Origin of the sequence: Streptomyces sp. NPDC097107, assembly GCF_044762405.1 — a bacterium.
Taxonomy (GTDB): Bacteria; Actinomycetota; Actinomycetes; order Streptomycetales; family Streptomycetaceae; genus Streptomyces; species Streptomyces thinghirensis.
In genome coordinates this window covers 1-56751 of the sequence record NZ_JBIWEF010000009.1, presented here as the reverse complement: position 1 = coordinate 56751, position 56751 = coordinate 1, and the positions used below count along the sequence as shown (strand labels likewise).

At 69.1% G+C, this 56751-nt stretch carries 43 protein-coding genes and 13 pseudogenes; 26 read left to right on the top strand and 30 right to left on the bottom strand.

Going from position 1 to position 56751, the window contains the following annotated elements:
- Positions 1-60: 60 nt before the first annotated feature.
- Positions 61-258: pseudogene (locus tag ACIQ1J_RS21995) on the top strand (aminoglycoside phosphotransferase family protein); the annotation flags it as partial.
- Positions 259-540: 282 nt separating this feature from the next.
- Here the strand turns inward: ACIQ1J_RS21995 and ACIQ1J_RS21990 are convergent.
- Positions 541-1077 carry a dihydrofolate reductase family protein gene (locus tag ACIQ1J_RS21990; protein ID WP_403558939.1) on the bottom strand — a complete coding sequence of 179 codons (537 nt, stop codon included), beginning with the start codon at positions 1075-1077 and terminating at the stop codon, positions 541-543.
- Positions 1078-1122: 45 nt separating this feature from the next.
- Between ACIQ1J_RS21990 and ACIQ1J_RS21985 the strand changes: the two genes are divergently transcribed.
- Positions 1123-1620 carry a hypothetical protein gene (locus tag ACIQ1J_RS21985; RefSeq protein ID WP_403558937.1) on the top strand — a complete coding sequence of 166 codons (498 nt, stop codon included), beginning with the start codon at positions 1123-1125 and terminating at the stop codon, positions 1618-1620.
- Positions 1621-1944: 324 nt separating this feature from the next.
- Here ACIQ1J_RS21985 and ACIQ1J_RS21980 read toward each other — a convergent pair whose 3' ends face one another.
- Positions 1945-2514, bottom strand: a complete 570-nt coding sequence (locus ACIQ1J_RS21980; RefSeq protein ID WP_403558934.1) for a GNAT family N-acetyltransferase — start codon at positions 2512-2514, stop codon at positions 1945-1947.
- A 173-nt stretch (positions 2515-2687) separates the two neighbouring features.
- On the opposite strand from ACIQ1J_RS21980, the gene ACIQ1J_RS21975 reads away from it, so the two are divergent.
- Together ACIQ1J_RS21975 and ACIQ1J_RS21970 are read left to right on the top strand one after the other, a co-directional pair.
- Positions 2688-2948, top strand: a complete 261-nt coding sequence (locus ACIQ1J_RS21975) for a hypothetical protein (RefSeq protein WP_403558932.1) — start codon at positions 2688-2690, stop codon at positions 2946-2948.
- 127 nt (positions 2949-3075) lie between these two features.
- Positions 3076-3435: a hypothetical protein gene (locus ACIQ1J_RS21970; protein ID WP_210961884.1), complete on the top strand. Its 360-nt coding sequence runs from the start codon at positions 3076-3078 to the stop codon at positions 3433-3435.
- A 228-nt stretch (positions 3436-3663) separates the two neighbouring features.
- Here the strand turns inward: ACIQ1J_RS21970 and ACIQ1J_RS21965 are convergent, their stop codons facing one another.
- Complete coding sequence (locus tag ACIQ1J_RS21965) at positions 3664-3885, bottom strand: hypothetical protein (RefSeq protein ID WP_403558929.1); 222 nt, start codon at positions 3883-3885, stop codon at positions 3664-3666.
- A 379-nt stretch (positions 3886-4264) separates the two neighbouring features.
- Between ACIQ1J_RS21965 and ACIQ1J_RS21960 the strand changes: the two are divergent.
- Positions 4265-4420: pseudogene (locus ACIQ1J_RS21960) on the top strand (IS5/IS1182 family transposase); the annotation flags it as partial.
- Between the two features lie 136 nt (positions 4421-4556).
- Here the strand turns inward: ACIQ1J_RS21960 and ACIQ1J_RS21955 are convergent.
- The 10 genes and pseudogenes from ACIQ1J_RS21955 to cutA all read right to left on the bottom strand — a co-directional run bounded on the left by ACIQ1J_RS21955 (position 4557) and on the right by cutA (position 11147).
- The gene (locus ACIQ1J_RS21955; protein ID WP_403558926.1) at positions 4557-5168 is read right to left on the bottom strand and encodes a flavin reductase family protein; all 612 of its coding nucleotides are present in this window, start codon (positions 5166-5168) and stop codon (positions 4557-4559) included.
- Positions 5169-6206 (bottom strand): AMP-binding protein, encoded by a 1038-nt coding sequence (locus ACIQ1J_RS21950; protein WP_403558923.1) that lies wholly within the window; start codon positions 6204-6206, stop codon positions 5169-5171.
- A 22-nt stretch (positions 6207-6228) separates the two neighbouring features.
- Positions 6229-6633 (bottom strand): annotated as a pseudogene (locus tag ACIQ1J_RS21945) (AMP-binding protein); the annotation flags it as partial.
- 13 nt (positions 6634-6646) lie between these two features.
- Entirely contained in the window at positions 6647-7846 is a 1200-nt protein-coding gene (locus ACIQ1J_RS21940; protein ID WP_403558920.1) for a cysteine desulfurase family protein, read from the bottom strand.
- Entirely contained in the window at positions 7839-8237 is a 399-nt protein-coding gene (locus tag ACIQ1J_RS21935) for an iron-sulfur cluster assembly scaffold protein (RefSeq protein WP_403558917.1), read from the bottom strand. The genes ACIQ1J_RS21940 and ACIQ1J_RS21935 overlap by 8 nt, the downstream gene beginning before the upstream one ends.
- Positions 8238-8241: 4 nt before the next feature.
- Entirely contained in the window at positions 8242-8412 is a 171-nt protein-coding gene (locus ACIQ1J_RS21930) for a hypothetical protein (protein ID WP_403558914.1), read from the bottom strand.
- 431 nt (positions 8413-8843) lie between these two features.
- Positions 8844-9569 carry a cation transporter gene (locus ACIQ1J_RS21925; RefSeq protein ID WP_403559674.1) on the bottom strand — a complete coding sequence of 242 codons (726 nt, stop codon included), beginning with the start codon at positions 9567-9569 and terminating at the stop codon, positions 8844-8846.
- Positions 9569-9904 carry an ArsR/SmtB family transcription factor gene (locus ACIQ1J_RS21920; RefSeq protein ID WP_403558911.1) on the bottom strand — a complete coding sequence of 112 codons (336 nt, stop codon included), beginning with the start codon at positions 9902-9904 and terminating at the stop codon, positions 9569-9571. Before ACIQ1J_RS21920 ends, ACIQ1J_RS21925 begins: the two co-directional genes overlap by 1 nt.
- A gap of 229 nt (positions 9905-10133) precedes the next feature.
- Complete coding sequence (locus tag ACIQ1J_RS21915) at positions 10134-10307, bottom strand: hypothetical protein (protein WP_403558908.1); 174 nt, start codon at positions 10305-10307, stop codon at positions 10134-10136.
- Between the two features lie 504 nt (positions 10308-10811).
- A complete protein-coding gene (gene cutA / locus ACIQ1J_RS21910; RefSeq protein WP_403558906.1) occupies positions 10812-11147 on the bottom strand; it encodes a divalent-cation tolerance protein CutA in 336 nt (111 codons plus the stop codon).
- A gap of 920 nt (positions 11148-12067) precedes the next feature.
- Between cutA and ACIQ1J_RS21905 the strand changes: the two are divergent.
- Both ACIQ1J_RS21905 and ACIQ1J_RS21900 read left to right on the top strand, forming a co-directional pair.
- Positions 12068-12384: pseudogene (locus ACIQ1J_RS21905) on the top strand (VOC family protein); the annotation flags it as partial.
- Between the two features lie 96 nt (positions 12385-12480).
- The gene (locus ACIQ1J_RS21900; RefSeq protein ID WP_403559671.1) at positions 12481-13170 is read left to right on the top strand and encodes a GAF and ANTAR domain-containing protein; all 690 of its coding nucleotides are present in this window, start codon (positions 12481-12483) and stop codon (positions 13168-13170) included.
- A 99-nt stretch (positions 13171-13269) separates the two neighbouring features.
- Here the strand turns inward: ACIQ1J_RS21900 and ACIQ1J_RS21895 are convergent, their stop codons facing one another.
- Positions 13270-13782: an ATP-binding protein gene (locus ACIQ1J_RS21895; RefSeq protein WP_403558903.1), complete on the bottom strand. Its 513-nt coding sequence runs from the start codon at positions 13780-13782 to the stop codon at positions 13270-13272.
- Between the two features lie 367 nt (positions 13783-14149).
- Here ACIQ1J_RS21895 and ACIQ1J_RS21890 point away from each other — a divergent pair.
- Positions 14150-14335, top strand: a pseudogene (locus ACIQ1J_RS21890) (triose-phosphate isomerase); the annotation flags it as partial.
- Between the two features lie 88 nt (positions 14336-14423).
- Here ACIQ1J_RS21890 and ACIQ1J_RS21885 read toward each other — a convergent pair.
- On the bottom strand, positions 14424-15077 hold the full coding sequence (locus tag ACIQ1J_RS21885) for a hypothetical protein (RefSeq protein ID WP_403558901.1): 654 nt from the start codon (positions 15075-15077) through the stop codon (positions 14424-14426).
- A gap of 13 nt (positions 15078-15090) precedes the next feature.
- Positions 15091-16575 carry an alpha/beta hydrolase gene (locus ACIQ1J_RS21880; protein WP_403558899.1) on the bottom strand — a complete coding sequence of 495 codons (1485 nt, stop codon included), beginning with the start codon at positions 16573-16575 and terminating at the stop codon, positions 15091-15093.
- A 398-nt stretch (positions 16576-16973) separates the two neighbouring features.
- Here ACIQ1J_RS21880 and ACIQ1J_RS21875 point away from each other — a divergent pair, with 398 nt between their 5' ends.
- Both ACIQ1J_RS21875 and ACIQ1J_RS21870 read left to right on the top strand, forming a co-directional pair.
- Positions 16974-17192, top strand: coding sequence for a DUF6417 family protein (locus ACIQ1J_RS21875; RefSeq protein WP_403558897.1), 219 nt, complete (start codon positions 16974-16976; stop codon positions 17190-17192).
- Positions 17193-18905: 1713 nt separating this feature from the next.
- A pseudogene (locus tag ACIQ1J_RS21870) lies at positions 18906-19136 on the top strand (hypothetical protein); the annotation flags it as partial.
- 49 nt (positions 19137-19185) lie between these two features.
- Here the strand turns inward: ACIQ1J_RS21870 and ACIQ1J_RS21865 are convergent.
- The gene (locus tag ACIQ1J_RS21865; RefSeq protein WP_403558895.1) at positions 19186-20178 is read right to left on the bottom strand and encodes a GlxA family transcriptional regulator; all 993 of its coding nucleotides are present in this window, start codon (positions 20176-20178) and stop codon (positions 19186-19188) included.
- Positions 20179-20231: 53 nt separating this feature from the next.
- On the opposite strand from ACIQ1J_RS21865, the gene ACIQ1J_RS21860 reads away from it, so the two are divergent.
- The 3 genes and pseudogenes from ACIQ1J_RS21860 to ACIQ1J_RS21850 all read left to right on the top strand — a co-directional run bounded on the left by ACIQ1J_RS21860 (position 20232) and on the right by ACIQ1J_RS21850 (position 22460).
- Positions 20232-20885, top strand: coding sequence for an HD domain-containing protein (locus ACIQ1J_RS21860; protein WP_403558893.1), 654 nt, complete (start codon positions 20232-20234; stop codon positions 20883-20885).
- Positions 20886-20887: 2 nt separating this feature from the next.
- Positions 20888-21325 (top strand): annotated as a pseudogene (locus ACIQ1J_RS21855) (DJ-1/PfpI family protein); the annotation flags it as partial.
- A gap of 199 nt (positions 21326-21524) precedes the next feature.
- Positions 21525-22460: a ketopantoate reductase family protein gene (locus ACIQ1J_RS21850; RefSeq protein WP_403558891.1), complete on the top strand. Its 936-nt coding sequence runs from the start codon at positions 21525-21527 to the stop codon at positions 22458-22460.
- 115 nt (positions 22461-22575) lie between these two features.
- Here ACIQ1J_RS21850 and ACIQ1J_RS21845 read toward each other — a convergent pair whose 3' ends face one another.
- The gene (locus ACIQ1J_RS21845; protein ID WP_403558889.1) at positions 22576-23043 is read right to left on the bottom strand and encodes a MarR family transcriptional regulator; all 468 of its coding nucleotides are present in this window, start codon (positions 23041-23043) and stop codon (positions 22576-22578) included.
- A gap of 755 nt (positions 23044-23798) precedes the next feature.
- Here ACIQ1J_RS21845 and ACIQ1J_RS21840 point away from each other — a divergent pair.
- The gene (locus ACIQ1J_RS21840) at positions 23799-25046 is read left to right on the top strand and encodes a sodium:proton antiporter (RefSeq protein WP_210961862.1); all 1248 of its coding nucleotides are present in this window, start codon (positions 23799-23801) and stop codon (positions 25044-25046) included.
- Positions 25047-25446: 400 nt separating this feature from the next.
- On the opposite strand, the gene ACIQ1J_RS21835 is transcribed toward ACIQ1J_RS21840, so the two are convergent.
- The 6 genes and pseudogenes from ACIQ1J_RS21835 to ACIQ1J_RS21810 all read right to left on the bottom strand — a co-directional run bounded on the left by ACIQ1J_RS21835 (position 25447) and on the right by ACIQ1J_RS21810 (position 34815).
- On the bottom strand, positions 25447-26109 hold the full coding sequence (locus ACIQ1J_RS21835; RefSeq protein ID WP_403558887.1) for a DUF5825 family protein: 663 nt from the start codon (positions 26107-26109) through the stop codon (positions 25447-25449).
- A gap of 29 nt (positions 26110-26138) precedes the next feature.
- On the bottom strand, positions 26139-28097 hold the full coding sequence (locus ACIQ1J_RS21830) for a RiPP maturation radical SAM C-methyltransferase (RefSeq protein WP_403558885.1): 1959 nt from the start codon (positions 28095-28097) through the stop codon (positions 26139-26141).
- Positions 28098-28321: 224 nt separating this feature from the next.
- Entirely contained in the window at positions 28322-30157 is a 1836-nt protein-coding gene (locus tag ACIQ1J_RS21825) for a prolyl oligopeptidase family serine peptidase (protein WP_403558883.1), read from the bottom strand.
- The gene (locus ACIQ1J_RS21820) at positions 30150-31412 is read right to left on the bottom strand and encodes an MFS transporter (RefSeq protein ID WP_403558881.1); all 1263 of its coding nucleotides are present in this window, start codon (positions 31410-31412) and stop codon (positions 30150-30152) included. The genes ACIQ1J_RS21825 and ACIQ1J_RS21820 overlap by 8 nt, the downstream gene beginning before the upstream one ends.
- A 574-nt stretch (positions 31413-31986) precedes the next feature.
- Positions 31987-34427, bottom strand: a pseudogene (locus ACIQ1J_RS21815) (SpoIIE family protein phosphatase).
- 259 nt (positions 34428-34686) lie between these two features.
- Positions 34687-34815, bottom strand: coding sequence for a hypothetical protein (locus ACIQ1J_RS21810; protein ID WP_403558879.1), 129 nt, complete (start codon positions 34813-34815; stop codon positions 34687-34689).
- Between the two features lie 120 nt (positions 34816-34935).
- Between ACIQ1J_RS21810 and ACIQ1J_RS21805 the strand changes: the two are divergent.
- A pseudogene (locus tag ACIQ1J_RS21805) lies at positions 34936-35130 on the top strand (hypothetical protein); the annotation flags it as partial.
- Positions 35088-35351 (top strand): annotated as a pseudogene (locus ACIQ1J_RS21800) (MFS transporter); the annotation flags it as partial. The pseudogenes ACIQ1J_RS21805 and ACIQ1J_RS21800, both read left to right, overlap by 43 nt.
- On the opposite strand, the gene ACIQ1J_RS21795 reads toward ACIQ1J_RS21800, so the two are convergent.
- Entirely contained in the window at positions 35285-36427 is a 1143-nt protein-coding gene (locus ACIQ1J_RS21795) for a fatty acid desaturase family protein (RefSeq protein ID WP_403558877.1), read from the bottom strand. The pseudogene ACIQ1J_RS21800 and the gene ACIQ1J_RS21795 sit on opposite strands and share 67 nt — an antisense overlap.
- Positions 36428-36434: 7 nt before the next feature.
- Complete coding sequence (locus ACIQ1J_RS21790) at positions 36435-37490, bottom strand: ferredoxin reductase (protein WP_403558875.1); 1056 nt, start codon at positions 37488-37490, stop codon at positions 36435-36437.
- Positions 37491-37576: 86 nt separating this feature from the next.
- Here ACIQ1J_RS21790 and ACIQ1J_RS21785 point away from each other — a divergent pair, with 86 nt between their 5' ends.
- Both ACIQ1J_RS21785 and ACIQ1J_RS21780 read left to right on the top strand, forming a co-directional pair.
- Positions 37577-38716, top strand: coding sequence for a PucR family transcriptional regulator (locus ACIQ1J_RS21785; protein ID WP_403558873.1), 1140 nt, complete (start codon positions 37577-37579; stop codon positions 38714-38716).
- A 238-nt stretch (positions 38717-38954) separates the two neighbouring features.
- A pseudogene (locus ACIQ1J_RS21780) lies at positions 38955-39170 on the top strand (hypothetical protein); the annotation flags it as partial.
- A gap of 208 nt (positions 39171-39378) precedes the next feature.
- Here the strand turns inward: ACIQ1J_RS21780 and ACIQ1J_RS21775 are convergent.
- A complete protein-coding gene (locus ACIQ1J_RS21775) occupies positions 39379-41178 on the bottom strand; it encodes an acyclic terpene utilization AtuA family protein (RefSeq protein ID WP_403558871.1) in 1800 nt (599 codons plus the stop codon).
- A gap of 644 nt (positions 41179-41822) precedes the next feature.
- Between ACIQ1J_RS21775 and ACIQ1J_RS21770 the strand changes: the two genes are divergently transcribed.
- The 7 genes from ACIQ1J_RS21770 to ACIQ1J_RS21740 all read left to right on the top strand — a co-directional run bounded on the left by ACIQ1J_RS21770 (position 41823) and on the right by ACIQ1J_RS21740 (position 53230).
- Positions 41823-42749 carry an SDR family oxidoreductase gene (locus ACIQ1J_RS21770; RefSeq protein ID WP_403558869.1) on the top strand — a complete coding sequence of 309 codons (927 nt, stop codon included), beginning with the start codon at positions 41823-41825 and terminating at the stop codon, positions 42747-42749.
- 213 nt (positions 42750-42962) lie between these two features.
- Positions 42963-44270, top strand: a complete 1308-nt coding sequence (locus tag ACIQ1J_RS21765; protein ID WP_403558867.1) for an acyltransferase domain-containing protein — start codon at positions 42963-42965, stop codon at positions 44268-44270.
- Positions 44267-49153 (top strand): SDR family oxidoreductase, encoded by a 4887-nt coding sequence (locus ACIQ1J_RS21760; protein WP_403558865.1) that lies wholly within the window; start codon positions 44267-44269, stop codon positions 49151-49153. The genes ACIQ1J_RS21765 and ACIQ1J_RS21760 overlap by 4 nt, the downstream gene beginning before the upstream one ends.
- 85 nt (positions 49154-49238) lie before the next feature.
- Positions 49239-50174 carry an SDR family NAD(P)-dependent oxidoreductase gene (locus ACIQ1J_RS21755; RefSeq protein ID WP_403558863.1) on the top strand — a complete coding sequence of 312 codons (936 nt, stop codon included), beginning with the start codon at positions 49239-49241 and terminating at the stop codon, positions 50172-50174.
- Between the two features lie 124 nt (positions 50175-50298).
- Positions 50299-51660 carry a wax ester/triacylglycerol synthase domain-containing protein gene (locus tag ACIQ1J_RS21750; protein WP_403558861.1) on the top strand — a complete coding sequence of 454 codons (1362 nt, stop codon included), beginning with the start codon at positions 50299-50301 and terminating at the stop codon, positions 51658-51660.
- Between the two features lie 39 nt (positions 51661-51699).
- On the top strand, positions 51700-52293 hold the full coding sequence (locus ACIQ1J_RS21745) for a maleylpyruvate isomerase family mycothiol-dependent enzyme (protein WP_403558859.1): 594 nt from the start codon (positions 51700-51702) through the stop codon (positions 52291-52293).
- A gap of 64 nt (positions 52294-52357) precedes the next feature.
- Entirely contained in the window at positions 52358-53230 is an 873-nt protein-coding gene (locus ACIQ1J_RS21740) for an alpha/beta fold hydrolase (RefSeq protein ID WP_403558857.1), read from the top strand.
- A 38-nt stretch (positions 53231-53268) separates the two neighbouring features.
- On the opposite strand, the pseudogene ACIQ1J_RS21735 reads toward ACIQ1J_RS21740, so the two are convergent.
- Positions 53269-53849: pseudogene (locus tag ACIQ1J_RS21735) on the bottom strand (IS3 family transposase); the annotation flags it as partial.
- A gap of 92 nt (positions 53850-53941) precedes the next feature.
- Here ACIQ1J_RS21735 and ACIQ1J_RS21730 point away from each other — a divergent pair.
- Entirely contained in the window at positions 53942-54346 is a 405-nt protein-coding gene (locus ACIQ1J_RS21730; protein WP_403558855.1) for a hypothetical protein, read from the top strand.
- A 9-nt stretch (positions 54347-54355) separates the two neighbouring features.
- Here the strand turns inward: ACIQ1J_RS21730 and istB are convergent, their stop codons facing one another.
- Positions 54356-55120, bottom strand: coding sequence for an IS21-like element helper ATPase IstB (istB, locus tag ACIQ1J_RS21725; protein ID WP_403558853.1), 765 nt, complete (start codon positions 55118-55120; stop codon positions 54356-54358).
- A pseudogene (istA, locus tag ACIQ1J_RS21720) lies at positions 55117-56533 on the bottom strand (IS21 family transposase). The gene istB and the pseudogene istA overlap by 4 nt, the downstream one beginning before the upstream one ends.
- Between the last annotated feature and the right edge of the window lie 218 nt (positions 56534-56751).

Sequence of the window (56751 nt, the reverse complement as noted above, 5' to 3'; positions counted from 1 at the left end):
CGTAGTCGCACGCGACAACCCCGGCGACATCGGCGATCACCCCCGGGATACTGGTCGCCCGTGGATGAGGTCAGAGTCGTTGTCGCCCATTCCGAGCGCGCGACCTCGCGCGTCGGTGACGTGTTCCTGAAGATCGACGCCGATCAGGCGCGTATCGACGTCGAGGCCGAGGCGATGTCCCTCGCTCCGGTCCCGACCCCGAAGGTCCTGTGGTGCAAGTCGCCCGTGCTCGCGATCGCCGCGCTCCCGGGGACGACGCAGGACGGAGCAGCCGAGGGTGACGAACGCGTGGTGCATGTCGTCGCGGATCTCCCAGTGGATACGCGGGCGGCGGAACCAGTGCAGCAGCACGATCGTTCCTTCCACGACCCGGCGGTACACGCCCAGGCGCCGAAGCCGTGCCCGGTGCCGCGCCGAGCAATGTGCGGGGTGATCTGGAACCGGCGGACCTTGTTCCGGTAGAGCTCGTGGTCATAGCCGCGGTCGGCGTACAGGTGCTCGGGACGGCGCAGAGGCCGGCCGCGCCTGCCGCGACCGTGCCTACTTGCGCACGTGGAAGCGCAGCACAGTGACCCCGCCTGACTGGACATTGCTGCACGGTTCCAGGTCGATCCGGTCGCGGCTCGGTGGCGTGAAGCGGACGCCGTCGCCGAGCAGCACCGGCAGCACGTACACCAGGATCTCGTCGACGAGGCCGCGCTGCAGGCACTGGGCGGCCACGTCGGCGCCGAGGATCTCCAGGTTCTTGTCGCCGGCGGCGCGGCGTGCCGTGGCCACGGCTTCCTCGATGTCGCAGGTGAGGAAGGTGACGTTGGGGTCCGGCTCGTCGGGCGGGCGGTGAGTGAGCACGAACTTCTCCCCGCCGTCGTAGTCGGTGGCCTCGTCGGACATGCGCTTGCCGACCCCGTACGTGCCCCGGCCGATGAGCATGGCGCCCGTGGCGGCCATGACCTCCGGGAACGTCGCCGACGTCATGTGCTCGAAAATCCAGTCCATCGAGTGGCCGGGACCGGCGATGAACCCATCGAGGGACATCGCCCTGTTCACGACCACTTTGCCGGTGCTCGCATCCGTCATGCGTCTTCTCCAAGCAGGTGGAGGCCGGGATCGCATCATAGGTCGGTGAGCAACATCTTCTCCGGCGGTGGGCACGACCTGGACCTGTCCAATGGCGCCACCGCGGTGTTCATCGACGTGCTGATGCTGGCCGTGTCCGGTCTCGCGTCAGAGGAGTGGGACCTCCGCTTCGCGGCGCTGCTGCCCCTGCAGGACCGGACAGCCATGGGGCGCGGTGCCGTCGGGTTCGACCTGGCGGAGTTCGACTGGGGTACGACAGAGCGGGAACGCGCCCGCGCGAAGGACTTCGTGCCGCGTGCCACAGCACTCGCGGCGAGCGGACATCGCTGGAGCGAGCTGGGCTACCACCCGCCCCGCGTGCACAACTACCTGCACCGCTTCACGACCATGGTGGAGTCCTGCGTCCCACCCGCCGAGAGCAGCGCCGCACGCGGTCTTCCCGGCCCGCACGAGGCCGCGATGGCCTCGTGCGCGCGCCACCGCGTCCTCAGCGCGCTCCCGCTCTGGGACGGCTGCTTCCTGTGCAATCGGCCGCACCCTTAGCCCGGTCGATACCACATCAGGACGCGCGCTTCCGGCGGACTTCCCCGCATGAGATCGGATCTGCACATTCTTCCGCAGGTGGCGCACGACGGGCCTGGCTCAGGAGTTCCACGGCCGGCTGCGGTGGAAGGCCCGCCAGGCTGAAGGGCGTCAGGCCCGCCCGACGACGGCGGTCATGGATTCGCAGTCCGTCGAGGCGGCGGCCCTCGGTGTGCCCGCGGTCTCACGCGGCTACGACAGCGAAGGAAGATCAATGGTAGGCGCCGGCAGGTCATCACGGACTGTCCGGGCCTGCCGCTGATGGTGTTGGGATGGCCGGGAACGTCACGACGGTGGCCGGCTCCGTGCTGACGCCGGTGCGCGCAGACCCCACGTCTGCAGGACATAGGGGCGTCCCTTCTCGTCTCCCTCGATCAGTGGCACGTCGAGCGGGCTGAAGCCCGCCTTGGTGGCCACGGCGACGCTGGCGGTGTTCTCGGCCTCCAGCTCCAGGATCACTTCTTCCACCCCCGGTTGCTCGAAGGCATAGGCGGCCATCACCCGAACTGCCCGCGCGGCCAGCCCCTGGCCGCGGTACGCCGGGCCGACCGCGTAGCCGATCTCTGTGCCCTCGGGAGCGCGCCGCAGCATCACCTCGCCAAGCGGCGCGCAGCCGTCGATGGTGATGGCGAGCAGGACGGTCGTGCCCTCCGCCCGCATCTTCCGCTCCCGGTCCAGCCGTGCGCGAGCGGCCGCTTCGTCGAAGGGCGAGACGATCGGCGTCCAGTACGCGATGTCGGGATGGTCGAACAGATCCGGCATCACGGCCAGGTCTGCTTCCGTCCAGTCACGCAGGACGAGCCCTTCCCCTGTGAGCTCGATCCGATCGGGAAAGGGCAACGTGCTGCTGCTCATGGTGCGGAACCTCCCTGACCTGTAGGACGTGGCAGCATAACGGTGCAGTCGTCGGGCCCACCAGACGTTCTGGGGGCTCTCGGGCCGGACCGCCCACCACGCCCTGATGCTCCCGGGGCCGTCTCCGCCGTCCTGGGGCCGCCCTCGGCCGTCGCGTCACCGGCGAGGAGCGTGTGGAGCCGGCAGCCCGCCTGCCCCGCGAAGCCGCGCAGGTCTTCGGCGCCCGGGTCCCTGCAACCGACGCGATGACCGGCTGGGCTTTCGTCAGGGGCCTCGCCACCCGTACCGGCGGCACCCGGGCCGCCACCCGTTGGGACGTCGGATCCGTCCTGGGCGTCGTCACTCGCATCGCCGGGCCCGGAAGAAGGGGCATCGCTGTGCGGGGTCGGGCTTCCGGGCCGTCTCCAGGAGACCGATCAGGACCTGCGGCGTGAGCGACGCCAGAGGGGGAAAGACGAATGGGGAACGTGATGTCCGGGCCTTGGGCGGCAGGGGCGTGAGTGCCCGCTCTGGCCGAGTAGTGTTACTGTCCGGGCCGCTTGGTGTATAGAATCCCGTCTCATGCCGAAGTCTGACGGGCTGATCGTTGACATTGTCGCCCTCGTGGAGTCCGGGCAAAGCAGCCGGATGTCCCTGACCGTGGTAACCGGTGGCGCTGTCCTCACCGGTCGCCTGGCTCCCGAAGCCGTGTGGAGGCAGCGGGTGTCGGAGGTACTGGCGGGCTCCGCCGACCTGGGTGAGTTCTCTGCCGTCTTCGATACCCCTGTGGAGAGAGACGGGCCGCCCACGCATCTGCACTTCCATGTTGCGAGGATTCTGCAGGGCACGATGGGAATCCCCGAAACAGGCGGGATGTACCGTGTGGCGATCGAGGACGTAAGCGCCTGGACCGTGGGTGACTTCAGCTATTCCGATCACTGAGCACCACCTGACTCCCGCCAGTGGGCCGCCACCGGCCCTGACCGCTGGGCTCAGGGGCAGGAGCGAACCGCCTCGTCCACGGACGGGGGCCGCGGTAGTGGTTGTGGTGCCCCGCAGCGAGGACGTGGCGCGGTTGGGCACGGTGCGGAGTGTGGTGGGGAGATCCAGTCGGTCGGGGAGAGCGAGTGCGGCCGCCGGTTGCAGACAGTGAGGCGGGCGGTGTCGTCATCACCAGGGCCGTGAGCCGTGTGCCTCCCATACCCCGGGGCCACCGCCCCGCCACTCGATCAACTCCGACGTCTCCACGTCCACGTCCTCCAGCCCGGCCCTCCGCAAGAACTCCTCGACGTCCCGCATCCCGTACGCCAGGCCCAGTATCTCGCCGTTCGCGCGGACCCGCCGACCGCCGCTCGGCGACGGCTGACCGACGACTATCGGGCGACGTCCCATGCATCCAGCATCAGCCCGTCCGCGTCGGCCCGCACGCGCGGGGCGGCGCGCTGTGCATGTTCCCGTCCCGAGGCGGCCGCGCCCGCTGGACTCCCTGCGGATCAGTACCCACGCCCCCGCGGGCGGACAGAATTCCCCGAATCGCGCTCGCATCAGCACCGAACTCCTCGCTTCGGCGTGGGCATGGGCCAGCAAGGAACCGTTCTGACCCGTCACAGGCGTGGCAGGAAGAATATCCGCTCCGCCGCCGCTGGACGTGGGTACACGAGCGCCCGCCGCCAGGCCCTCCCGTCCGCAGGTCCCGGCATGGCCGACCACAGGAAAGATCTGCTTGTGCGGCGCCTGCGGACAGCCCGCCTACGCCGGCACGAGGCTTCGTGCGCTCACCGAGGCGGGCTTGTGCTGGGCCGACATGGGCCACCGGGGTTCCGACGGCACGGTCCGTAACCCATGCCGCAAGCTGCGGTGCTCGACCACCCGGACCACCCGTCTCGTCCAGGCCGTCCTCACCCTGCATCCGGTCAGCTCAGACCGATGCGGGAAAGCCCCACTGTCCGCCTCCCATGGCGAGGCTTGTGCGCCCACTTTCGAAGGCACGGATCTTCAGGTGCTGCGCAACCGAGGAGTCAGAGCGGCGATTACGGCCCTGCTCGCTATAGAGGTCCAGGTTGTCATCCGCTGCTGTTCCTCTCGCCCCGCAGGGGTCCGTGGCGGCGTTCCACTGGCTGGTGAGCGCGGGACGGCTCAGCGGCGGCGCCTGGTAGGCCAAGACGGTGGTAGGCGCCTCGATGGCGCAACAGCGGATCGCCTTGTCCCGTCCTGGTGGAGATGACGGCGCCGATGAGGATGGTGTGGTCGCCGCCGGGGTGTGAGGCGTCAACGCGGCAGGTCACTACTGCGATGGCGTCGTCGAGGATGGGCACGCCGTCCTGGTGGTGGTGTGGGATGCCGGCGAACCGCTCCAGCAGGGGCTTCTCGGCGAAGACCTGCGAGGTGTGGTCCATGGTGGCGGCGAGGATGTTCACGGCGAAGGTGCCGTGTTCCCGGATGAGGGCGAGGGTCCGGGAGCGGTTGGCCAGGTAGGCCAGGATGAGCAGCGGGTCCAGTGACAGCGAGGTGACGGCGCTGGTGGTCATGCCGACGGGGCCGCTCGGGGACGTGGTGGTCAGCACCGTGACTCCGGCGGCGAGTTCGCCCATGACGCGGCGGAACCGCTGCCGTCGCTCAGCGGAATCGGTGTCATGGATGGCTGGGGGTGTGCGGGGCACGGTGCTGTGCGGCATCTAGGCCGGCCTCCCCGTCAGGTAGTCCTCGCGGACGCGGCTGCGTTGGCGCTTGCCGCTGGTGGTGCGGGGGATGCCGCCGCGCCGCAGCACGATCACGTCCCGCAGGTTGAAGCCGAAGGACTGGCGGACCAGCGTCGCCGTTTCCCGTTCGATTCGTTCGTGCTGGTCGGCCCGCAGCCGGGTTTCGACCAGGGCCACGACGTGTTCGCCCGTCTCGTCGGTGTAGGAGAAGACGACGCTGTTGCCGGCGTCGATGTCGGGGTGGGTTTCGATGGTCTCCTCGACGTCGTAGGGCGGCAGGTTGCGGCCGTTGACGATGAGCAGCTCCTTCGCCCGGCCGACGATGTACAGGTCGCCGTCGCGGATGAAGCCGAGGTCGCCGCTGGCGTGGGTGCGGTCGGTGACCGGGGCGGTGGCGCCTCCGGGTTGGAGGTAGCCGGCCATGACGGAGTCACCGCGCAGGTGGATCTCTCCGATCTCGTCGTCGGCGCACTCGGTGCCGTCGGGAGTGCGGACATGGACGGTGAGGCCGCCGAGAGGAGTGCCGCAGGCGATGACGGTGATCGAGGGCCGGTCGCCATGGGCGTCGGTGACCTTGTTGTGGTGGTGCAGGTCCTCGCGGTCCAGGCGCAGGGCCTTCTCCCGGCCCCAGGACAGGTCGCCGGGCTCGCGCCGGTTGAGGGACATGGTGGCGGCGAGTACCGTCTCGGCCATGCCGTAGCAGGGGATGATCGCGGCTTCGTCGAGGTTCTGTTTGGCGAAGGTGTCGCGGAAATCGGTCAGGGCCTGCAGCGGTATGGGTTCGGCTCCGACGTACGCCTGGCGCAGGGTGGTCAGGTCGAGGTCGATTTCGGGGGTGCGACGGAAGCGTGCGGTGGCGGTGCGGTAGCCGAAGGGCGGTGCGGTGGTGATGGTGGCGCCGCGCCGGGAGATGTGCCGCAGCCAGGACAGCGGGTCGCGAAGGAAGCTGATGGACGGCATCAGGTCCAGCGGTACGCCGCGGGTCAGGGTGGACAGGGACAGGATGAAGCCCATGTCGTGGTTGGAGCGGCAGATAGTGGCAGACCCGGTCCCTCCCCGGGTCCAGTTCCAGGGCGCGGTGGATGGCGCGGACGTTCGCGGTGACCTGGGCGTAGGTCAGCACTGCCGCTTTGGGGGCGCTGGTGGAGCCGGAGGTGAGCTGGACGTGGTGCGCGTCGTCCGGGTCCGGCACGGGGAGTTGTCCGTCGGACGCGGGCGGGCGGTCGAGGTCCGCGATGGTCAGGTAGCGGGGCCCTCCGATGGTGGTGAGGGCGGTAGCTGTTTCGGTGTCGGCGGTGATGACGGCCGCGGTTTCGGTGACCGTGACGACGGCTCGGAACTGGCGGGTGCCGGTCGCTGCTTCGTCCTGCGGGCTGGGCGGCACGGTGACGGTGCAGGGGACCAGGCCGGCGAGCAGGCAGCCCCACAGGGCGGCGAGTGCCCGGCACCCGTTCCTAGGCGTGGGCGGGCTGGGGTGCGTCGGCCGGGCCGAGCGCCCGCAGCCGGCCGACGAGGTCGGCGGTCAGCGCGGCTGCCGCGGCGGCGTCGTCCAGGCTGGTGGTGCGGCCGGGGCTGAACCGGACGGCCGAGCGGGCGCGTTCGGCGGGGATGCCCATCGCGGTGAGCACGTGGGAGGGTTCGTCGCTGCCCGCGTGGCAAGCGGACCCGGCCGATACGCAGACGCCGTGCACGGCGAGCAGGTCGACGAGGGTGTCACCGCGGACCCCGGCGAAGGACCCGTTCAGCGTCTCCGGCAGGCAGGGAGCGCCGTCCCCGTTGACGGTGATGTCGCCGGCGGCTTCCAGTTCCTTGAGCAGCCGGGCCCGCAGCGCGTGCCGGCGCTCCTGGAAGGCGGAATCGTTCAGGTGGCGCAGGGCCGCGTCGGCGGCCGCTGCCATGCCGAGGATGCCGGGCACGTTCTCGGTGCCCGCCCGCAGGCCCCGCTCCTGGCTGCCGCCGCGGATCAGCGGCGCCAGCCGCACCCTGGGCGCGACTTTCAGCGCGCCGACGCCCTTGGGGCCGTAGAACTTGTGAGCGGAGACGGACACCAGGTCCGCGCCCAGACCGGCCAGGCCCACCTTGCCCGCGGTCTGCACCGCGTCGCTGTGCATCAGCGCGCCGGCCTCGTGCGCGATATGGGCGATCTCCGATACCGGTTGCAGGACGCCGGTTTCGTTGTTGGCGTGCATCACCGACACCAGTACCGTGTCCGGTCGGAGAGCGCGCCGTACGTCATCGGGGTCGATCCGGCCCGCGGAATCCGGTCGCAGGATGGTGATCTCGGCGCCCAGTTCGCCGGCCATCGCGCAGGGTTCCAGGACGGCGGAGTGCTCGACAGCTGTCGAGATCACATGGGTGGAGCGGGCCGTTGCGGCCAGCACGGTGCCGACGACGGCGAGTGCGTCGGCCTCTGACCCGCCTGCGGTGAGGACGACGTCGCCGGGTGCGCAGTCCAGCAGCGCGGCCATCTGCCGGCGGGAGGTTTCCAGGGCGTCCTTGGCCTCGTCGCCGGCGTCGTGCCGGCTGGAGGGGTTGCCGGTGATGCGCATCCCGCGCAGCACCGCCTCGGCCGCTTCCGCGCAGACGGGACTGGTGGCCGCGTGGTCGAGGTAGAGGCCCGCTTCGCCCGCGGCGGGCGCCTGCGGGCTAGGCACAGATGAGGGGCGTGTCATCGTCCACTCCCTCCCGGTGGTTGGTCACCAGGCGATGCGCCACCTGTCGGCCGAGCGCGGCGACGTGCCGCTGGTCGGGCGCGAGGCCGCCGAGCAGGGCCTCGACCCGCTCGTCGTCCCACGCCTCGATGTCGGCCAGCTTCACGCCCAGGGCGGCCTCGGTGATGACGCTGGCGGTGGCCAGCGAGGCGGCGCAGCCTTGAGCGCGGAAGCGGATCTCCGCGACGGCCCCGTCCGCGATGCGGGCGGTGAGCATGATCTGGTCCCCGCACACCGGGTTGCCGATGAACGCGCGCACGTCCGGGGCGTTGAGTTCGCCGGCGTTGCGCGGGTTGGTGAAGTGGTCGATCACGGTCTGGCTGTAGCGCGGCATCGTGTCAGCCCTCCACCGACGCGGCGGGGACCTCGCACTCGGCGGCGATCTCCTGGCTGTCGATGAACTTCTCGATGCTCACTGCGCAGCAGCCGAGTTCGGCGCCCTGCAGGCGGCGGCGGAAGGACACGGCCTGCCCGGTGCGGCCGCACGGGCAGGGGGTGAGGGGCCTCACGTTTTCCGGACAGGCTTCTGACCGTCTATTTCACACGGCGATTCGCAACTTCTCATACTCGGCGTGGACTTCGCGCGGAGGGCGGTAACCCACCGCCGAGTGGAGGCGTCTGCGATTGTACCAGAATTCGATGTAGCGAGTGATGTCCTGCCGGGCGCCCTCGCGGGTCAGGTAAGTCACCCTTGATACGCGCTTACTGGGTGGCGCCACTTCTTCCTCGTTTCCTTGTTCAGGACAACCCTATTGGGTGCCTGTCCGGAAACTTCGGGGCCCCTCAACTGCCACCGATCGGTAGGGCCCGTGGTGGCCGTGGCGCTCCGGGCGCACTGAAGCAAGCCCCCTGAGCTGGTGCGTGAGCTCAGGAGGCCGATAGTCGCTTCCCCCTTGTGAAGTTGTGCGACGGCAGGATGCTCCAGCCGTCGGACAGCAGGTCAGTTGCGGCAGTCGCACCCCGGGGCGCAGCCGCAGGTGGCCGCCGGCTCGGCGGGATCGGGGCCGGCCTTGAGCCTGCTCAGCCCGGCCGGGGCACAGCAACCGCCCCCGCGCCATGCCTCCCGGCCCTCCTTGACAGCGATCACCGCGATCACCAGAGCCGCTGTCGGGTCCGCCCAGGACCAGCCGAACGCCGCGTTGGCCACCAGCCCTACCAGCAGGACCGCCGACAGATAGGTGCACAGCAGGGTCTGCTTGGAGTCCGCGACAGCCGACGCCGACCCGAGTTCCCGGCCGGCTCGTCGTTGTGCGGCGGACAGGAACGGCATGGCGGCCAGGGATACGGCGGCCAGCACGATACCGGTCAGTGACGACTCGGCTTCCCTGCTGCCGACCAGAGAGCGGATCGCGTCCACCGACACGAAGGTGGCCAGGGCGAAGAACGACACCGCGATGATCCGCAGTGCCCTCCTCTCCCGCCCCTCGCGCACGTCGTGCTCACGAGCGGAGAACTGCCAGGCGACCGCTGCTGCCGATGACACTTCGATCACCGAGTCCAGGCCGAAGCCGACCAGAGCGGAGGATGACGCGATCGATCCCGCCGTGATGGCGACGATCGCCTCGATCACGTTGTACGCGATCGTGACTGCGACCAGGAACCGTATGCGGCGGGCCAGGGCGTCCCGGCGAGCCGGAGCCGGACCGAGAGAGATCGCCGACGCCATCAGCAGCAGCCCTTTTCTGCGGCATCCGGGCACGTGCCGTCCTCGGCGACAGCCACCACGGCGCTGCGTAGGTCGTCCAGCGCATGCCCCAAGCGGGCGTCGGCGAGTTCGTAGCGGGTGCGGCGGCCCTCGGGCACTGCCACGACCAACCCGCAATCGCGCAGACACGCCAGATGATTCGAAAGCCGTGTCCGGGAAATGCCCAGCGCGTCCGCCAGGTCGGACGGGTAAGCGGGAGCCGATCGCAGGACGAGCAGCAGCCGGCAGCGGATCGGATCGGCCAGGGCACGGCCGAACCGTGCCAGTGCCTCGATGTCTTGGGCGAGTTTCAGCACACCACTGACGATACACGGGAACCTGAATTCAAGGAAGCCTGAACAGATGGAGCTGGCGCAGGGGACGGGGCGCAGCAGGCCGGGACTGTCGTGCGACCGGCGTTACAGGTCGCCGGATGCTGCCGCCGCAGAGACGGTGACTTGGCCACCCACCTGAACGGAGGCGCGTGATGCGCCCTGCCCGCGTCCGGCGAAGCACCGCGCGGCGTGACCTGGCCGCGTCCGGCCGCTACCTGTAGGTGTTGCTGCCCACGATCACGGCGTCGACCGAGTCGGGGAACTCGAAGAAGCCGAGGTCGCCGGCCTTTTCGCCGCGCGAGGTCAGCCATTCGATGTCGTCGTCGGGGCGGGCGATGTAGCCGTCGAGGCTGGTGCCGATGAAGACGGTGGCGCTGAAGGTCATGAGGTCCTCCCAAATAGGTGGTCAAGATCGCGCGGAGCAGGGCGGCGGGATCGCCGTCGCCGGTGAGGGCCCACCGCAGCAGGGAGCCGTCAGTCAGTCCGGGGTCGTGGGCAGCGACTTCAAGCGCGTGGAATCGCACGACTGCCCGATGGTCACCTGCGCCGCCCGCGCAGGCTCCCCGTGCCGGACCGGTAAGAGTAAGGTGGCCACCCAGTACCACACCGCCCGCTTCCGCCTCATGCCTCAACGCGCCAGCGCCCTGAGCGTGCCGACCTCTGCCGTACGGAAGCCGGGAGTCTGCGTGGACCGAGCTGCCCCGGCCGGTGAGCACCGGCGCCGAACCGGCCGGACACGTCCGTCTCGGCTACGCCCGTGCCTCGACCGCCCAGTACGAAGCCCGGCCCAACACCATGGGCAGAGCCCGCGCTCAGGCCGTCGCCTCTCGGCTCCCGGCCAGCGAGCGCGAGCTCGCGCATCATCTGCAGCGGTTCGCCGCGTGCAGGATCACCCAGCAGACTGCGGCGAAGACTCGTCGACGACCCACGCCAGGTAGGCCTCAGACCCTCCAGTCACCGGAAGAGTGATCCACTCAGGTACCTCGTAGCTGTGCTGCTGTGACACCCAGGCTTCCAGTTCCGGCAGCCGACCCGTGGTCGTCTTGTACGAGATCCTCCACTCCTGCGCCGTCTCGATGGCGTTCTTCCAGCGATACACCGCGGTGAACGGCTGGTCGATGTGGGCACAGGCGGCCAGCCGGTTCTCCACCGCGCCGCGGGCAAGAACCCTCGCCTGTTCCTCGTCATCGATGGTGGTCTGCGCAATCACGATCTCGCTGGCCATGCAACTGCCCTCCCAGTTCGGTGTAGCACGACGCTATCCAGCGGACGTTGCTGTTACGAACCCGCTGCCGGACCAGGAGATCAGATCAGACCCGCCGCCAGGAGCACAGCCGCTCGGCGACGCCGTAGGAGTCCAGGACCGGAGCCTGGATGCAGCGGACCAAGTCTCGACGGAGCTCACCGTGTTATTCGCGCCCCGTGCATCGGGCGCGCCCCGAACTGGGTCTGCATCGACCTGGCCGACGCACAGTGCGATTTGGCGCTCGTCCGTCTGCCACCCGCGGGGCGGAGCAGACCGGTTGGTCGGGAAAGCCTCGATCTCCGCGCGCAGCTTTTGAGCAGCGACAGACCTGGGTCGATCGGTCGGCCAGGCAGGCGTTGCGCTGAGGTTGTTGCCGCCGGTGATCAGGGCGACATTGCGCTCTTGCGCGGCCAGGCGGCGAAGGACTCCTCGCAGCGCGTGGCGACGCCGTGCCACTGCGGCGGACGGTTCACGCACGATGCCGGCGCGCTCATGTCGGCACGGGCCTGCCTCATCGACGGAGCAGATGCTTGTGCGGCAGTCCACCCGTCAGGACGGCACACGGTTCCCGGTCCGGGACCTCGCGCCGCTTGTCACCAGGGGGTAGACGCCGCTGTGTCCTTCGGTGGTGCCGGTCGACGAGACCGGTGGGTGCGGCGTCACCTTTGGGGGGGGTGCGGTACGTCAGGGAGTTGATGCCGTCGAGGAAGGGCTTGTGATCGTGAATCCACCGCGGGACGTGATCTTCGCAATCCGGTTTCTGCCAGGGGCTTCTCGCGTACCTGATGCCAGGTCGAGCCCGTCTGACGGCCCTGGTCAGCCAGGAGGATCGCGGGTCTGTCGGACGGGCGGCGTAGCCAATACTCTGAGCCCCATCCGCACTACCTGGGGGTGGAGTCATGACAAGTAGGTTCACCGAGTTGGCCGTTGGCTGCCACGATCCGGAGAGGCTCGCGGCCTTCTGGTGCGAGGTCCTGGACTTCAGGTGATCGACCGGAGCGAGGGCAAGGTCGAGATCGGCTCCTGGGTGCCGAGCGAAGAGGATGTCCGGGCCCGTCAGATGCCGCCCACCCTGCTGTTCACCCAGGTACCCGAGGGCAAGACCGTGAAGAACCGGGTCCACCTCGACGTCAGCCCGATCGACGGCAGCACCGAGGACGAGGTGACCAGAATACTCGGCCTCGGCGCCACCCAGACGGATGTGGGCCTGGGGTCGGGACTGCCTCTCATTCCGGTTTAGGTGGTGTACTCGACGGCGGGCGTGCCCTGGGGCGTTAGGGTGAGCGGACTCCAGGCGGGTGGTGAGTGGATGATGCAGTGGCAGAGGTTCGCTGAGCAGATGGCTGTGCTGGCCCGGGATCTTCTGGAGAAGACGTCGGTCCAGGAGACGCTGGACGCGATCTCGGCGGCGGCGGTGGATCTTGTGGAGGGCTGTGATGCGGCCGGGATCCTGGCGGTGCGCAAGGGCCGGGCGATCACGCTGTCCTCGTGCGGGGAGATGGTCGCCGAGTCCGACCGTATCCAGGGTGAGCTCGGGGAAGGGCCGTGCTACGACCTGGCCCGCCGCGAGAACGGCGAGCGCACCTACCGGATCACCGACATGACCCAGCCCCAGCCTGCCTGCCCCGCATACGCGGACGCGGCCCGCGGGCTCGGGATCGGCAGCATGGCCGGCATCCTCCTCTACACCGACAAGGAAGATTTCGGAGCCCTCAACCTCTACGCCCGCCGCCACGGCACCTTCACCGAAGACATCGAGACCGCCGGCTGGATGCTCGCCTCCCACGCCGCCGTCGCCCTGGCCAGCGCCCGCACCATCGACCAGCTCGAACACGCCATGGAAACCCGCCACGCCATCGGCGAAGCCATGGGCATCCTCATGGAACGCCACCGCATGAGCGAAGACGATGCCTTCAGCGTGCTGCGCCGCGTTTCCCAGCACCACAACATCAAACTGCGCGACGTCGCGCAGAGGCTCCGCTCCGAGCACGACCGACCCTGACCAGCGTGGGCCTTGGCCGGGTGCGGTCATGCCGGGAATCTAGTGGGCGTTGTGCCCGCGGGTACGCCCGGTGTGGGTGAAGCCGCGGTCGTGGGACTTCTATCGGACAGTGCCGTCGGGCGCTCCGTCGATGTAGTACTGGCCGGGGGAGTCGGGGGGACGGGCCTGGTGGAGCGGGATTTCGGCGGTGATCAATTTGCCTTCCCCGGTGTGCTGGACGGACAGGCGGCTGCTGAGGGCTGTGACGATTTCCAGACCGTGTCCGCCGACGCGGTGGGGGTCCGCCGGCCGTGACTGGGGCAGGGCGGGCGAGGTGTCCCAGACGGTGACCCGTACCAGGCGGCCGTGTTCGGCTGCCTGTACTTCCAGGCGTCCGGGGCCGGGGGCGTGCTGTGCGGCGTTGGCGATCAGCTCGCTGACCACGAGCGACACGTCGTCGGCGGCGCGGGGTGTCACGGTGATCTGGCGCGTGTGGTGCAGGGCGGACAGCAGTGCGTCGGCTTCGGCCCGCGCCCGGGCGGCCGGGGGCGGGGGGCCGCTCCAGGCCAGGTGCCGACGCAGAGTGTGGTCCGGTCCCTGCCCGTCCGCCTGCTTCATAAGCGGTTGAGACATGGAGATCGTCACTCTCAGTCGTGTGAGTTGTACTCTTCTGTCCCGCCTGGCGGGCTGAGCACCGTCTACCCGCCACGGCCCGTGTTAAGGGAGCCGCCCACAGGGCACCGGGGTGGCAGGCGGTGACCGGCAATTTCCCCGGGGGCCGGCGTCCGCCAGGTGCCTGTGGTCCGGAACGTGTGCTGCAGGCGCCGGCCTGCTCCCGTTGCCGGCCTCGGCCGGTAATGGGGGACGGTCACACCCGGCCCCGGTATCGAGCACGCCTCTGTGCCGGGCATCGCGCACGAGCGAGGCCCGGCGCGCCCCGCTCGCCGCCGCCGGGGTTCAGGGCATGACGTCATGAGCACCAGAGCGCGTCGTCCCCCTCGTACGTGTGGGGGAGACGACACCGCAGAGCCCCGTAACAGCCCGGGAGTACGTCGTTGCGCAGGTGAACGCAGCGCTGGCCGGTGTCCGCAACGATCGGCCGACGATCGTCCTGTACGAATCCGTCTGGGCCATTGGCGGTGCCCGAAGCTCGACTCGAACGATGCCGGCCACATCCCGCACGTGAAGTTCTCCGTGCTCAAGGCCCCGGCCGCTGAAGTCGCGGTCGTCATAGCGGCGGAACGACTTCCACAACGAGCGTTCCGAAGGAGCGGTCAGCCCGCTCCGCCGTCGAGCAGCCAGTTGTAGCGCAACCGCAGCGCCCGCTCCGTGCTGGCTGTCACAGTAGCGAGCCCGACCACGACGTTGGACCATGCCGATAGGTCAATGGGCGAGGTGAAGGTCCCGACGTGCTGGGCGATGCCCTCCGGCGCCCGGGTGACCTGTTCGGCGAGCTGAAGAACCAGGAGAACCAGACCGGTGACGAGCACGATCGACGAGAGGACACCGATCCAGCGGCTCAGCGCGGGGTGTGCGCGGTCGAAGCGCGCGCGGCGGCCTTCGGCAGAGGAGGGGTCCGGGATGAGCTGGTGCTCGGCTCCCTCGGTGGTCACGTAGTGGCAGCGCTTGAGCCCGAAGGCGCTGGTCCGTACTTCGACCGTGCCGCCCTGGACGGGGAAGACGGCGGGGACCTTGGACTCGGCGTGATGCCTGCCCTCGAGGTACAGGTGGGCCTTGACGTGCCCCTCCGACTGATTCTGATGCTTGACGTCGACGGCGTAGACCGTCTGCCGGCCGTCTTGGCTCACCAGCCGAAGATGGAACAGTGCGCGGGTAAGCATCTGCCACCAGCGGAAGGGCTTCAACGGTCGCCCGTTGCCGGGCTTGACCCGCTGCACAGCCCGACGATGCCGCCACTCCTTGAGCATGCCTCTCCTCCTGCTAGTTGCTGGGTTCCGCTGTGCAGGCGAGGTCTTGGGACGGGCGCTGCCCAGTGGTCAGGAACGCGGTCGCCGCGTCTTTTGCGCACGCGTTGGGCCCGAACGGATAGACGCCGTGCCCGCCCTGGTCGGCCGTCACCATCGCGGCCCGCTTCCCGAACGCCTGCCGCAGCTTCTGGGCGCCGGCCAGCGGTGTACCCGGGTCACGCTCGTTCTGCACCATGAGCACGTTCGACGGACCCCGCCCACCGATGCGCACCGGCGGCTCGACCCGCTCGTCCGGCCAGAAGGCGCACGGACCGATGCTGGCCGTGGATCCGCCCAGCATGGGGTACTTCAGCCGGTCGACCGCGACGTTGCGCTGATACTCCCGGACCGTTTCCGGCCAGCGGTTATCACCGCAGATCACCGAGAAGCGGGCGGACATGAAGTTCTCCATGTCCGGAAACGGCGGGGTCGCCGGCGGCAGCCGGTCCGCGTCGAGTGCCTGCCAGATCCTGGCTACCAGGGGCAGGTCCGCATCGCTGTAGAGACGGTCGAACGTGACTCCGCGGAACGACGTCGCGTCGAAGCCCTGGACCGGTTCCGTCTCCAGTCGCTCAGCGAGATCGAAGAACTTCGCCCTCACCTGCTCCGGCGTGGTGCCCAGACCGTACTCGGGATGCGCGGCCGCGAATGCCGCGAAGTCCGGGAACCGGTCCTCCATTCCACGGGCCAGCAACCGCATGGCTGTGACGTCGTAGCCACCGGGGCCCAGGTTGCTGTCGAGCACAATGCGGTCGCTGCGCTTCGGGAACATCGTCGTGTACACCGCACCGAGATAGCTGCCGTAGGAAGCGCCGAGGTACGAGAGCCGCGGCTCACCCAGCGCCGCCCGGATCCGGTCCATGTCGCGCGCGGTGTTCGCGGTGGTGGTGTGCGGCAGCATCCACGCCGTCCGCGAAGTGGTGCACTGCTCGGCGACGGCCCGCGCGTGCGGCGCCTCGCGCGCGACTTCGGCCGCGGTGTGCGCGTACGGCGGGACGTTGCCCCGTGCCTGCTGCTGCGGCGTCAGATCGCAGGTCACCGGCGTGCTGCGGCCGACGCCCCGCGGGTCGAAGCCGATCACGTCGTAGGAGTCCAGCACCTCCTGCGGCAGCCCTGAGCCGGCGAGGACGGCCGGGTAGCCGAGTCCCGTGATACCGGGGCCGCCCGGGCTGGTCAGCAGCACGCCGCGGCGCTGCGAAGGTACCTTGCTGGCCAGCCGGGAGATCGCGATCTCGATCTGTCGGCCGTCCGGATCCCGGTAGTCCAGCGGAACCTGGAGGGTCGAACACTCCAGTCGGGGCAACGCGGCCTTCTCCGCGACCGCGCCCTTTTCAGAGGCGGCCTCCTCCGAGCACGGGCCCCATTGCACGGAGTCTGGCGTCGCCGCCACCGCCACTCCTGGGACCGCGGTCACCGCCACCACGGTGGTGGCGATGGCGAGGGACAAGGTTCGGTGCATCTGATGTCCTCCTCATGGGTGCACGGGGGCGCCAGAGCGGAAGTGCTCGGGACGGCCCCGCCGCGGAGCAGCGCCGGGGCGGACCGGGCTGTGATCACCACCCGACCGCCTCGACGAGTCTGTCCGTGCGGCGGCCGTCGGCACATCAGCCCGGCGGCTCGAATCAACTTCGACCAGAGTCGAGAGTGCGGTTCGACTCTGGTCGAAGGACACATCAGCCCCAGGTCTGACTCGCCGACCGTCGGTTTCGCGAAGCCCCGCAGTGCCTTTCGCCGCGTAGGCGACCGCCCTTCACGACCGCATACCTTCAGGTCAGCCTCGACCGGCACCCGCCGGTCGGGGCAGATCTGTGTCCGGTGTGGGCGTGGTGAGGGCGAGGCTGGGTACGGTGCCCGGTCATGGACGACTACGAGCGCACCGACCTTGACGGAAGTGACCTGTGCGAAATCCGCACCACGCCGGTGGAGACGGCGGAGCGCCTGGCGCTGCTGACGCGGGAGGAGGCCTTCGAAGCACTCGGTCTGGCGACCCTCTCGCAGGAGGGCGGGCCGCCGATGTCGCTCGAGGCGGACCGCCTGGCCAAAGCGATCGCCGTCCGCATCCCCTCGGAGAACTGATGCCGGCCGGCGGACCTGCCGGCGATCGTCCGGCCTGTCTTCCGCGGGCTGGGGGAGTAGTCGATAACGGGGAGCTGGGCGTCGGGCTGGCAGTGGGCGCAGGCCTTGAGCCCGGAGGCGAGCAGGCGGCGGGCTACTGACCGAGGTGCCGACAGCGGGGGAGATCGCCGCGCCGGTGCCCTCCCCCGATGTTGCGGCGGCCAAACTCCGGGACGGTTCGGCGGGCGGTATGTGTCGTGCCTGCTCGTCGACGTCGTAGGCCGCCGTCTGCTGCGAGTCAACGAGGAGGCGGATACGCAGCAGGAACGCCGTGCTGGTCAGGCTCATCTGGCCGGCAGCGTCTACGACGAGGTCCTGCGTACCCCGAGCTGGTCCAGGAGCGAGAGGGCGGGCAGGGGCAGCGGGTTCTGGCGGGGTCGACTACTGCCCGTCGAGGACGCCGGGGGTGCCGTGCAGAACCACGCTCTGCTGGAGCGGGATGCGAGTCCCGCCGAACACGTTTCCCGGTACCGCCGGGTCGGCCGCGCCGAAGGAGATCCGACAGCAGCTTGAGACTCTCGGGAACGTCCAGGAACGCACGGACGGCGTCGGCAGAGAAACCGAGCATGGCGCGCGGAATGCCGGCGAACCCCCGGGATGCCAGCGACAGCAGGAAGTTCTGTGCGTAGACACCGATGTCACGGCCGTCCGCAGCGCGCGCCCCGCTCCCTCCGGCCCGCGGCTCACCTGTTCGTTTCCGGCATTAGACAACGGACCGAGCTGACCAGACTGCGTCGTGCGGTACGTCACACGACTGTTGCAGCAGAACATCAGACCGTCGTGACCATCGACTCAGTGTCGTCGTTCGGCTCGTCCGTCCTGAACGTCGTCTGATCCCGCCCCCGGCAGTAGCCGGCGGCCCGGAGTCCAGTCCGGGACCGAGATGTGGACCGAACAGAGACGAGCCGCCCGCACGAGGGCCGTGCCGCCTCTGCGCCCGACTGCACCCGTCGTCCCGAAGCAGTGAACCATGCGCCGACGGTGGGCCTTGTTCGCCGGGTTCGGACGGCGGCAAGAGGTCCCGTCCCACCTGCACGGATGCCGTGGGAGTAGAATTCCAGACCCTCGCTTGGAGGTAAATCTCTAGTGGCTGATGTAGACATGCGGAGGTCATTGGGGTTAGTGTCTTGCTGTAGCCAGGAAGTCAGTGAGGCGCGGCAGAGACGAACTGCCCGCACGGAGAACAGTGGTTGCGGCACGGCAGTGGAGTGGCAGGGCCGGAGGTTCCCAGGGTCCCGCCGCTGGCCGCCGGGCCGGACGGCTCACGGGGTCGTCAGCAGTAACAGCAGTGCCGAGAGGCGTAGTAGACGGAAGAGAGAAGGAGGCGGACGCCATCAGGATCGCCCGGGCGAGAACGGTTCTCCCGGGTACCGCAGGCCCCGGAATGGAAGGTGGTCCCACGGTCACGCATCCGCGATCCCTCAACTGCCCGCCCCCCGACTGAGGGCGGTGCGGAAGCAGAAGGCCGGCAGTGCAGTAAGCCGGCGGATGGTGTTGCAATCCCCTCGGGGCCTTGGTGCCGTACGGCACCAAGGCCCCTCGACGCGTTGAAGGCGTCACGGTCGTACCCGTCGCGGGATTCAACGTCGACCGGCAGGCGCGTGATGGCTTCCGCGACAGGGAGATCCTCAGCCGCGTGGGCAGGCGGGGCCGCGACGATCACTAGAACTCAAAGTCCGGGCCCGCGGGCACTTCCCGAACGAGGCCGCCGCGTTGAAGTGCGTCTACATGGCGCTGATGAGCCTGGCCCCGACTGGCAAGGGCCGGCGCCCGCCTGAGCTCGCTTCGACCAGTCCACAAGACGAGTATCGCCTGTGGCCCCGCCGGACAGCGCCTTTTGAAGTAACCGCTGATGAGCGCCCTTCAAGACAAGACAAGGTCAAATGCTCACGAACAGCCCACTAAGTCACCCTTCGGCCCTCGGCGTCAAAGCCGTCGAGCCACTACAACCCGTTCACATCTGGGCGGAATCCGACCGTGCCCTCGGAGCGAACGCCGCGCGATAGGCGGTCGGTGTCGTGCCGAGGGAGCGCCGGAAGTGCAACCGCAGGTTGGAAGGGCTGCCCAGACCGCATCGGTGGGCAATGTGGTCGACGGGGAGTCCGGTGGTCTCCAGGAGTTCCCGGGCACGGTCGAGCCGGGCGGCGAGCAGCCACCGCAGGGGCGTCGTGCCGGTCTCGGCGACGAACCGCCGGGCGAAGGTCCGCGGCGCCATGTGCGCGTGGGAGGCCAGTTGCGGCACCGTTAGCGGTTCGTTCAGGCTGGTCAGGGCCCACGCCCGGGTGGGCGCGAGGGTGACGCCGTTCGCGTCGGGGGCGAGTGGTCGTTTGATGTACTGCGCCTGCCCGCCGTCACGGTGGGGAGCGGAGACCATGGCGCGTGCCACCTGATTCGCCGTCCGTGAGCCCAGGTCGCGTCGCACCAGGTGCAGGCAGAGGTCGATGCCGGCGGCGACACCGGCCGAGGTCAGTACTTGGCCCTCGTCCACATAGAGGACGCGCGGGTTCACCGACACCTTCGGATACCGCACGGCGAGTTCGTCGGCGTACCTCCAGTGCGTGGTGGCCTCGTGGCCGTCCAGGACCCCGGCTGCCGCCAGTGCGAACGCTCCGGTGCAGATTGACACCAGGCGCCGGCCCCGGCCGTGGGCTTCGACCAGTGCGGCGAGTACGTCCCGCGGGAGCTCCCGCAGATGAGGAACGTACCCAGGGACGACCACGGTGTCCGCCTCGCGCATCGCCTCCAGTCCGGCCGTCACCGTCACGGTGAACCCCGCCGCCGTCGGGATCGGCCGCGCGGTCCGTCCGCACAGGGTCAATCGGTAGGGGGCACCGGGCACGGCGATGAAGACCTGGGTCGGTATGCCCAGATCCAGGGGCAGGACGCCGTCCATGACCAGCACCGCCACTCGATGCGGTGCGGCAGGGGTGGCAGTTTCCTCACGCATGGAGGCAAGTCTGCCACTGGCGCGGCCGGTTGGCGCAGCCGACCATCGATGTCATGAACGACGTGACGACAACCGGCATCCCGCCGCTGCCCGACACTCCCGTAGCCCGCCGCGCGCTGGCCCTGGTGCGCGAGACGGAGTCCGCAGCCACGGCCAACCACAGCATCCGCAGCGCACTGTTCGCCCGCCTGCGCGCCGATCACCAGGGTGCGGAGCCGGGGCACGAATACGATCCGGAACTGCTGTTCCTGGCCTGTGTACTGCACGACATCGGTCTGACGCGGGCGGGCGACCGTCACCAGCGGTTCGAGGTGGACGGCGCGGACACCGCCGCGGAGTTCCTCACCGCCCAGGGCCTGCCCGCCGCCGACGTCGACGCGGCGTGGGAGGCCATTGCCCTGCACACGACGCCGGGTATCGCCGAGCGTCGTGGCACCTTGTGCGCCCTGGTACACCAGGGGACCGGCATGGACTTCGGCTGGGACGCCGACTTCGTCGACGACGCCACGGGGGCCGCGATCCACGCCGCTTATCCGCGGCTGTCCATGGCTACCACCCTGACCGACGAGATCACCGGCCAGGCCCGCAACCGTCCAGAGAAGGCGCCGCCCTTCTCCCTCGCGGCCGAACTCATGCGGGAGAGGTCTCTGCCGCCCCGCAGGACCCGCATGGAGACCATGGCCGACACCGCGCGCTGGGGCAACTGAGCATGACCACATACGGAACTCTGCTGTTCGACTCGGCGCAGGAACTCGACTTCGCCGGTCCGTGGGAGGTGTTCACCACCTCCGCGGACCTGCGAGACGGCGGGGACGACGTCCTGCTCGTCGCCGAGCGATCCGCCCCCGCCTGGTGCTCGCAGGGCATGCGGGTCCTGCCGGACCATACACTCGGCGACCACCCGCCGCTGGACGTCGTCCTCGTCTCCGGCGGTTGTGGCGCCCGGGAGGCCGAGACCCGCAACGAGCGGGTCATCGCATGGCTCGCCGACACCGCGGCGCACGCGTCCTGGGTGGTCGGCGTCTGTACCGGCGCCTTCCTGCTGCACGCCGCCGGCCCGGCCCGTGCCCGCAGGGTCGCCACGCACCGGCAGTACGAGGAAGCGCTCGAAGCTCGCGGCGACGTCACCGTGGTACGGGACGCTCGCTAATCAGCGCGCGCGGGGGGACGCGCCGGCGCGGCGGCAGGCGCCGTTGGGAGATCCTCGACACCGGCCGCGACATCGGCGTTCGTCGCTGTCCGCTGTCCGCGTCCGCTGCTTCCCGGCCCGCTCCCGTGATCTACTGACCCGCACCGCGCCGGTACGAACAGGACCGGACGCGAGTCACAGGGAACGAGGAGGATCGATGCGCATACTGGTCGTGGGAGCCGGAGCAACCGGGGGCCACTTCGGAGGCCTACTGGCGGCCGCCGGACGGGACGTGACCTTTCTGGTCCGGCCGGCACGGGCGGCCGAACTGCGCACGCAGGGCCTCCGGCTGACCGGACCGCACGGCGACGTCCACATCCCGAGACCGAGTCTCGTCACACCACAGGAACTGGCGCAAAAACCGTACGAGCCCTTCGGGTTGGTGCTGCTGTCCGTGAAGTCGTACGGGTTGCGGCAGGCGGTCACCGACATCGCACCGGCAGTCGGACCGGGCACCCTGGTGCTGCCCGTCCTCAATGGCATGGCCCACCTGGACGTCCTCGACACCGCCTTCGGCCCGGACGCCGTGCTCGGCGGCCTCTGCCTGATCGCCTCCACCCTGGACCCTGACGGCCGCATCGTGCAGCTGGAGGATTTCCACCAGATCACCTTCGGGCCGCGTACCGAACGCGCCGAGCAGCGGTCCGCCACCGTGCGGGCAGCGCTGGACGGCGTCGGTTTCCATGTCCGGCTTTCTCTCGCAATCGTGCAGGAGATGTGGGAGAAGTGGTACCTGCTAGCCTCCCTCGCAGCCGTGACGACCCTGATGCGCGGGTCGGTCGGCGAGGTCATGGCCGCTCCCGGAGGGCCCAGGTTCATCGAGGGAGTACTCGCCGAGGTCGAGGCCGCCACGGCAGCGGCCGGGCATCCCGTCAGCAATGAGGCCAAGGAGCGCGCGCACAAGCGCCTCCTCACCGCCGGCTCCCCGCTGACAGCCTCGATGTTCCGCGACCTGTCCGCCGGACTGCCGGTGGAAGCCGAACACATCATCGGCGACATGGTGGACCGCGGAGCGCGTAACGGTGTGCCGATGCCGCTGCTGGCCCTGGCCCGCACCCACTTGGCGGTCTACGAGGAGCGCCGGTCGAGCTGAGCTGACCCTGTCAATGTTCCATAGCCGCGCACGAGTTGCCGACCGGTCTTGTTCCCACGGCTTGGTTACGGGGAGTTCACGACGGTCGAAGCCGTCAGCCCGGGCCGTCGGCCTGTCAGGCGATCGTCCCGCCCGCATTGCGAACCAGGCGTTGGAGCACCTTTACTGTGGTGATGTAGTCCGCGTCGTCGATGCCCTCGTGTAGAGCGGCCCGGATCGCGGGGGCGTTGCGCGCAAGGTCGACGCGGGCCTGTTCCCCCTCCTCGGTGAGCCACAACCGTTCCTCGGCGTCTCGGACCAGCCAGCCGTGCTTCAGGAGCCCCTCGGCCTCCACCGCCAGATCGTCCTCGGTACGGATGTAGGAGGCCATCGCCTCCCGCAGTTCGGGCAGCGTCATCCCCTCGCCGTCGGGCGAGATGTCGTTCACCGACAGATTGCGCAGCAGCCAGAACTGAGGCTGGGTATAGCCCTTCTCAGCCTGCCGGGTCCGGGTGTACGCAACGAGCGCCTCATAGGCGACACCAGTCCAGTAGGCGGCGGGCTGTCCGGCGAGATCGGCGTCGGAGCTCTGCTGCGCTGTCATGCTTCTTCCTGGTGCTTCGGTGCGAAGCCTGCACGTCGTGCAGGTCATGCGAAGACCGTAGAACCTCGAGCGAACTTGAGGGCAAGCCGGTGAACCCCTGACGCGATCGGCGCGAAGGCGGGGAGTTCGGCCAGGCCGGCCATCGGCTTCCTCGAGACTCGGCGGGAGGCCGCCCGCCCGGATTCGACCGCGAGACCTACCAGGGCAGAGACAAGGACGAATGCCGGATCGGTTTGTCGAAGCCGGCCCGAAGCGTCGCGACTCGCTGCGACAAGCTCGCCGTCCGCTGCGAAGCCACCGTCCGACTCGCCTTGATGCGGCAGTCCCTGTGACCTCATCTCAATCACGCCATAGCGGTGTTCGCGCTCGGGTGTGGGCCTCCCCGCCGTGTCGGAGCGGATGGACGGCGAAGCGGGATCTCCTCCCGGCCGCCGTGCCCTGTTCCCCTCGGCCGTCGCCGGGCCCCGCCCGGGTCCGCCCGAGGACGACCTGGTGGGCGCGGTGAGTCGGCCGTGCGGAATCGGCCCCGCGCCGTCCCGTCGGCCCGGGTGACCATGGAGTGGTCGAACTGTTGGGCAGGACGGTCGGGGAGGTGCCGGCTCCGCAGAACTGCTCGGGGTACGCAGCGAGCGGCCGAACGTCCTCAGGCGCCTGTACAGGGCTCCGTAAGTGACGTGTAAAGTCGGCGCCGGTGTGCCGGGAAGTCTGGTCGGCGGTCAGGGGACAGCTGCCTTCGGCGATCGGGGTTGTTTTTCGTGGTGCTCGTCGCGGTCTTTGGCGCCGCTCTTCTCGTGGCGGTCCTCCTGTCCGGGCTCGCGGCCCGGACCGTGCTGTCCACCTCCTTCCTTTTCCTCGTCGGCGGCGCGCTCGTCAGCGACGGGTTCCTCGGGTTGATCCACATCACCCCGGACAGCGAGATCGTGGCGGTCACCGCCGACTTGGCGCTGTTCGCGGTCCTGTTCACCGACGGCATGCACGTGTCCTTCCCGAAGCTGAAGGAGAACTGGAAGAACCCGGCCCGCGCGCTGGGACTGGGCATGCCGCTCGCGTTCGTCGGAATGTCGCTCATCACTCATTACCTTGTCGGCCTCGACTGGACGACGTCCTTTCTTGTCGGCGCCGTACTCGCGCCCACCGATCCGGTGTTCGCCTCCGCGATCGTGGGCCGCAAGGAAGTGCCCGCGAAGCTGCGGCAACTGCTGAACGTGGAGAGCGGCATCAACGACGGGCTGGCCCTCCCGGTGGTGCTGATCCTGATCGCCGCCGCCGGCCCCACGAGCGGCGATGCCGAGGCGTCGTTCGGGAAGATCGCCCTTGAGCTCGGGCTGGGGCTGCTCTTCGGCGCCGTCCTGCCGCTGCTGGTGAACGGTCTCGTACGGTTCCGACTGCTGGGCGCGGAGCCCAAGCTGCAGCCGCTGCTGCCGCTGGCCACCGGGATCATCCTGTATGCCGCCTGCCACCTCACGCATGCCAACCCCTACCTCGCCGCCTTCTCCGCGGGCGCCGTGCTCACCGCAGTGTCACCCGAGGCCAAGACGGCATTCGAGCCGCTGGGTGAAGCCCTGGCGGAGTTGGCGAAGTTCGCGGCACTGCTGGTGTTCGGCGCGCTGCTGACACCGCAGCTCTTCGGCGACCTGTCCTTCGGTGGGTACGTGGCGGTGTTCTTGGCGATCGTACTGATCCGGCCGGCATCGATGCTGATCTCCCTGATCGGCACGCGGTTCGACCGTCGGGAGAGGCTGGTGGCGGCCTGGTTCGGCCCGAAGGGCTTCGCCTCGGTGGTGTATGGATTGCTGGTGCTGCAGGCCGGTATCCCGCAGGGCGAGCAGGCGTACACGCTCATCGCCGTGTGTATCGCCTTCTCGATCATCGCGCACAGCAGCACTGACGTGCCGATCGCGAGGGTCTTCGACGTGGAGGACCTGGCCGGTATTCCCGAGCCGCAGAGTGCGGATCCGTCGAGGGAGACGGGCCAGACCGAGGCCTCTGACCGACGTGCGTGACTCGGACCGCCGCGAGCGCGGCAACGTGGGCCGGGTGGCCGCCCTCCGCGCGCTGGTGGCGGCGGGCGTGGTCATGCGGGTGCTGCCCGGCCCGGGCCTGCCCCTCCCTGTGCGCCGGTGTCGCCTGATGCCGGCTGCGGGAGGCATGCGCCGGCCCGGCCGGCGACGTGAGCGACGAACCGAGGCACCGACACGGGTCCTTGTTTCCATGGACCTGACCTCGAACTGTCCGTCGTCCGAGGGGCACTCGCGCAGCATGTGAGCCCTGACCCGTGGCGGCGACTTCTCCGGAGAGGCCGCCCGGGAAGCGGCTTCGGGGTGAGCTGCCCACCTCGTCCCGGCGTGTTCGGGAGGGGACAGGACGGCGTCGGCCGGTAGCGCCCGGTACGGGCCGCGCCGTTCAGATGGCCATCGCCTCCTGCAGCCAGCGGTTCACCCGGTACGGCAGCCACCAGGCGAGGTCGCCCACCCGTAGGACCAGCAGTTCCTCGGTGAACTCGGTGAGCACCGCCGGCGGTACCTCGCGGTGGTCGACACCGAAGTCCAGGGCGGCGATGGCTGTTCGGTACTCCGGCTCGTCGGCCGTGAAGCGGCGCAGTTCTCCCCAGCGCCGGTCGCGGATCTGCACGAAGCCGGGGCCCTGCCGCCACACGCATTTGCACAGGTAGTGGTTGGTGCGCCAGGCGTACAGGGCGGCGTCCGCGTCCGTGACGTCGCCGATGACGCGTGGTGGCTGCAGGTGGGACAGCAGCTTCCACTGCTGCTCGCCGCCCTCGGCGGGCAGCCGCAGGTCCCAGTCGACGTGTACGGCACGGGCAGTCAGCTCACGGACCAGGCAGAGCAGAGCGACGGCCCGGCGTTCAGCGGCGGCACCGGTGGCCGTGAGATCGACCGGCTCGTCGAGGGCCACCCGGCGGGCGCCGCCGTGCCACAGCCGGTCGCAGGCCTCGCCGGTCACCTCGGGGAGGTCGATCGTGCCGAGCGCCATGCCCGGGCGGGTGCATGCCTCCTCGTCGTGGTCGCGCCACGCGGTCACTGAGAATCTCTCGGTGGTCTGCGTCATGATGTTCGCTCCAGTGCTCGGGACGGGGGTCAGGACAGGACCGGTTCCTCGTCGCGGGTCCTCGGCCGGTCGCCGGGCTCGCTGGTGCCTGGGTCCGTGCCCTCCTGCCGCACGCGGTGGGTGTGGCGCATGAAGTCCAGCCGCAGCAGGTCCTGGTTGACCGCGGACGGCGCGAGGTGCACGTACTGCCCGGCGTCCGTGAACACGATCCCGTCGGCGACCCAGCCGTCGAGGAGGTTCCGTACGTCCTCCTCGGTCCGGGGCTCCGGTGTCCCGCCGGTCGCCTTGCGGTGCAGGGCGGTAACCGTGTGCGGCTGGTCCAGCAGCCGGAACGTGGCGATCTCGAAAGCGTCCGTCAGCTCCCTGGTGCGCCACGCGAAGCCGCTGCGCCGGCTCACCAGGACGATCCGGTCACCAAGATCGGTGTGCGTCAGCCGGGCGTCGACATGGCGCTTCTTCCACAGCGCCAGCGCGGCGTTCAGCCGTCCCACGGTGTCCTCGCCGATGCCGCGTGCGGGCGCTTCGAAGACGTACGCCAGGTCGTACAGCTCCTCCTCGGGCAGGTCGTACGTGAAGCGGTAGTGTTCCTCGGGACGCAGGCCGGTGAAACCGAGCTGGGGCTTGTTGAAATAGGGGCTGAACCGCTCGATGGCGATGCGGGCCGACAGGTCGACCGGCGGGTTGAGGTGTTCCAGGGCCGGGATCTGGTGGATGACCGGCGCGTAGTCGTCGTCCGTCTCGCCGGGAAAGCCGTGCAGGTAGTTCCAGGAGACGGAGAGCCCGGTCTCGGCCGCGTCACGCAGCATGCGCACGTTCTGGCAGCCGCTCACGCCCTTGTCCATCAGGTCCAGGACACGGCTGTTCAGGCTCTCGATGCCGGGCTGGACGTAGATGAGTCCCGCGTCGGCGAGTGTCCTGAGCTGTGCGCGTCGCATGTTCGCCTTGATCTCGATGTGCATGCGCAGGTCGTAGCCGCTGTCGATGATGCGGGGCAGCACGGTCGACAGGTACTTCATGTCGAGGATGTTGTCGACGACGTACATGTCCAGCACCCGGTGCCGCTGCGCGAGATCCATGATCTCCGCGTAGAAGGTCTCGGGGCTCTTGCTGCGGAACTGCATGAAGGAGCCGTTCAGTCCGCAGAACGTGCAGTGGTGCTTCTCCCCCCACCAGCAGCCGCGGGCGCCTTCCACGACGAGCTTCGGCTCCACCCAGTTGCGCGCCACCGACGCGGCCAGCCGCTCGAAGTAGCCGCTGTAGTCGGGCGGCAGGATCGACGCCGGCGGCAGTGGACTGGTCGCCATCGGGTTGGCGACGCCGGCCCCGTCCGGCCCCCGGTGGCACAGCCCCGGGATGCCTGTCGGATCGGTGCCGTCCCGCAGGGCGGTCAGCAGCGCGGGGAAGGCGCTTTCACCCTCGCCGCGTACGACGTGGTCGACGAAGCGGAAGTTGCGGTGGACCGCGGCGCCCTGCTCGGAGTCGCAGTTGGCGCCGCCCATGACGGTCACGATGTGCGGCGCGAGTTCCTTCACGCGCCGGGCGGCGGCGAGGGCGGCGGTGTTCTGCTGGAACGTGGAGGTGAATCCGACGACGTCCGGTTCCGCGGCGACGATCGCCCGTGCGATCTCGTCGACGAACTCCGGTACGACACGGTGCAGTTCCTTCGTCATCCGCATCCGCGACTTTCGTACCTTGGGTGTCATGACGCGGGTGAAGTCCTCGTCCTTCCACTCCGGGTCGTCGTACAGCGCGGAGGAGAACACCCAGTCACCGCAGCCGAGGAAGTAGGACGACAGCGCGTAGTACTCGTAGTCCTGAGCGGTGAACTCGGTCCGACGGGTGATCCAGTCGGTGAACTCCAGGTTTGCGTGCAGTACTTCGCAGGTGGCGTCCGGCACGCACTCGTCGACGCTGCGTTTGAGGATGCCGAGGGCCAGCGAGGGCAGGTCGATCGGGGACCAGGGCATGTTGACCAGCAGAACGCGCACGGCTTGCTCCTTGGTTGTGCGTCGGAGGCGGAGACGTCGGTGGGGGGAGGAGGAACCCGGCCGGTCCCGGGGCGGGACCGGCCGGGTGGTCGTCACTCCTCGTCGCCCTCGTCGGCGTTCCGGAACGGAATGGTGATCGTGATGCCGATGCCGGGCTTGCGGTTCTCCTCGTCGTCCGCGAGCGGGTCGTTGTGGATGATGTCCTTCTGCACGGAGCTCTCCTTTCACCAGTGAGCGGTTCGTGCCGGCCCGGGCCGCCGTGAGCGCGGCGGCTCCGGGCTCCCCCGTGTGGGGGAGTCGGAGGTGACCTGCGCCGGGGGCGCGGTCAGGTGGCGGCGCAGGAACGTCATCGCGCGCCGGAGCACGGCCACATGAGTGGCACCGTCGTAGCCGTCGTGACCGGTGTCGAGCCACATCGCCTCGTGGGCGATGCCGGCGGCGTCCAGGGCGCCGAGGTAGGAACGGATCTGATCCGGAGGGCACTTGGCGTCCCGGGTGGCGCCGACCACGAGCAGCGGTGCCGTGACACGGGAGGCGTAGCTGAGCGGGGAACTGCGCGCGTAGCGCTCCGGCACCTCGTCCGGTGTGCCGCCGAACAGCCGCACGTCGAGGGCGCGCAGGGCGGACGTCGAGGAGCGGTGTGCGGTGTCCCAGTCGGCGAGCGGCTTGACGGAGACGCCGGCCTGCCACAGACCGGGGCGCGTGCCGAGGGCCAGCAGCACCAGATATGCCCCCCAGGACACGCCCCACAGGGCCGTGGCATCGGGTGCCGCGAGCCCACGGCGCAGCAGGTCGGCGCGGACGGCGGCGAGATCCTGCACCTGAGTGTGACCGACCCCGGCGGTGAACGCCTGCCGCCAGCGCGGGCCGTAGCCGGTCGAGCCGCGGTAGTTGACGCGGGCCACGGCGTAACCGGAGGCGACCAGGGAGTGGACGGTGGCGTCGTAGGCGTCGCGGTCCTGGTCGGCGGGGCCTCCGTGGACGAGAAAGACGAGCGGGGCGGGCCGGTCCGGGGCCGTCGCGTCAGGGAGCCCGAGGAGGGTGTGGACCGGGCCGTCGGGCGTGGGTGTCCACAGGTCCAGGTGCCGGCCGGGCACCTCGGGCGGAGTGCCGATCAGGGGCGGCAGCGGGGTGCCGTCCGTGGCGCGCAGGACGGGCGGGTGCGCGGCGTCGGTCCACAGGTAGTGCAGACCGTCGCCGGTGCGGGGCGCCGCGTCGAGGATCGTGCCGGGCGGAGTGGCGACGCGGGTGTGGCGGCGGGTCGACAGGTCCACGCGGTGCAGCAGGGAGCGGCCGTGGCGGTCCTGCCGTACGAGGATCGCGCCGGTGTCCGGGTACCAGCGGGCGGTGATCTCCGTGTCGAACGGGCACCAGTCGTGGACGGCCGTACCGGCAGTGGGCGTCCAGGTGGCCAGGAGGTAGTGCTCGTCGGTCTGCAGCACGAGGAGCAGTTCGTGTGCGCCGTCCGGGCGGAAACCGCGGCACCACTGGCGGGCGGTCCTGGCCCGCAGCACGGCGGTGACGGCGCCGGTCGCGTCGAGGAGCGTCACGGTGTCGCCCGCGCCGGTCACGGCGAGGAGGCCACCGTCCGGAGACATGCCGTGGAGGGTGAGCGGTCCGGGCGCACGGAGCAACTGCCTCGCCGGGTTTCCTTTCCGGCCGAGGTGGACGGTGCCGGTCGGGCCGTCGGCGAGGGCGACGGCCGTGGTGCCGCGGGAGGCGAAGGCGAGCCCGCGCGGCAGACCGGGCGGCAGGTCCAGCAGGCCGGGCGGGTCCGGGATGCCGCGGGTCTCGCTCTGGAGGAAGGGCTGGTGTCGCCATGTTCCGCGGCCGTGGCGGTCCTCGTCGAACCACCAGATGTCGGCGTCGTGGTCGATGGAGCAGTGAAAGGTCCCGGCGGGCCGGGACGTGACCTGCCGCGCCCGGCGCGAGGAGGCGTCCCAGGCGAAGACCTCGCAGCGTCCGTGGGCGTCTGCCGTGTACACCATGCGGGACGGGTCGGAGGGGGAGGCCTCCGGGAGCGCGCTGCGGAACACCTGGTAGCCGGCGGCGTCACTCATGAGCGCTCTCCTCGTCCGTGGGCGGCAGTCCGGCCGGGGCGGGCTCGCCGGTGAGCAGCCGTCCGGCCACCCCGTGGGTGTACACGGCGAGCGGGGCCAGCAGAGCCAGGCACAGCACCGCCGGGGCGTGCGGCCCCTTCCAGGCCAGCAGCCCTGCCGCCAGTGCCGGGCATCCGGCCGCGGCCAGCGCCGCCGTGGCTCCGACGGCCGCGCCCGCCTGCGACTGGACGTTTCTCGGAACGGTCCGCACCATGGCTCCGGACAGGACGACGGTGACCGTCGGCAGCAGCAGCGCCAGCAGCGCGAAACCCGCCGCGTAGCTCCACGCACCGCCCGCGGCGACCAGCACGCCGGCCGGGATGAGCAGGAGCCAGGTCGCCAGGACCACGGCACCGCGCGCACCCAGCCGAGCCACGAGACCAGGCGCCAGCAGGGCACCCACCAGCCCGGCCGCCCCCGACGCGCTGAGCACCAGCCCGATGGTGGTGCCACCGTCGCCGTCGAGCACGAACACGGCCGTGTACGACAGCAGCGTCACGATGACCGAGGCCGCCGACGCCCATACCAGGACCATTCGCAGCAGCGCAGAGCGCGCCACCGTCCGGAAGCCGGTGCCCGCCGTTGCTTTCCGGCGTTCCGGCACGGGCGGGTCGAGCGGGGCACGCAGGGCCCGGATACCGAGCGCGGTCGCGGCGTACGACAGGGCGTCGGCCAGGAAGGGCAGCGGCCGGGCCGCCTCGAACAGGGCTCCGCCGAGCCCGGGGCCGACGACGAGGGCCGCCTGATCACCGGCCTGCAGTCCGGCGGCGCCCCGGGTGACCTCTTCGGGCCGCGCCACATGAGCCAGAGCTCCCCGTGCCGCCGCCTCGTGGGTGAACGCGCACAGTCGCTCGGCGAAGGCCAGGCCCAGCACGGTCCACAGCGGCGGACGCCACCACAGCAGTGCGACGGTCAGCGCCGCCATCGCGGTGGCCGCGAGCGTCGCCGAGCCGATGAGCAGCACGCGCCGGTGCCCGTGGTCCGCGGGCCGTGCGACGATCGGCCCTGACACGACCCCGACGACGGCGACGGCACTGGCGAAGGCGCCCGCCGTGGCGGCGGAATGCCCGAGGTCGAGGATCAGCAGTGGCAGGACGATGCCGGCGGCCTGCGTGCCGAGGCCGTCAACGGCATTGGTCCACCACAGGATCCGCAGGTCACGGTGGACCTTGCGGGACACCCGCACCGGCGATGCCGGTGCCGACGGCTCGTTCACGACGTTCACCCCCCTCCGGCAGCCGACGCGGAGCCGCCGGACCGGTGAAGAGCCGATTCGACGTGAAGAAATAGTGTGCTGTTCGTGAAAGTGAGCCGGAGCCTAGTCACGGGTCCATCACAGCGACAAGGGTGCGGTCGGCGGGGCGGACGGCCCGGATCGGGGGAGTTTGACCAAGAACGGTCTGGCCGCCGGTGCCCGCGCCGTGCTGCTGCGTCATGACGCCGCCTCGTACCGCGGCCGGAACTTTGGTGGGCGGGGCAAATCACTTCCGCACACGCCGACGACCCGAACTGTGGCGTGTCCAGGTCACGGCGCGGCGCCACCGTGTCTTGCACTGGTCAAGCGGAACTGCGCCTGGCACGTCCTGCGGGGGGCCGGGACACACGCACGCCCGCTCACAGGGGGAGGCCGCGAGGGAGGCGGCACGACGCAGTGGCCCGGTCTTTGGCCGATACTGCGATCGGATCAGCCGTGGCGTCGAGTCGTGCCGCCCCTGCCGGAGGAGGCCGGGGACCGCGACCGCGTGGTGCAACCCCACCTCCTCGGTGACCCCGCATCGCGGCCGCTCGCCTCACGCCCGGGAACGAGTCCCCGGGGCCGGCGGACCGTCCTGTCCCGTCGTCGTGGGAAAGGGCTGCTCGGTCCAGATGGTTTTGCCGAAGCGGGAGTAGCGGGTTCCCCACCTCTGTACCAGCTGCGCGACGATGAACAGGCCGCGCCCGCCCTCGTCCTCCTCGCCGCTGTGGCGCAGGTGAGGTGACGTGTGACCCGTGTCGGCGACCTCGCACAAGAGAGTGCGGTCACGGATGAGGCGTACCTGGATCGGCCCCTCGGCGTATCTGACGGCATTGGTCACCAGCTCGCTGACGACGAGCTCGGTGGTGAAGGACAGTTCCCCGAGACCCCAGTCGCGCAGCTGCCGGGTGGCCAGGTCCCGGACACGGCCGGCGGTGACGGGTTCGGCGGGCAAGTCCCATTCGACGACTTGCGACGCGTCGAGTTCGCGGGTACGGACGAGCAGCAGCGCGGTGTCGTCCGTCGTCGAACCGCCCGGCAGGAGTTCCCTCACGGTACGGTCGCACAGTTCTTCGAGTGAGGCGTGCCGGTCGCTGAGTACCTGTCCCAGGGTGTCGAGTCCATGATCGATGTCACGGTCGCGAGCCTCGACCAGACCGTCGGTGAAGAGGGCCAGCAGGCTGCCCACAGGCAGCTCGATCTCCATGGACTCGAACGGCAGGCCGCCGAGTCCCAGGGGCGGGCCGGCCGGCAGGTCAGCGAAGGACACCCGGCCGTCCGGCTCGACGATCGCCGGCGGCAGGTGCCCGGCCCTGGCCATGACACATCGCCGCGACACCGGGTCGTAGACCGCGTAGAGACAGGTCGCTCCCGTGGTCACATCGGCGTGGGTGCCGTCCGGCGTACCCATCTCGCCCCACTGCTCCTCCGCCGACTGCGCCACCAGGTCGTCCAGCCGCGAGAGAAGTTCGACGGGGTCCATGTCCATCTGGGCGAACGCGCGGACGGTCGTACGCAGTCGCCCCATGGTGGCGGCTGCCTGCAGACCGTGGCCGACCACGTCGCCGACCACGAGTCCGACCCGGGTCCCGGACAGGGGGATGACGTCGACCAGTCGCCACCGACCCCCGTCACGTCGTCCGTGGGGAGGTAGCGGTAGGCAAGGTCGACCGCTGACCCCTCGGGCAGCTGCTGCGGCAGCAACTGGCGCTGCAGGGCCAGGGCGGCGGTGCGCTCACGCGTGAACCGGCGGGCGTTGTCGATGGACACAGCCGCACGGGCCACCAGTTCGTCGGCCAGTGCCACTTCGCCGCTGTCGAAGTTGGCGGAAGCGGCACCGCGGACGAAGGTGACGAGTCCCAGCATGCCGCTCCCCACCCGGAGCGGCACGACCAGGGTGGTGTCGTCGAGCACGAGTCCGCCCGAGGAGAGGCTGCGGTCCTGCGGAGAACCGGACGGGTATTCCACGGGCGGGTGGTCCGCGACGGATGAGGGCGAAGCCCGCTGTCCCGGTTCCTCGGCGCCGGTCTCCTCACTTGAGCGGGCGACTCGGACCAGAGGCATGGCCGCCGAACCGCTGGTGGCCGGCAACTCGCCTTCCAGTACCATCGGCGCAAGGTCGACCGTGACGGTGGTGGCGAACGCAGGCACCCCCATCTCGGTGATCTTCTCGGCCGTGACCATCACATCGAGGGTGGTTCCGATCCTGCGGCCGGCCTCGACGAGCAGGGCCAGCCGCCGCTGCGCCCTGTGACGGTCGGAGATGTCGAACGCGTCCTCGCACACTCCGAAGACGTGGCCGTCGGCGTCCTGGAGCCGGTAGTAGGCGCAGGACCAGAGGTGATCCGTCTCCGGATCGCTGGGTGGCCGACCCAGGAAATGCAGGTCCAGAAAGGGTTCCCCGGTATCCAGCACGTGGCGCATGACGCCGTCGAGCGTGGGCGGATGCCCCTTGGTCACAAATCTCCCCTCGCTGTACATCTGGTCGGGGTGCAGGCCGCGGAACTCGGCGAACGGCTGTCCGATCTCTCGTTCATAGGCCGTGTTGCACCAGGTCAGGCGCAGATCAGTGTCGTAGATGGCCAGGCCGACCGGTGACTGGGTCGCCAGCCCGTTCAACAGTGCCAGCCGGGAGTCCCACAGCCGAAGATGCTGCAGTTCCGTCGCAACGATGACGTGCCCCGCCGGGCCGGCGCCCGGTAGGGGACACACCGCCGTGGCGACGACCACCTCGAAGCCGCCCCGGTGCCGCGCGGCACGGATCTCGTTTCCTCGGACGGGGTGGGCGTGTGGGGAAGGCGGAGACGTCGGTCCAGGTGGCAGGAGCGTGGTGAGGGGCCGGCCGACGATTTCCTGCGGCTGGTAACCGAGCAGCCGTTCCGCCGTGGGGCTCCAGCTGATGATGGTGTCCTGGGTGTCGACGACCACCGTGGCCGCCCGGGTGATGTCGAGAGGGCTACGGAAGTCCGCACTTTGGTCCGTGTTCCGTGCAGTCATGGCGCCACATCAGCCCCGTTCGTCTCCTACAGAATCCGCCGTCCCCTGGGGAGGCACAACCGCAGTGCCCCCGCGCCGCACGGAAGCCCGGTGTGGCTACCGGTGGAGACGGCTCACCGCCGCCTGTGCGACCAGCGCGGCGACGCGAGAGCGGCTTGCGTGCTCAGGCCGGTCGGGCGGGGGAGCGGGTGGGTGTCTCGCTTCCGATGCCGACGACGCCGCTCACGCTGCTCCACCACCGAGACCGTGACGCGTCCGATCATTTCGTGGCCCTGGAGGGTTCGGTTGCGGTGGCCGTCCGGGACGCCGCGATGTGGCCGCCGGCGAAGTCGGTGATGTCGCGCTCGGGGCGGCCGAGGAGGCCGGGGCCGCGTAGAACTGCGCGCATTGCCTCCTGTTGCTCTCCGGAGTGCGCGGGCCGTTCGGGGTGGAGTAGCCAGACGTCCTGCACGCCCGTATGGGCGGTGGCAGCTCAGTACGGTGCGGGACACCCTCGCCTGTCCGGTGCTGGTCCTGGGCCGGCCCCGTCACCGCCCTGGTCATCGCCGCCATGGCCGTCGAGGAAGGCCGCGACGCCTGGCAGGGCAGGGGCTGTTGCGCTCCCACGTCCGCGGTGGCGCCCCGTCCACCGGCACGACCGCCCCCGACGCCGTCGACCCGAGCGAGAGCCGCACAGGCGTGGTTCTGGGCGCGCTGGTCATGATCCTTACGCAGCTCGTCCGGGTTGCGATCATGACGATGACGCCGGTCCACATGCACGGCCACGGCCACGGCACCGCCGCCTGCGGACTCGTCATCGCCATCCACATCGGCGCCATGTACCTGCCCTCGCCGCTGACAGGCTGGCTCGTCGACCGCTACGGCCGTATGAAGGTCGCCGCCGCTTCCGGCGTCACTCTCCTGGCCGCCGGTGGCGTCTTGGCCTTGGGCTTCTTGTTCGGCAGCGAGAGCCGGAAGACCTTGTGCCACGCGGAGACCACCTGCTTGGGCAGCGGCCCGGTGACGTACTCCAGCTCGTACTTGTCGAACAGCGCGCGCACCTTCACCGCGACCTCGGCGTACCGGTTGCTCGGCAGGTCCGGGAACAGGTGGTGCTCGATCTGGTGTGACAGGTTGCCGGTCATGAAGTGCATGGCCTTGCTGCCGCTGATGTTCGCCGAGCCCATCATCTGGCGCAGATACCACTGGCCGCGCGTCTCGCCCTTGATCGACCGGCGCTCGAAGACCTGTACGCCCGCGGGGAAGTGTCCGCACATGATCACTGAGTGGGACCAGAGGTTGCGGACCAGGTTCGCGGTGAACGTGGCGGCGAGTGTGGGGAGGAACGACGGGCCGGACAGCAGCGGGTGGATGACGTAGTCCTTGAGCACCTGCTTGCGGATCTTGCGGCCCACGGCCCTGGCCTGCGCGCGGAACTCCGGGGTCTGGCGGCGGTGCTTGCTGAGGTTCTTGCCGAGCTCCAGGTCGTAGGCTGCGATGCCGTACTCGAAGAAGCAGGCGTTGATGAAGTTCCACAGTGGCTGGCCGAGGTGGAACGGGTGCCACTTTTGGTCCTCGTCGACGCGCATGATGCCGTAGCCGAGGTCGTTGTCCTTGCCGATCACGTTGGTGTAGGTGTGGTGCAGCTCGTTGTGCGCGTGCTTCCACTGGTCGGCCGGCGAGACGTGATCCCACTCCCAGGTGGTGGAGTGGATCTTCGGATCGCGCATCCAGTCCCACTGGCCGTGCAGGACGTTGTGGCCGATCTCCATGTTGTCGATGATCTTTGCCACGGACAGCCCGGCAGTGCCGAGCAGCCACGCGGGCGGGAAGATTGAGAACAGCAGCACGCCCCTGCTGACCAGCTCGAGCTTGCGCTGTGCGGAGATGACCTTGCGGATGTAGGCGGCGTCTTTCTCGCCGCGGCTGGCGATCACCTCGTCGCGGATCGCGTCCAGCTCGCGGCCGAGCTCCTCGATCTGCTCCGCGGTCAGGTGGGCGGTGGGGTCGATGGAGGTCAAGGTGCTCCTACCGTTCGATGTCGCAGGGGCCCGCCGCGGCGGACACGCAGGTCTGGATGAGGACGCCCGGCCCGGCCTCGGTGATCTCGCCGGTGCGCAGGTCGCGGACGGCGCCCGCCGTGAGCGGCGTGACGCAGCCGAAGCAGATGCCCATCCGGCACCCGGAGGGCATGAGTACACCGGCCTCCTCGCCGATGTCCAGCAACGGCGTGGCGCCGTCCGCGTCGGCGGTCTTGCCGGTGGCGCTGAACGTGACCTCGCCGCCCTCGCCGGCGACGACGATGCCGGGGCGGAAGCGTTCGGTGTGCAGGCGCTCTTGTACGCCGTGCCCGGTCCAGTGCTCCTCGGCGGCGTCGAGCAGGCCCGCGGGCCCGCAAGCCCAGGTCTCGCGCTCGGCCCAGTCGGGCACGAGTGCGTCGAGACGGGCGATGTCGAGCATGCCGTCCGTGTCGGTGTGCACCTCGGTGAGCCGCAGCTTCTTGTCCGCGACCAGGCCGTGCAGTTCGCTGCGGAAGATCACGTCCTGTGGCTGTGGCGCGCAGTGGACCATGACGACGTCGTCGAACTCGGTGTCGCGCAGCATGCCCATCACGGGTGTGATGCCGCTGCCGGCCGTCAGGTAGAGCACCTTGGCGGGCTTGGCCTGCGGCAGCACGAAGTCACCCGTCGGCTGGCCGAGCTGGATCAGCGTGCCCGGTTTCGCCCTGCGGACCAGGTAGTTGCTGACTTTGCCGTCCGGGATCGCCTTTACGGTGATCGTCACGCGGCCGTCCTGGCGGTTTGCCGGCGAGGTGATGGAGTAGGCACGCCACAGGCGCACCCCGTCGACGTCGACCCCGATCCGCACGTACTGACCGGCTGTGTGGCCGCGCCAGCCCCGTCCAGGCCTGATCACGATTGTCGTGGCGTCACTCGTCTCGGGGCGCACGGCCTCGATGCGCCCACGCAGGTCAGCGCCCGCACGCAGCGGGCTGACCAGGTCGAGGTAGTCCGACGGCAGCAGCGGAGTCGTGACCATCTCCAGCAGTTTCCACGCCCTGCTGCGGAGGGCTGTACTCGTCATGACTTCAGCTTGCTGTGCCTCAAGGCGTAAAGTCCTGTCCGCAGGATGTAAATCTGGTCGGCTGAATTGTTCACAGGGAACAAAACGTGAGCCATGCGATCCGGAGGGCCGGCGAACTGGCTTTGGATGAGGCGACGGTCACCGCGCTGCGGGCCGCGCTGAAGACCACCGCCGACGAGGTCGTCCAGGCGATCATCGACGAGGTCCCTCCCTACGCCAACGCCCTCTCCGGCCGCATGGGCGCCACCATCCGCCGAGCCGTCCGAACCGCCCTGGGGCACTACCTGGACCTCGCGAGCGGGAACGCCACAGGCGGCGACGCCGGTGACGCAGCCTACGAGCTGGGCCGCGGCGAGGTGCGCGACGGCCGTTCGATGGACGCCCTGCTCAGCGCCTACCGCGTCGGCGCCCGCGTGGCCTGGCGATGCCTGGCAGCGGGCGCCGTACCCGCAGGTCTGCCCGCCGCCGAGGTCGCCAAGTTCGCCGAGCTGACCTTCGCCTACATCGACGAGCTCTCCGCCGCGAGTGCCGCTGGCCACGCCGACGAACTGGCCGCCCGGGGCAGGGCCCACGAGCGCAACCTGGAACACCTGGCCCGTGACCTCCTCGCCGGCGCGAGCCCGGACGTGCTGCTGGCCTCTGTCCAACGGGCCGGATGGCAGGCTCCGGTCTCGCTGACCGCGGTCCTGCTGCCCGCCGCCCAGACCCGGCCTGCCTACCGCGCGCTCGACCCGAGCACCCTCGTCCTCGACGACCTGCCGGACGCCACCGGTGTGCTGCTCGTCCCCGATGCCGACCGATCACATCTCTTGCGGCAGCTGACCGACCGCACCGCCGTGGTCGGCCCGGCCCGGCCATGGACTCGTGCGTCCGCCTCGTACGCACGAGCCGTACGCGCGCGCTCCCTCTCCCCTGATATTCGCGATACCGAGGACCACCTGCCCGAGCTGGTGCTGAGCGCCGACGTGGACGCCTTCGCAGACCTGCGTGCCCGAGCCCTCGCACCGTTGCGGGCCTTGCCTGTCGCGACCGCACGGCGGCTGGAGGAGACGCTGCGGGCATGGCTGCTGCACCAGGGCAGGCGGGACGAGGTGGCGGCGGCGTTGTTCGTCCATCCCCAGACGGTCCGGTACCGGATGTCGCAGCTGCGGGAGGTGTTTCCGGATCTCGCATCGCCGCACCGGGTCCTTGAACTGACGCTGGCGGTCGGTCTTCGGGTCAGCTGACGCGTACTCGGTGATACTTGCACACCAAGACGCTTCGGCCCGAAGTGTTGCTCTCCCGTCCGGGTGGCGCTGCTGTGCGGGCGGGGAGCAGGCGTAGCGGCGTGAGCCGCACAGGGATCCAGCGCCGGCCGCAGGCCAAGCGGTGGACCGGTAAACGGCTTCGGACGGAAGGGCCACCACCGCTCGCGCCCGGCGGTTCCGTGGTGCGATACGCCAGGCACGCGTCCCGGAGCCCTCGATGAGCGAACAGCCGGCCACCACGGACACGGCCCGCCAGCAGTTGGAGCCCGCGGCCGCCGATGCGGTCGGCGCTTATGCGGCCAAGACCCGCGAGAACGCCGACCAGCTCGCCGCCGTCCTCGAAGACATCGCCACCAACGGCCTGCCCTCGGTGGAGGACTGCACGCCGTGGGAGGACCTGCGCGAGATCCACCTCGCCCGGCTCACCCGCCAGCTGGAAGTGACGAAGTGTGCCAGCGCCTGCCAGTTCCCGTCTTCACCCAGGCGGCGGCCATCGGCTCCACCGACTTGCGCCCGCTGTCCAGCAGCACTACTACCGCTGAAGCACGAAGCTCCAAGTCACAGCCACCACCTGATGTCTCCGCGGAACCAGTGGCGGTTCACCACCCGGCCCGGGGGAGCGCTTCAGCAGGGGGATCGTATTACGAGTTCTTTGATGAGGTATCAAGGAGGAAGCACGGAATGTCGGCGTGCCGGGCCAGCAGGAACTCGCCCAGGGACTTGCCGATCTGGTCCAGAACGAGATTGGCGGACCCACTCGGGGTGAAGTAGCCCTTGAGGACGAAGGAGATCCCGTTGATCGACGGCTGCTCGTACCGCTCGACAGTGTCTCCGCCATCAAGTCCCAGGAGCCTGCACAGTTCGCAGGTCGTCAGATAGGAGGCGAGCCAGGGGTAGGCCGCCGGGTCGCTGACCCACACGCCCAGGTTGGCGTCAGCCCCCTTGTCCCCGGCGCGAGCGTGTATGACGTCACCCAGCGGTCGGCGAACCGTGGGACCGTATGCACCGGGCCACGTGGGCCGGGTGGTGGGGCCAGCGGGCTGACCGGTGAACGCCCGGCAGCGCGGAGGCGGGGCGATGTCCAGGATGCGTCCATCCGGGAGGTGGACCCGGTGCTGAACCACACTTTGTGGTACCAACGCCGCGGTGTAGTCGATCCGCGCCTGAGGAGTGTCGGAGAAGACACGAGTGATCTCCGTGTAGAAGCCGGGAATACTACCGAGCCAGTACGATGCGAACTGGGCGAGGAAGCGGCGGACGGTCTCTTCCGATCCTGCTGCCACCGCGAGTTGCACGGGGACGGTGGCCTCCCACTGATCGCGCGGATCCTCCACCTGCCGACCGCAGACGAAGAAGCGCAGCTCGTCGAGCTCGTGGTCCTGAGCTGCGAGCGATGCCTGGGCTTCCAGAACGGCCACCTTCTCGTCGATCCGCAGTCCGGTGGGAAAGACCCACATCGCGCCTCGATAGCCGGCCTTGTGGTGGATGTTCACTTTGGTGGTGGGAGAGGGGGCGCTCCCACGGGCCCCGAAGATGCGTACGCGGTCAGGCGCCACCTGGCTGAGTGACACCGAGTTCACGTGCCAGTTCGCGTCAGGGTTGAGGTAAACGGGGCCCTGGATCTCGTACATCAGTTGGGCGGTGACGGTGTCTACGGTCACGGACCCACCTTCCGAAGCCCTCTTGGTGATGACCGAGCTGCCGTCTTCGGCGATCTCCGCGATCGGGAACCCGGGCAGAACGTTGTGGCGCAGTCTGGTGAATCCGGAGAAGTTCCCTCCCGTTGCCTGCGGGCCGCACTCGAGGATGTGGCCGGCGGCGATGGCCCCGGCGATCTTGTTCAGTTCGCTGTGGTTCCAGCCGTGCCACCATGCGGCAGGGCCGGTGACCATGGAGGCGTCCGCCACCCGTCCGGTGATCACGATGTCCGCGCCCTCGTCCAGAGCCGTCTTGATGCCCCAGCCGCCCAGGTAGGCGTTGACCGCCAGCATGTCGGAGACGGGTGGTGCCGGGCAGGCTCCGGTGTCCATGTCGGTCAGCTGTCCGCCGTGGACCATCGCGGCAGCCCGGTCGCTGAGGTCGTCACCGCTGACGTATGCGACACGCAGAGGCAGGCGCTGCTCGGCCGTGGCGCTACAGATCACCTCGGCCAGGCCTTTGGGGTTGAAGACGCCGGCGTTCGTTATGATCTTGACGCCCTTGCGCGCTACGGAGGCCAACTCCGGCAGCAGTTGATCCAGGAAATGCTGTGAGTAGAAGTCCTTCCTGTCCTGCGGGCGATTCAGGAACTTGGCGATCACCATGGACTCGAAGGCCTCAGTCATCGAGTCGCCGAACATCACATCTACGGCCTCGCCATGCAGGGCCTGAGCGAAGGCGTCAAACCTATCGCCCATCGATCCGCTGAAGTTCGCTATGCGCACGGGGCGTTTCGACGTCATGGAGCCACCCTTCTTGATCGAGTCAACGTGCAGTGGTCCGCAGGTGGGCTGCCTGCGTTCGGCCTACTCGCACCGGCCACGCCTCGCTTCTCGTACGGTCTTCTGTCGACTCGGTTTCCGGCGTCTTCTGGTACGCGCAGCCGGATCTCGCTGCGTTCTGGAGAGGTCCGTTTCCCGTAGGTGCATCGGGTCTCGCCGGGGAGCCCGCTCACCGGCGCGTCGGCAGAGTGGTGGCACAACGGCGTGCCGAATAGGTGCCGTTCGTGTGCGGCGAATGGTTTCTGCCGCATCCCCTCACCAGGCGGTGAACTTAGTGAGGAATACCCCTGCGCACAAGGGAGTGACAGGGGCGTGCGATGTCATGTGAATCCGGCCGTTGGCGCTGGATGCGCCTACCAATCCAGGCGACCCGCGCCTGCATGCGGCCATGATGCCTCCGGTCAACGGCAATTCAGGATGCTTTGCCTGACGCCGGGGCCTTGGCCGCGGGGAGCGAAAGCGGCGCCCCGGTGGCCCCAGGCGCGCGACGAGGTGCTCACTGCGCTACCGCACGCCCTTGTCATGCGCCTTCAAAAGCCAGGGGCACGAGGGCACGGTTTCACGTGGCGCCGCACCCGGATGGGCACTTCCGGTGATCACCGCGGATGCCACCGACACTTCTGCGAAAGCGCCAGTTCCCTCCATGGGGGAGCGACCTCGCTACGGTCTGTCCGGTTCCGTTCAGCAGAAGGGAGAATCCATTGAACAGATCGAGGGTTTCTGATTGCCAAGACCTTGCCGGTCGCGTGGCGCTGGTGACAGGCGGAGGGAAAGGAGTCGGGGCATCCATCAGCCGCCGATTGGCAGGGCGTGGAGCCCATGTAATTCTCAACTACTTCCATTCGTCGGCCGCCGCCGAAGGCACGCTGATGGCGATCCGGGCGGCCGGAGGTTCCGTGCGTTCCGTACGCGCGAGCGTCGCCAAACCCGAGCAGGTCGCCTCGATGTTCGAGGATATCAAAGAGAGAGAGGGGAGACTGGACATACTGGTCAACAACGCCGCACGCGGAGTGCTTGCCCCGTACGGGGAGCTGACCGAGCGTGACTGGGAACTGGCCTTCGCCACAAACGTGCACGGGCCTCGCGTCTGCGCCCTCCGAGCCGTACCCATGTTGGCAGAGAGCGACGAGGCGTCCATCGTCAACGTCTCGTCCATCGGCGCCGGCATGGCTATGGACAACTACATGCTGGTCGGAGTCTGCAAAGCGGCCCTGGAGGGGCTGACGCGCTACCTGGCCGCTGACCTGGGGCCGTACGGCATCAGGGTGAACACCGCCTCCGCCGGACTGCTGGAGAACGACACGGCGAAGCTGTTCCCCGAAGCGCAGGCGCTCAGGGACACGTGCACTGCAGCCGCTCCGCTCGGCCGGCTCGGCACCGAAGAGGAGCTGGCTCAACTGGTGGTGTTCCTGGCCTCTCCCCAGGCCAGTTGGATCTCAGGCCAGTCCTACCTCGCCGACGGAGGGCTGTCCGTCGGACGAGCCATGCTCACCCCGAAGGCCTTCGTGGCGCCGCAAGGACGCGGGAAGTGACCGGCAACTCCCCCCACCGGTCGGCCGCAGTCGAGGACGTCCGACCAGCGGCGGCGAACGACAGCCTGGCAGCCATGCCGTGCCCGGACCGCCAGCCGTTCCGGCGCCGGCACGCCGACTCCCCACCAGGGCGGCGCAGCGGAGCCTTCGCAGCGAGCCCCCCGGTGGCAGCACGCCCGAGAAACCAGACCCGACGCACAGGAGGAAACACTCGTGACTTCCCGAACTGCTTTCTTGTTCCCTGGCCAGGGGGCATATGTGCCGGGCATCCTCGGTGAATGGGCTGAGCACTTCCCCACTGCGGCCCGGACTCTGCAGACCGTGGACGAAATTGCGGCCGAGCACGGCCTGGAGCCGGTCACCCCCCTGTTGCTGGAGAGGGGATCCCCGTCCTTGGACGAGCTTCTCTCACAGAGGAGCGACGTGGTGGACCTCGCCATTTACGCCACAGATGCGGTCGCCTTCGAACTGCTCAGCGAACTGGGTGTGCGCGCCGACGTGCTGGTGGGACACAGCTTCGGTGAGTTCGCGGCATTGTCGGCGGCCGGCGCCGTCTCCGTCGTCGACGTGGCACGGCTTGCCTGCCTTCGCATCGAGGCACCCCGTCGGGTCGATCCTCCCGAAGGCGGCCTGGTAGCGCTGAGCGTGTCCGCCGGCCGCGCCGGCCACCTTGTGGCACTACTCGACGAACCGCATTTGTGCGTTGCGATCGACAACGGACCGGACCAGAGCGTGCTGTCCGGGCCGGCTTCTTGCCTGGCGGACGTCGAGAAGCTGGCCGCGAGTCTCGACATTCGCGCCACCCGGTTGCGGGCCAGGTACGCCTTCCACAATCCGCTCATGTACGAAGCGGCGGACCTGTTCACCAGGACGGCCTCGGATGTGCCCCTGCACGAGCCCAGAATCCCCGTGTTCTCGCCCACACTGGGACGCTTCGTGCGGTCGGTCACGGATGTTCGCGAAGTGATCCACCGCAACCTCGTCACGCCAGTGCACTTCTACGACGCCCTGCTCACCCTCTTCCGGGAGGGAACCAGGGTGTTCGTCGAGACGGGAGCACGCAGCGCACTGACCAAGATCGTGCGAGCGTCGCTGCCCTCCGCGGTCTCGGCGGTGCCGCTGCTGCCGAGTCGTGGCCGCCCCCTTGAGCTACTCAAGGAGCTGGACGCTGCCGGCGTCCCCTTCGCCTGGCCGCGGGACGACGACCCTGCTACGGCCCCCACCACCCCGGCCCGCGAGACAGTGCGCCCGGATCCGAGGACAGCGGCAGGGCCGCCCGACCGCTCGGTGCTCATGGCAGAGCTGGTCGGGATGTACGCCGAGGAACTCGGCTTCCCCGAGGAAATGCTGACACCGGACATCGACCTCGAGGCGGACCTCGGCGTGGACTCGGTCAAGCAGATCGCGCTGTTCGAGCGCGTCCGTCGGCAGTACGGGCTTCCGGAGTTGCCGTCTCAGCGGCGAATCCAGGCCACCACGCTGGAAGAGCTCGCCGGACTCGTGGAGGAGCTCCGCCCATGACGTCACGGAGCCGTCAGGATCAGCTGATCGCGGTGGTCGGAATGGGTGTGGCCGTACCGGGAGCATCGTGTCCCGACGAGGTCTGGGAACTGCTCAACGGCACCCGCGATGTGTTCAGCGAACCCGGAGAGCGGTTTCGGTTGGCCGACTTCTGGTCGGCCGACCCCCAGGCACCCGATCGTACCTATGCACGCCGGGCCGGCTACCTGCACGAACTGCGGCTCCATCACGCACTGCAAGGGGAGGAAAGGGACGGCGCCGGATCACACGGCGATCAGGCTGTGCGCTGGCTGCGGCATTCCCTGCTGCAGGCACGGGAGGGGGTCCTGATCGACGCCGCCTACCGTTGCGGCGTCTACGCCGGAGCCTGGCCGGGCGGAAGCCAGAGCCTCGTGCAGACCATGCTGTCACACACGGTCTCCCGCCTCGTCACCGAAGGACGGGAGAGGGAAGAGGTACAGGCAGCCCTACTGGAGCACTATCGGTACGCGGTGCCTTTGGAGGAGGCAGCGCCCATATCCGCCCTCCGGGCGGCACTGGCCCGGCTTCCCGAACCAGTGGTGGAGTCCGTCCTCGTGGACACGGCGTGCGCCTCGTCGCTGTACGCGGTGGACCTCGGTGTCAAGGCCCTACTGGCGGGTGACTGCGACATCGCCTACTGCGGTGGCTTCCATGTGCTCGATCCCACCGCGTCAGTGATGTTCGCCAAACTGAATGGCCTGTCCAAAACCGATCGCGTGCGCGCCTTCACCAGCGCTGCCGACGGGACCGTGTTCAGTGACGGGGCGGCTGCGGTCACCTTGAAGACGCTTGAGCAGGCTGTCTCCGACAAGGACACCATTCACGGCGTCCTGAGCGGTTTCGGGGCCGCAGCCGACGGCCGCGGCAAGTCGATCTCGGCACCGAACACGACCGGACAGCGGCGCGCCATCCTGCGCGCACGGGCGGTCAGCGGACTCGGCCCCGAGGACATCGACTGGATCATCGCCCACGGAACGGGGACGCCGGCGGGCGACGGGGTGGAGTCACAGGTCATCTCGGATCTGGCCGCAGGCAGCGACCTGCTGTGCACAAGCAACAAGCCGGTCTTCGGACACACCGGGTGGGTGGCGGGGGTCTTCTCCCTCATCCACGCCCTACTGGGCCTCCGCAGGGAATGGATCCCCGGACAGGCCAACGGCCCCACTGAGGAAGAGCGTGCCGGCACACTGCCCCTCCACGTGCCGAGCAATGGCCGTCCGTTCCCGGCCGAGCCGCATCGCGCGCGTGTCGTCGGCGTCTCCGGATTCGGCTTCGGTGGCACCAACGCCCACCTGCTCGTCACAGATCGCCCGGATGACACCCCTCGGGTGCGCTCACAGCCGGCTGCCAGGCCGCGGTCCCAAGAACTGGCGTTGGTGGGTTGGAGCGCCCACCTGCCCGGGGGCCCGACGACCAGCCACGTGCGGGCATGGCTGCGCGACGAGGGCGCGTTGGTCGGCGCCCGCTTTCCACAGCCCTACCCTGCTCCGTCACCCGTTGAGGTACGGCTTTCCCGCCGCACCATCTCGGCGGTCGATCCGTGCCACCTGATGGCCTTGCAGGTGGCTGCACGCTTCGTGGAGGCGCATGGGGAGATATGGGCCGGCCTTACGGAGACCACTGGGGTGATCGCCGCACACACCGGGTTCCCGGCCATGCTGACGGGGGCTTCTCTGCGCTGCCACGCGCGGGATCTGACCCGAGCCCTCAACGGCTGCGACGATGCTCGCGCCGTCCGGCAGGCCGCTGACGGCTTGGCAACCTTGTTGCGGTCCACCCCTTCCTGCACCGAGGACTCACAGGCCGGAACGATGCCGAACGTCATCGCCTCACGTATCACGGCGCGCTACGACCTGCACGGCCCCACCATGTCGATCGACGCAGGTGTGGACAGCTCCCTCCTCGCCATCAAGACAGCCCATCACTATCTGCGCACGGGTGAACTGGACCTCGCGCTGGTACTCGCGGTCAACGGAAACGGTTCCTCCGAGAACGGCGCTCTGTTCGGGTGCGGCGATGCCGGCGTCGCTGAGGGGGCCTTTCTGCTCGCGTTGACCACGCCCCCCTCAGCGGAGGCACACGGGTGGCCGGTGATGGCCCGCCTTGCCCTGAACACCGTACCGGGGTCACCTCAGGGCCAGGCCCGCGAACCGCGCGAACGCAGTTACCTTGCTGCCGACCACGCGCTCGATGTCCTGCGCGCTGTCGAATGCGGGACACTTCCGTGCCGATTGCCGGGTGTTCAGAACGACACGGTGCTCATAGTCAACCCGAACGAAGAAGCCGAAAGGCGTCGCATCCAGGCAGGGCCCGCCGATGGAGAAAGTGGGGCAGCCGGCCCGCGTCGCGGACCAGTCGGCGCCAGCAGCGTCCAGAAGCGGGAGGCCCCGCGGCAGGGTGGGCAGGGACCACGGGAACAGTGGCTCACCGACCGGTACACCAGGGAGTTCATCCGCCAACCGCTCAAGACACACAAGACGGCCGTGCGTGCAGCTCTGCCCAGGCGAGGCGTCGTGCTCGTCGATTGCGCCGAGTCCGCGTCGCTGCTCCGGCCGGCCGTGGAGGACGCTGATGCGCTCCTCCTCACCCTGGCCGAGAGCGGTGAGGGACCGATGGACTCCGGGACGCTCGATGAGCGCTTCCCCGGCCTCAGCGAAGCGTCTCCTCACCTCACCGTGGTCTGTGACCTGGGCAAAACCGACCTCACAGGCTGCCTGGTCCTTCACGATGCACTCTTCCTCGTCACCCAACGCCTGTGGTCGAGATGGCAGCCCGACAGCTCCATGGTCGTGCTGCTCACCGGCTTGGAGGCGGGAACGTACCAGCACCCGCTCGTGGCTCTGTTCACCGGATTCGTCAAGAGCCTGCAGTGGGAGAACCCACAAGGGGCACTCCTCGTGCTCGCCACCGATGAGGCGGCCACGCCTGCCCTGCTGACCCGCGTCGGGCACGAGATGGCCTCGGACCGCCCCGTGCCGCCCCTCGTCTACTACTTCAAAGGCGACCGGCGGGTGGAGACGCTGCACCCCTCTCCGCTTCCGACGTCCTTCTCCGCCGCACCGTTCCCTGTGGAAGACGGCTCGATCGGTGTGGTTACGGGCGGCACCGGCGGCATCACCGAATGCCTGCTGACCACCTTGTCAGCGCATGCTCGACCCAAGCTCTGGCTACTCGGGCGCACCCGCGACATCCCCCTGCCCGACGAGGTGCTCTCAGCCCCGGACGACCAGCTCCCACGTCTGCGCAGTCAGCTCATGCGCCGACTCCGCGACGCGGATTCCGGCATGTCGACGCGCGCAATGGTCGCCCACGTCGACGAGATGATGCGGGCTCGCAACGCGCGCCGCGTGATCGAACGGCTCAGAAACCGGTTCGGTGCCGAGAAGGTGGAGTACGTCAGTTGCGACATGAGGGATCCCGCGGCTGTAGACGAGGCCATACGGCACGTGGTGAGCCGGGACGGCCGCGTCGACTTTGTCGTACACGCCGCAGGGCAGGTGGGGTCCACGGTCCTGGCGAAGAAGACGCTCGAGACCTTCCGTCGGGTCCGGGACACCAAGGTACTCGGCCACCATCATCTCAAGGCGGCACTGCGAGCAGCCCCGCCACGGCTCTGGTGCAATATCGGATCGCACTCGGGAGCGGCCGGTGTACCCGGCGACCCCGACTACGCCGCGGGAAACGCCTACCTGGAGGCGGCAGCGGAAGCCCTCGGGCCAACTGCCGAGATCACCATCGGTTTCGGCATGTGGGCTCAGGCCGGCATGGGTGCGGACCCCGTACTCCAGGAGCAGATAGCCCGCGATGCTCTGTTCACACCGATTCCGACCGCAGAGGGCACCGCTCAGTTCCTGAGCGAGTTCGGCGCGGCTCCGCTGCTGGCAGGGGCGTCAACCTACCTCGGCCGGAACGAGAAGGAGCGTCTGAGGAAGCAGCGACCGGGGCTGATCCAGCCGGATGCGGCAGACCCAAAGACCTTCCGTCAGCTTCCCTCATGGGCCGGCAGCCGCGTGTCGGGCCTCTCAGCGTCCGCGACCTGGGACATGGACGCCAGGGACGCATACCTCTTCGACCACCTCGTCCACGGTAAGCCCACGACACCGGCGACGTTCATGCTGGACATCGCCGCGCACGCCGCCGAACTGCTGGTGCCGGGGTCTCTCACGCGCGGGTTCCGGCAGGCCGAGTTCGAAAGGTTCATCAGGCCATACGCCGGGCGCACACACACCCCCCTGCGGATCAGGGCCCACGTATGCGGCGGACCCGTCGGCGACGACCGCACGGCCGCGGTCGAAGTGAGTATCCACTCCGACACGCTGGCTCCGGACGGACGTCTGCGGGAGGGCGCGCTCCGTCACTTCCGCGCTCTCGTGCTCGTCACGGGGGCGCCGGTGACCGCACCCTCTCACCGGGCGTCTAAGGACCCGTCGGGCGCCGCTTCGGTCGCCGACCCCTATGCCACCGACGACGGGCCTGTCTCTCTGCGCGGCATCTTCCGCAACCTGTCGCACTGCGAGGTCGGAACCGACGCCGTGTGCGGTCTGTGGACCCCCCGGCTCACGGGCCGGTCCTACCTCCGCAGCACCACCATCCCGCCCTTGCTCGTATGCGCCGCCCTGCGCACTGGCTCCCTGCGCCCGGGGTCGTCAGGCCACCAGCCCCTTCTGGTTCCGCGCTCCGTCGAGCGGCTCGACCTCTACGTCGAGGGTGCCAACGACCGGGAACTGCTGGCCCGGTACGGGCACACGCTCGGCGTGGGCGTGGACGGCGAAGGGATCTACCGGGCGTGGACCGCGGACGGCCGGCTCCTGTTGGAGGTCGCGGGTGTCCGGGCGATCGACATGGCCGGACCGCCCGGGTGAGCACGCCGCACCAAGTCCTGAGGCTGTGTCGACGGTGCGGCTACCGAGGAGAGGAAGCGGGAACACCATGAGGGACAGAGTCTGTGTGGTCACTGGCGCGTCGGCGGGAATCGGCAAGGAGATCGCTCGCGGTCTGGCCCGGCAGGAAGCGCGAGTGGCCATCGTGTGCCGCGACCCGGCCAGGGGCGCGGCGGCCGCGGCCGAGTTGCGCCTTGCCGCTCCCCGGACGGAAGTCAGCCTCTTTCTGGCCGACGTCTCCGTGCTCGGCGACGTCCGACGGCTCGCAGCCGAACTGCACGACGCATACGGGCGTGTGGACGTCCTGGTGAATAATGCGGGGACCCACGATCCCTACGCCGCCGTCAGCGCCGACGGGTTCGACAGAATGATCGCGACCAATCACTTGGGGCCGTTCCTCCTCACCCACTCGCTACTAGATCTCCTGGAGCGCGGCGCACCCTCGCGAGTGATCATGATCGCCTCCGAATCGCACCGCTTGGTCACCGGCATCGATCCGATGTCGTTCCATCAGCCTGGTTCGTACGGGCCGATCGGGTCCATGAGGGTGTACGCCCGCTCGAAGATGCTCTGCGTGCTTTTCGCCCAGGAGGCGGCGGAACGATGGCGGGACCGCGGCGTCAGAGCCACCTCGGTGTGCCCCGGGTTCGTTCTCACCGACATGTCCAGGAGCGCTCCGATCATCGCGCCCCTCTTCGCCGCGGGAGCCCGCACGCCTCTGGTGACCTCGCCGGCGGAGTCCGTGAAGGTGATTCTGCGCCTGGCCACCGACCCGGCCTTCGCGCACCGCGGAGGCGAATTCCATTCGACAGCCCTCGGGTTCGGCCTGTTACCGAAGGCCTTCCTGCGCTTCAACACCGGACTGCAGCGGGAGGTGTGGGAGCGCTCGAAGGAGCTGGTCTGCCTGCTGCCCGGTACGGTCACCGCTCCTGGACGCCCCGCCCACCGCCCCACGGCTTCTGATCCCGACAAAACAACGACTGGGGGAGACGACAATGGTTGAGCCGGGCCACAGCGGGGAGCGCGAAACCTCCGCGGATGAGACCTCTCGGCCACCACGACCAGAGGGCGCGGAGGCAGCGATGCGGCCGATCGACGGATGGACCCATCCGGGACCCCTGAGCGGCATGGACACCCTCTTCTGGCGCATGAGTGCACATGAACGACTGCGTGTGGAGGTCGTGTGGGTCTGGTTTCTCGACCAGACCCCCGAATGGGGGGCCTTTCTGTCCGGCTGCGACTGGATGACACGGGCGATGCCCCGGCTGCGGCATCGGGTCGACGAATCCGTCCTCCACATCGGTGTTCCCCACTGGTCACCGGATCCGGACTTCCGCCTCAGCAGGCACGTGCACCGGATGCGGCTGCCCGCACCGGGCGGGCTGCGCGAGCTGCTCGACCTGGTCGAATGGCGGGCGTCGGGCACCCTGGACCGAAGGCGTCCCCCGTGGGAGGCCACCCTGGTCGAGGGATACGCAGACGGCCGAGCCGCTGTCGTGCTGAAGTGGCACCACGCCATTGCTGACGCCCTCGGCATCCAGATCGCCATGCGCAACCTGCTGCCCCGCTCCCCTCGGATGCGGATGCCGTCGGTCCACGCATCGGTGCCCTCGCCGACCGACGGTAACCGTGTCCAATCCCGGAACCCGCTTCCGCGATTGGGGCGGACAGCCCGCTTCGCCCTGCAGGACGCCGGGACGCTGCTGACCGCGGCAGCGGGAGAATCGGTGCGCGCCATGCTCGCGTCCGACGAGGCCGGGGCGCGCCTGCGGCGCGCAGCGAGGAATCTGCGAAGCGTCGTTTCCCCGGTAGAACCCTCGCCACTGCTACGCCGACGCAGCCACGAACTCCACTACGGGCTGGTGTCGGTTCCGTTGCCGGGCCTCAGGGCGGCGGGGAAAAGAACCGGGGTTTCGGTCAACTCCGTTTTTGTGGCGGCGATACTCGGCGCCTTTCACGCGTACCACCGGCATCACGGCTTGGCACACGAGGCCATCCCCGTCATGCTGCCAGTCAGTATCCGCGAGCCCTCCCAGCCGGGCGCCGGCAACCACGTCGCGGCGATCCGGATCGCCGGCCACGTGGGGAATCTGACCCCGGTCGAACGGATGCTCACCGTCCACAACACCGTGAGCAGAGCCCGTCACGATTTGATGGACGGGCTCTACCCGATCCTGGCCGCCAACACCCGCTGGGTCCCACCGCCCCTCTTCGGGCTGGTCGCGCCCGTCCTTGCTCAGGGTGTCGATCTGGTGGTCACCGGTGTTCCCGGACTCGCCCAGGACACCTACGTGGCCGGTGCCCGCATCGTGGACGCGGTGCCCTGGGCTCCCCGAGGGCCGTCGGCCGCCAACATCACGACGGCTTCCCACGGCGATATGTGCGGCATCGGTGTCAACCTCGACCCTGCGGCGGTCACCGCCCCCGACCTGTTCCACCGGTGTCTCGAGCTCAGCTTCGAGGACGTGCTCACCGCACCGGGACGCTGATCCTCCCACGCAGCCGACAGTAGAGCGAGGGCCACTACGATGCAGGCACCGTTCGAGGCGCAGTTGCGAGCGGAGAGACTCAGGTTCATCGACACCGTCGCCGGCCTTTCTGAGGACGAGTTCAACAATGGATCCACGCTCTGCGCCGACTGGGCACCCCGGGACGTGCTGAGCCACGTCATCAGCGTGGACCGCGTGCACCTGCTCCTGGCCCACGGTCTGTGTCTGAACGCCGCGAACAAGGCCCAAAAGTCCTGGGGCCGGGCTCTCACCAGGCCGGAACTGATGCGGCGGGCGGACACATGGGGACGCGCTCCGAGCCTCTCCAGCCGCACGGCCGCCATGGTCGTACTGGGGGATCTCGCCATACACCACCAGGACATCCTGCGAGGCCTGGGCCGCACGCGGGACATCCCCGATCCTGTCTCCACCGCCATCTTCCGTGACGGACTGATGCTGAGCCTCTGGCTGAACGGGCGGGCTCTACGCTTCCGCCCCGTACCCAGCGACGGCCGCCCAGCGCGGGGACTCCCCACACTGGTGGGCGCGCCCGAGGTCCACGGTACGCGTGAGGCGCTGGGGATGTGGCTCGCGGGTCGTGACGCTACAGCCGGCGAATTGTCGTTCGTCTGAGCCATGCCTCATGGCGCGCCAAGACACCAGAGCCCGCAGGGCTGCCCCGTCCCGAGGAGGAGACATGCCCACAGAGGAACCGGCCGAGTCCAGAGTACTGGTCAACGGCGTCTCAACGCTCTATTACGAGGCAGGCACCGGCCCGGCGGTGCTGTTGCTGGCGGGCGTCGCGGAGGACGCCCGCAGTTGGTGGGAGGTCATGCAGGACCTCGCCCTGACCCATCGCGTTCTGGCGCTGTCCCTGCCAGGGCTCGGGGGGACAAGCCCCGTGGACGACCTGCGTCCTGGATCACTCGCCGCGTTCTCCGCGGCGTTCCTGGAAGTTCTCGGGGTGCGGGAGAGCATCGTGATCGGCCACTCCTTCGGCGGAGCCGTCGCAGCTTACATGGCCTTGGAACATCCGCGGCTCGTGTCCCGCCTCTGTCTGGTCGACGCCGCAGGGCTGGGCCGTGCGATCAACCCACTGCTGAGCAGCATCGCAGCTCTCCCCGCACCCGCCGCCGACCTGTTGGCGACCGTCGCGACCGCGCCCGGCATAGGTGCTCTGGCAGCCCTCTCGGCCAATGTGCTGCTGCGACAGCCCTGGCGTGTGCCATTGACGGTGTTGACAGCCCAGTTGCAGTTGACCCGCACCCGGCTGTCGGTGCGCACTTCCATCGAGATTCTCCGGGTGGGGGCCGGGCTGACCGGGCAGAAGCCGGAGTACGTCGTCCTGGACCGACTGCGGGACATCACAGTACCCGCGTTGGTCGTGTGGGGCCTCACCGATGTGCTGCTCCCGGTATCACAGGGAGCCCGGGCGGCCCGCCGTCTGCCCCACGGCAGGCTGGAGGTGATCCGCGGTGGTGGACACGTATGTTTCCTCGACTCCCACGAGGACTTCATGGCAGTGCTGAGCCCCTTCGTGCGAGACAGCATCGACCGGCCCCGCAAGTAGGCCCGCTCAGTATCCCTCCTGCCCGTAGCGGTGCTTGCGCGGCGTGAGCAGATGTCGATGACCGTAGCCAGATACAGCCAGGTGGAGCCGACGGCTATGTAGGTGATGTCGCCGCACCACTTGGCGTTCAGGGCATCCGCACTGAAGTCGCGCATCACCAGGTCCGGGGCGGGAGGAGCAGTCGTGTCCGCGATCGTGGTGCGCTTCTTGCGCCGCAGGTGGCGGCCGGCGATGCGGTTGATGCGCATCAGCCGGGCCACCCGCTTGCGGTTGATCCTCCGCCCGCGCAGGCGGAGTTCGGCGTGCACGCGCGGGGCGCCGTAGGCACCGTGGTGTTCGGCGTGGACGGCGCGGATCTCCGCGACCGCCAGTTCCTCGGCCGCCTGGCGCTCGGCGCGGGCCGACGCGGTGGCCTGATGCCGGTAGAAACCGGAGCGGGACACCCCAAGAACCCGGCACAGCCGCTGGATACCGAAGTCGGCACAGTGGTCGGAGATGAAGTCCCAGCGGCGGGTCCTCACTTCGCCTCCCGAGCGAAATAGGCGGCTGCCCGGCGCAGGATCCCTCGCTCCAGCTGCCACTCCTTCTCCGCCTTGAGCAGGCGGGCGTTCTCGTGTCGGCGTACTTGCCTATGCGCAAAGGTGCGTACGGATGAACGTGCAGAGCAAGTAGCCGCCCGCTGCGCTCATCGCCATGCGAGAGGATGGGGCGGTGGACCTTCGTTACTTCAATCAGACCGGCTGGACCGCGATCTTCAATGGCACCGAGACCGAGATCGGCCGCATGGTGCGGGTGGAGGCATGGGACCCGGCAACTGGGACGGCGCTTGTCGTCGACCCGAAGCGAGGCGCCATGCGTCCCGTCACGGAATACGAGGACTTCTCCCACCTCGAGAAGGCCGACCAGGTCGTAGCCGCAGTGCCTGGGGGCGGGTGGCGGGCCCACTGGAGAGACGAGGGCCCGGGGAATACCCCGCTCACGGAACAGGTACTCGCGTGGCTGATCACCTCGCAGGGCCGGGCAACGGCCATCACGATGGACGCTCACGGGCATGTTGACGATGCCGACAGTGCCGACGCCTTCATCCCGCCGGGCGAGGAGCTTGGCCAGGATTGAACTCCCGGATCAGGCGACTTCCGTCTCGCGTTCGATGGCTTTGAGGCGGTTCTTCAGCCGGTAGCTGGGACCGTTGATGGCGACGACTTCGCAGTGGTGCAGGAGGCGGTCGAGGATGGCGGTGGCGAGGACTTCGTCGCCGAAGACCTGGCCCCATTCGCTGAAGGTCTTGTTCGAAGTCAGGATAATGGAGCCCTTTTCGTAGCGCTTCGAGATGACCTGGAAGACCAGATTTGCCTCGGCGCGTTCGAGGGGCTGGTAGCCGACCTCATCGACCACGAGAACGCTCGGCCGCAGGTAGGAACCCAGTTTGCTGGTCAGACGTCCGGCTGCCTCGGCTGCCCTGAGGTTGCGGACCATGTCGTCGAGGCTGGTGAAGTAGATCGAGTAGCCGGCCCGGCAGGCCGCGACAGCCAGCGCGATCGCGATGTGGGTCTTGCCGACGCCGGGCGGCCCCAGCAGGGCGGCATTGGCCTTTGCTTCGACGAAGGACAGGGTGGCCAGGTCTTTGATCTTGCGCGGGTCGAGCTCGGGCTGGAACGAGAAGTCGTACTCATCGATCGTTTTGTGGTGCGGCAGCCGGGAAAGCCGCAGGCCCTGGCGGAAGCGGCGGTCGTCGCGGACGGCGAGTTCCTCGGAGAGGACCAGGTCGAGGAAGTCGAGGTAGCCCATCTTCCCCTCGTCCGCCCGCCGCGTGTAATCGTTGATGGTTTCCGCCAGGTGGGGCAGGCCGAGCTTGGTCGCCGTGGTGCGGTTGCCGGTCAGCTCGCTCAAGACGATTCCTTCGTCGCTCGGTTACTGGTGAAAGGGCGGGTCCCGGTCAGCTCGTCATAGACCGACAACGGTCGGCGGCCGACCTCGACGCGGGTCGCCGCAGCCCGGTTGAGGAGGGCTTGCAGCGGCCCGCTCTCCTCACCCGGGGGGGCGATCGTGACGCGGCCGGGGCAAGGCGTCGCCGGTGGTGGTCCGGCGTCCTTTGCCGGTGGGCAGGCCGTCCCAGTGCTGTTCTTCGACGACACGGACGCCGCGTCCGACCGCCCGTGGATGCATGGCAAGCAGCGTCTCGCCGGTGGAGTCGGCGATGGTGGAATGCAGCATGACCTGCGACTTCGTGGCCCTGATCTCCACCAGCTGACGCGGTCGGACCTTGCGGGCGGGGACGGAGTAGAGGTTCCCGCCGAAGGCGACCAGGCAGTCCTTGCCGACCGGCCGCAGATGACGTTCGGCCACCAGATACGGAGTGGGTGGCAACGGCTTGAGTGCCGCGTGGTCACGAACTGCCCGCTCACCGATGACCTGCTGGTGAGTCCGGTGCGTCTGGGTTCGTCGTTTCGGCACCCAGGCGGTGAACGCGGCGTCCATCTCCTCGATGCAGGAGAAGGCCCGGCCCGAGAGAACGTGGTCGCGGACGATCAGGACCTGGCGTTCGACGCGGCCCTTGCCCTGGGGCCGGTAGGCGGCCAGCACATCAATGTCGAAGTCGTAGTGGCCGGCGAACCCGACCGCCTCCGGATGCAGTGGAACCGCCTCACCCGGGGCAACGTGACGGCGCACGACCGTCTTGGTGCGGTCGTAGACGATCGTCATCGGGACCCCGTTGAAGTGGGCGAATGCCCGCCGATGGCAGTCGAAAAACGTCTGCAGGTCCAGGCTGGTGGTGAAGCAGCAGAACGGATCACGCGAGTACGACAGCACCATGTGGAAGGAGTAGACCTTCGGGATGCCCAGAGGGGCGAGGATCCTGCCCTCATCGCCCCAGTCCACCTGAGCCTGAGCACCCGGGATCACCTCGAACCTGCGATGCATCCCCGCCAGCTCCCGCGGAGCGATCCCCAGTTCCTCCGCGATCCTCGGGCGGGCCTCCTGCACGTAGAGCTTGACCCGTTGGTAGTTCCCGGTGAACCCGTACTCCGTGGCCAGCCGCTCGTGAATCACCGCGGCCTTCATCAGGATCTCCGCCCGCAGCATCGCGTCGATCAGCGGAGCGACCTCGTCGACCACCCGCTTGCGCGGCTGACCACTCGCCATCCGGCGTGGAGGCGCAGACGAGTCGGCAGACAAGTACTTGCTGACCGTCCGCCAGTTCAGCCCGGTCTCCTTGGCGACCTCCGACAGGCTCATCGCCCCGGACTCCACCAAACCGCGAAAACGCCGGAGCTCGAGCCAGCGCTGCGGGTCCAAGACCATGGCCCACCCCTCTCTGCGACCTTCGACAACAGGCAGCAGCGTGCCGGGGGCCGGCACTCAGCACATCAAGAACTCTGCACGTTCATCCGTACGCGGCTATGTGCGTTCACGTGTACGCCGACACTGGGCGACCGGAACTTCTCCTCCGCCGCACTGCTGAACCAGCTGGCCATCACCGGCGCCGATCTCCTCATACGCTGCAAGACGAACCGAAAGCT

Coding starts and splice junctions, on each gene's coding strand:
- ACIQ1J_RS21895 (WP_403558903.1), bottom strand. CDS start 13,782: ATGTCTCAACCGCTTATGAAGCAGGCGGACGGGCAGGGACCGGACCAC.
- ACIQ1J_RS21810 (WP_403558879.1), bottom strand. CDS start 34,815: ATGCGCGCAGTTCTACGCGGCCCCGGCCTCCTCGGCCGCCCCGAGCGC.
- ACIQ1J_RS21980 (WP_403558934.1), bottom strand. CDS start 2,514: ATGAGCAGCAGCACGTTGCCCTTTCCCGATCGGATCGAGCTCACAGGG.
- ACIQ1J_RS21900 (WP_403559671.1), top strand. CDS start 12,481: ATGCAGTGGCAGAGGTTCGCTGAGCAGATGGCTGTGCTGGCCCGGGAT.
- ACIQ1J_RS21835 (WP_403558887.1), bottom strand. CDS start 26,109: ATGACGCAGACCACCGAGAGATTCTCAGTGACCGCGTGGCGCGACCAC.
- ACIQ1J_RS21915 (WP_403558908.1), bottom strand. CDS start 10,307: ATGACCTTCAGCGCCACCGTCTTCATCGGCACCAGCCTCGACGGCTAC.
- cutA (WP_403558906.1), bottom strand. CDS start 11,147: ATGGCCAGCGAGATCGTGATTGCGCAGACCACCATCGATGACGAGGAA.
- ACIQ1J_RS21775 (WP_403558871.1), bottom strand. CDS start 41,178: ATGACGTCGAAACGCCCCGTGCGCATAGCGAACTTCAGCGGATCGATG.
- ACIQ1J_RS21865 (WP_403558895.1), bottom strand. CDS start 20,178: ATGCGTGAGGAAACTGCCACCCCTGCCGCACCGCATCGAGTGGCGGTG.
- ACIQ1J_RS21990 (WP_403558939.1), bottom strand. CDS start 1,077: ATGACGGATGCGAGCACCGGCAAAGTGGTCGTGAACAGGGCGATGTCC.
- ACIQ1J_RS21965 (WP_403558929.1), bottom strand. CDS start 3,885: ATGGGACGTCGCCCGATAGTCGTCGGTCAGCCGTCGCCGAGCGGCGGT.
- ACIQ1J_RS21885 (WP_403558901.1), bottom strand. CDS start 15,077: ATGCTCAAGGAGTGGCGGCATCGTCGGGCTGTGCAGCGGGTCAAGCCC.
- ACIQ1J_RS21935 (WP_403558917.1), bottom strand. CDS start 8,237: ATGCCGCGCTACAGCCAGACCGTGATCGACCACTTCACCAACCCGCGC.
- ACIQ1J_RS21950 (WP_403558923.1), bottom strand. CDS start 6,206: ATGGGCTTCATCCTGTCCCTGTCCACCCTGACCCGCGGCGTACCGCTG.
- ACIQ1J_RS21740 (WP_403558857.1), top strand. CDS start 52,358: ATGCCCACAGAGGAACCGGCCGAGTCCAGAGTACTGGTCAACGGCGTC.
- ACIQ1J_RS21790 (WP_403558875.1), bottom strand. CDS start 37,490: ATGACGAGTACAGCCCTCCGCAGCAGGGCGTGGAAACTGCTGGAGATG.
- ACIQ1J_RS21825 (WP_403558883.1), bottom strand. CDS start 30,157: ATGAGTGACGCCGCCGGCTACCAGGTGTTCCGCAGCGCGCTCCCGGAG.
- ACIQ1J_RS21955 (WP_403558926.1), bottom strand. CDS start 5,168: ATGCCGCACAGCACCGTGCCCCGCACACCCCCAGCCATCCATGACACC.
- ACIQ1J_RS21970 (WP_210961884.1), top strand. CDS start 3,076: ATGCCGAAGTCTGACGGGCTGATCGTTGACATTGTCGCCCTCGTGGAG.
- ACIQ1J_RS21750 (WP_403558861.1), top strand. CDS start 50,299: ATGGACACCCTCTTCTGGCGCATGAGTGCACATGAACGACTGCGTGTG.
- ACIQ1J_RS21850 (WP_403558891.1), top strand. CDS start 21,525: ATGCGCATACTGGTCGTGGGAGCCGGAGCAACCGGGGGCCACTTCGGA.
- ACIQ1J_RS21860 (WP_403558893.1), top strand. CDS start 20,232: ATGAACGACGTGACGACAACCGGCATCCCGCCGCTGCCCGACACTCCC.
- ACIQ1J_RS21925 (WP_403559674.1), bottom strand. CDS start 9,569: ATGGCGTCGGCGATCTCTCTCGGTCCGGCTCCGGCTCGCCGGGACGCC.
- ACIQ1J_RS21760 (WP_403558865.1), top strand. CDS start 44,267: ATGACGTCACGGAGCCGTCAGGATCAGCTGATCGCGGTGGTCGGAATG.
- ACIQ1J_RS21880 (WP_403558899.1), bottom strand. CDS start 16,575: ATGCACCGAACCTTGTCCCTCGCCATCGCCACCACCGTGGTGGCGGTG.
- ACIQ1J_RS21875 (WP_403558897.1), top strand. CDS start 16,974: ATGGACGACTACGAGCGCACCGACCTTGACGGAAGTGACCTGTGCGAA.
- ACIQ1J_RS21770 (WP_403558869.1), top strand. CDS start 41,823: ATGCCACCGACACTTCTGCGAAAGCGCCAGTTCCCTCCATGGGGGAGC.
- ACIQ1J_RS21845 (WP_403558889.1), bottom strand. CDS start 23,043: ATGACAGCGCAGCAGAGCTCCGACGCCGATCTCGCCGGACAGCCCGCC.
- ACIQ1J_RS21745 (WP_403558859.1), top strand. CDS start 51,700: ATGCAGGCACCGTTCGAGGCGCAGTTGCGAGCGGAGAGACTCAGGTTC.